Genomic DNA, 55,591 nt, shown 5'->3' with positions numbered 1-55,591 from the left:
GCCGCATCACTGCCACAGTCGCTTTCGCAGCATTCTTCGCCGGTTCGGCCGCTTCTGTAGCTCAGGCCTTGCCGATCGACCCGGTGAACGGTCCCGGCAAGGGATGCCCGATCGTCAACACCGATTCCAACGGCAACGAGACGGTCACCTATGCCAAACCGGGGGACCGAAACGGCATGCTGGTGTGCGGAAGCGACGGCGAATGGTCGTTCAGTAGGAAGGCCGGAACTTACAACGGCCAGATGCAGGTTCCCAACCAAGGTGTCTCGCAGCGGTAAGTGTCACTCACCTGACGTGCCGGCGTGCAGTCGAGCAACGAAGACCGCGCCGACTGATCCGAGGGCCAGGACAACTGCCGCCACGACGAATGCGACGGTGTAGGAATCCCCGAGCGCTGGGGCCACCACGAGTGGCCCCAGGACCTGCCCGAGTCCGTAGACCGCGGTAAGGGTTGCGGCCGTCCGCCCGATCGGCAGACCGGCCGCCATGCTCAGGGTAAGCAGGGTAATTCCCATGAACGTCCCACCGAACATGATCGCGGACGCGATGGCGACCGCCGAGTTTCCGGACAGTGCCGGTAAGAGTGCTGAGACCGTCTGAACTGCGAATGCTGCGGCGAGGGCCCGACGGACCTGGATGCGGCGGGCGACGGCTTGCCACACGAATGTCGCCGGGAGTGCAGAGAGTCCGACGACGATCCACACTGTTGGGCCGATCGACGAATTGCCATGTCCGCCAGCAGCGGCAACGAGAAATGTGCCGACGATGATGTAGCCGAGGCCTTCCAGGAAATAGACGCCCATCAGTACTCGCCACGTCAGGAGTTCGCGGTTCGAGGGCCCGGCCTCGTTGTCGGAGAGTCGACTTTCGGCGTGAACTTTCAGCGTGAGTGCCGGGGTGATCAGCGCAGCCGTCAGTATCGCGGAGGCTATCCACAGCATTTCCCATGAAAGATGAGGTGCAGCAACGAGTGTGAGCACGCCCGATGCGGCGATGCCTGCACCCACACCGCCGAATGTGATGCCGGGGGAGGAACCGATTTGCTTGGCTACAGTACTCGCGCACGCGAGAAACACCGCTGCACTCGCAAGACCGGCGATCAGCCTCAGTATCGAGAACGCGAACGTGTTGTCGACGAACGCCATCGCGACTTCGGTGGCGACGAGTACAGCGGCCCACGCCCGCAATGTCGTGGTGCTGTTGAGCCCCGGGCGGAGCGACAACATTACTGCGCCCAGAAGGTATCCGGCATAATTCGCGGTCGCGATGATGGCGCCGCTGCTCGGTGAGATGCCTGCCGAGTCCACCATGATCGGCAGGATCGGGGTGAATACGAATCGCCCGACACCCATGGCCGCGGCAAGGCCAGCAGCTGCCGCAATCGACACGCGTCGACCGTGCGACGACACACCCCCGAGTTCATTCACTCGGCTAACGATACCCACCCCATGTGCGTGCGAATACACACCCTGCTGTGTATTCGCACGCGCATGGGCACGAAGTGCCCTACGCGCTGATATTCACCAGCCAGTTGATACCGAACTTGTCGGTGAGCATGCCGAACGTGTCACCCCACGGAGCCTTGTTCAGGCCCATGGCGTTCTGGGCGCCGACAGCAAGCTTGTCCCAATAACCCGACAATTCCGCTTCGTCCTCGCCGCTGAGCGAGACGGAGATGTTGTCGCCCACCTCGAGGCTCATGCTTGCTGGGGTGTCTGCGGCCATCAGCGTCAAACCGCTGGGGGACACCAGTTGACCGTGCATGATCTGGTCCTTCTCGGCGGGATCCTCGCTCGCACCGAAGTCGGCGAAGGTATTCAACGTAAGTTCCCCGCCGAACACGGTCTCGTAGAACTCCATTGCTTGACGGGCATTCCCACGAAAATTGAGGTACGGGTTGAGTCGCGTGGCCATGATGTCTCCCTCGTCGGCGGTGAGGCGCTCATAGTAGAACGACACCGAGCCGACGCGCGCGAAATCCGGCCTACTCGCTGATGGACACGAGCTGAAATGTTCGGACGCCGCCCGGCCTGGTCGCAGCGCACGTGGTGGTGATCGGCTCTGATAGTCCTTGCTCCAACATGACAACAAGATGCTGCCCGTCATGGTCGAGAGTGACGGTGAGGGTCGAGCCGTCCTGTTCGACAGACACCGGGTGAAATGTATCGATCCTGTTATCGAACAGGGCTTCGCGTGCATGGTGTTGCGCTACCTGGACCGGCGCCGGTAGTGAACTCCGGCCTCGAAGGAATCGCGGTTCGACGAGCCCCTGCCGGTGTGCGTCCACGATCGCTACCACATCGGAGTCGTCGACGTTGCCGTAATAGAGACCTTCGGGGAACACGATCATGGTTCCCGCGAACCGATCGCCGCCCAAATGGGAACATTCCCACGTGTTCTCCGGATCGTGGTCCATCAGCGGCGGAAGCACTCTGCGGCCGCGGACCGCGCAACACCGATCGTGGCGGCCATGCGCGCAGACCGCCACGATCGGTTGATTCGACGGCGCTCCGGTGGATCCGTCCAGCGGTAGCGTGAGAACTTCCTCGGGTGCGCTGACCTCGCCCCACTTGATGCTCTCGGACCCGACGCGCGAGTCGACGATCGCCCACCGCCAGCGGCCTTCACCACGCCGCCGTCCTGGACGCCGGATGGCGAGCGTTCGCATGCCTGCCGACTCGGCGCGACGTGCGATGCGCAGGCCGAGATCGGGGTCGAGCGCCCTCTCTGCGTTCAAGAAAGCCGAATGGCCCCACGGGCTGTCGATCTCGAGGAGGAACCAGCGAAGCCCCTGCGATCCAGTTCCGGTGAGGGCATCGCCGCGCTCTCGTGCAGCATCGCTGCACGGTAGTGCAGGGCTCGTCACGGCAGTAGGTTCGTCACGGCAGTAGGGCTGGTCACGGCTGTAGGGCTGGTCAGGGTGGTCGGCTCGTCAGGCGCTGGAACCAACACGGCCTCGCGGAGAAGCCGCCGGGCGACGACGATTGCGCTGTTGGAATCGAGCCCGACCAGATCGCCGACCCTACAAGGCTTTCCGGTCTGTAGTTGGGCTATCGAAGCAGACGCCTCAATGGGAAACGACACGGTCTTGCCTCTCAGTCCGAGGTGAACCTTGTTGTCGTCGCTGGTGATCCGGGCCGTCAGCCCTTGCCGCCAGAGAACAGTGCTGTCGGCGTGGATCGAGCTCATGAAAGACACTGTGCGAAGCGGGTTCACGGGCTCGGGACGAGTGATGTCGACGAAACGTCGACCCAGTCGTTCAGCGATGCGGAGTCGAGCTGCGGGGTCGTCGCGCAAGTGGTCGAGGACCGATGCGATGTCGTCGATGACCCGGTCGACGAACGGCAGCATTGCGTCCGGATCGGTCGGATCGATGCCGGCGGGAAGAGGCTCCCTCATGGTGGCGTCGTCCTGCAACGACTCGAAGACGCGGTGTGCGACGTCGAACCGATTCAACGAGGCCACACCAATAGTCACGTGAATCGTTGTGTCGCCGAGAGCTTCTGCCGCGTGAATCCACCCACGGGGGAGGTAGAGCGCATCGCCGGGCTGCAGAACTGTATCGACCGTAGGAGCTTCCCTGGCGCGTTCCTCGACTGCACTTCGGCGTTCCGACCACGGTTGGCTCGACAGTGGGTGAGTGTGAACGGGCGGGTGCAGGATCCAGCGTTTCTCGCCACTGATCTGCAGTACGAAGACGTCGTGCACGTCGTAGTGCGGTGAGAAACCGGTAGACGAGGCCGGAGTGATGTAGGCGTTGACCTGCGCGGGGTGGCCCACATCGTCGACGAGATCACGGGCGAAATCGATCAGCGGTGGCCACAATCGGTGCAGACCCTGAAGGACGAGAGTGTGGCCATCCGCGAACGCGGACAGCACGCCCGCGGAATCCAGCTGGTCGGTCATCTCTGCTCCGAAGCCGCCGGAGGAGGTGAACTCCGACTTGTCGAGCAGCGCCCCGTCCTTGGCCATTCGCGCGAAGGGCGTCCGCACGCCGCGGTGTGAGACGAGTTCGTCCACGGACGCGGCCGAGAGGAGGTCCTCGAACGATCCGGGCAGCTGATCCGCTCGGGACAGAAGCGGCTTTCGACCCCAATAGTCGTCGGCGAACGCAAGTTCGTCGACGGATATCAGACGACCGAGCGCGGACCGGAGTTTCGGTCCGCGCTGGTCAGGGGGCTGGTGGCTCAAGCCGTGCCGTCTGCGCCGCCGTCGTGCCCGTTGGGGTTGGAGCCGCCGTCGGCGGGACCTTCGCCCGGACCTGCAGTGCCGTCTGCGCCGCCGTCGTGCCCGTTGGGGTTGGAGCCGCCGTCGGCGGGACCTTCGCCCGGACCTGCGGTGCCGTCTGCGCCGCCGTCGTGCCCGTTGGGGTTCGAGCCGCCGTCGGCGGGACCTTCGCCGCCGGATCCGCTCGTGGTGATGTCGTCGTCGTTGATGCTCATCGAATGCCTTTCGGTCGACGTACTTCGGGTGAGCGAGGGGGCTGCCCCGCTCGGAGACCTGGATTGACGAATCGGGTCGCTTTCAAACCCGCCGAGCAGTATGTCCGTTCCAGGGCATGGAAATGGTCGATGACCGGGCGATGGCATCGGCAAGGTAGACATCGACGTCCAGATCGAAGGGCGATGATTCGAGGCCGCGTCTGATCGTCTCGAGGTACATCTCGGCGGGCCCGCCGCGCTCGCGCATCGTCGAACTGGTGAAGGTCACCGCCGGTACATCGTCGATGTCCGGCAGTCGCAACATCGCGTCGTACTTCCCGCGGAATGCTTCTCCACCACGGTCGATGTCGAGTACCGCGTAGCTGCCGATGGAGACGGACTCGGGCGAGACCTGCTCGACGGCCTCGACCGCATTTTCGACAGCGACGAGGTGAGTGAATTGGCTCCGGTCGATCAGGTAGGCATGCGCGACGGATTCTCCGCTCCCACGCTCGTGGGAAACGAACGCGGCCGATCCTGTCCATCGTTGGGAGACGCCGGCGAAATAAAGCGCGTGGTCTAGCCACAGCCACCGTTCTTCGGTAGGGAGAACCGCCGATGGCGCCGGTGGATGAGCGCCGAACGGACTCGTTGCGTCTGAACCAGTCAGGTAGGTGTGAAAGCGTTCTGCCAGCAGATTCGACCCGTAGGAGACATACCAAACCATGCCGGAAAGTGTAGGGGGGCTCCGCGCCAGTAGCCCAACAAGTGCACCCCTTGCACTTGTTGGGCCACTGTAGGCGTTGATCAGGCCAGAGTGATGCCGGCAAACACCGAGAGGCCGACCAGAACGGCACCCGTCAGAGCCTGCACACGACGATCCACAACGCACATGAGTGAAAGAAAACCTGGCATCGACCCACCCCGGTGAGTGTGGACGATTGCCAATGCGCTCGGCATGCAGCGCCCGAGCGAGACGGCGACGAACAGTGCGGCTCCGAGGACGGGCGACCCGGCTGCTGCCACACCGAGCGCCATCAAGTAATAGGCGCTGGAGCGAATGTAGATCAGGAATCCGGGTCCGATGATAGCTCCGAAGAGGAGCGACACCTTCCACGGCTCCATGCTGCGGCGCAGATGACGGGGAAGCTGTTGCCGACGCATAGGGGTCGGCATGCTCACGAGCCCCAGTTCGTGCAGGCCGTAGGCCAGTGCGAGTGCAGCCCAGACGCCGAGCATCGGTGCAATGGGCACAGTACCGAGAACGGCGCCGCCCACAGCGCCGATCAGTGCACCCGTCACCGATCCGGTCATGATGGAGCCGGTTGCGTGCCAGGCCAATCGTCGAACTGGAGTCGACGACCCTTTTCGGCCCGGCTGTTTGGGCGCTACGACCACGCCGGCGACCGACATGCCGCATGTCGACCAGTTGGCAGCAAGCGCCGTGACCGCGCCGGCAGCGACGACTGCGCCGGTGAGGCCGGACGCCGCGGTCGGGGAGGCGGTGAGCGCCGCGCCCGCACCGACGGCGACTGCCGACGAGACCAGAACGGCGCGCGTTCCCAGTCCTACCGAGCTGCTCATGGCAGGGCGGATCTGAGGCATATCCTGTTGGAGTGCAGTGTGGTCGATCATCGTTGTCATTTCAAACCTCCTTCGATGGTGGTTCGCATCAGCCGACGTGAACCGTTCCGGACATGTACGGGTGAATCGAACAGTGATATTCCACGTCACCCGGCGTGTCGAATGTGAACCGAAAAGTGCTGTCTCCGTTGACACCACTGTCGAACACGCCGTCGGCGTGCACTTCGTGAAGCAAGCCGCCATCACCGAAGCGCCACTCGACCGTGCCGCCGACGGGAACCTCGACCTCCTGGGGCTCGAACCGAACATTGCTGATCAGAACCGTCGCATCGACCTGTGGTTCCGACGCGCACCCGCCTGTGAGCATCAGAAGTGCGAGTCCGACAAAGGTTCTCACTCCTCGACGATGACCGTGCCGAGCATCATCGGGTGCGGGGTGCAGTGATAGTCGAATGTGCCTGCCTCCTCGAAGGTGTAGCTGTATGAACCCTCGGTCAGCAATTCGCTCTTGAATGTTTCGTCGCTCGATTCGACGACGTCATGAGGGAGGCCGTTGTCGTCGAAGATCCACTCGACGGTGTCACCCTTCTTGACGGTGACAGACGCCGGGCTGTAGCTCATGTTCTCTACCCGCACTGTGGCAGTCGGTGCGTCGCTACTCCCGGAGTCGCTGCTGCACGCGGTGAAGCCGAGCAGTGCAGCCACAGTCGCTGTCAGGACAAGAAATTTCTTCATCGTTTACCTCTCATCGGACGTACATCAGATTCGCCGTCATGCCGGCTTCGAAGTGGTAGGCGTTGTGACAGTGGAACATCCACTCTCCGGGATTGTCGGCGTCGAACTCGATCGCAAGCGATGTCCCGGGCAGGACATTGACTGTGTCGCGACGGAGTCCCCCGTACTGCGGTATCGCGAACGTGTGGCCATGGGTATGCATCGGATGCCACATGGTCGAGGTGTTGTTCATGGTGATCCGAACGCGGTCTCCCTGGTTCATGACGAGCTTGCCTGCGTCGGCTCCGGCCATCGCCCAGACGTACCTGTCACCGGCCTGGAGTAAATCGATGCTGTACTCGCGATCGGGGGATTTCGACGCGAGCTTTGTGCTCTCTGCCGGTCGAAGCGCACTCTCCAGCACGAGTTGTCGTCCAAGTTCCGGAATCGACCCACCGACATCGGGGTTGGACATTGGGGGCGCGTCAAGGCTTCTCAGTACGCTCGATGCGTAGCCGGGGCGTCCTTCCACCGCGGCCACCATCGGCCACGCTCCGGAAGCGACGGTGACCAGAACGTCGTAACGTTGTGCCATCCCGACGATGATTGCGTCGGCCTCTACTGGTTCGACGTCGTACCCGTCGACGGCGAGGATGGTCATGCGGTGCCCCGCGACAGCGAATCGATACGGAGTTTCCGCTCCAGCGTTGATGATGCGCACACGCAGCCGTGATCCGGCAGCGACCTCGATCACCTGTGGGTCGTTCGGCGGTCGTCCGTTGATCAGATGCAACGGGTAGGCGATGTGCTGAGTCATTCCACCGAGGGCCTCGGAATCACCGTGGCCCGCGGACGTCAGCGACGTAGCAACAACGGCTTCGTCCGCCCCGACCGGCAGCGGCGGCGCTGCACCACCGTGCCCCGCGTGACCGCCGCCGTGCAAGTCAGGGTTCAATGCAGCCATCACAGCGTCGGGCGTCGTTCCGAGGCCGTCGACCCAGTCGTCGAGGACCAGCACTGCGTCGGCATCTGCACCCGTCGCGTCCTGGGGATCCTCGACGATCAGAGCGCCGAACAGACCGCGGTCGGCTTGCAGACCCGAATGCGAGTGGTACCAGTATGTTCCGGGATCGGGTGCGATAAACGAATAGTCGAACGTGCTTCCCGGGGCGATCGCAGCCTGGGTCACCGGCGGTACACCGTCCATGTCGTTCCGGATTCGGATGCCGTGCCAATGGATGCTCGTGTCGGTCTCCAAAGAATTGGTCACCGATGCGTGCATCGTATCGCCGGCAGACAACCTCAGCTCCGGTGCAACAGCGCCGGTTCCGTAAGTCCAGGTGTTCACGAGTCGCCCGCCTAGATCGACGGGTGCAAATCCAGCGGCAAGGGCATACGCCGCAGTCCTACCGGTGGATGTTCTAGCGGCTTCGGCCGCAGCCACTTCCGGGTCGGTGGCCTTGATGTAGTCGAGCTTGTCGGTGGTCCCGGACGCAGCCCCTGACGAGGAGCTGCATGCGGTCACTCCGAGTGCGCCGATTCCCGCCAGGCCGACGCCTGCTGTCGCGAGGGACAAGAAGCGGCGTCGGCCGAGCATCAACCGGGGTTCCGGTCGATTCACTCCATCACCTCGGGGGTAATCAGGTTGGTGATCGGATTGACAGCGCCATCGATGTACACCGAGCTGACTTGCTGGCCCGTTGCGGCATCGAACCCGACGAGTTTCTGGGGTGCTTCACCGTCCACTTCCGCGCCGTCACCGAGGACGTAGAACGTCTTTCCGTCGACGCTGTAGGCCATCGACGAGAAACTCTCGATTCCTATGTCCGCCAATGTCAGTGTGCGAACAGGCGACAGATTCGCGGCGTCGAACACGACAACCTTCGCTACCGAACCACCGCGTGCCGAGTCGGGATGGACGATGGAATCGGTATAGGTGATCGCCAACCTCGTTGCGTCGGCGTTGATCACATTCTCCGAGAAGCGTCCCGATGGGTCGCCCGCGTTTCCGATCGGTTGGACAACAGTTGTGGGCAGCCCGTTCGAGACGTCGAAGACGAACACGTCACCGTTCTCGCTGACCAACAGAGCCTTCTTGGCTTCCTCGGCGAAGGTGGTCTTGCGTGCACTGACGAAATCGTCCGGAAGAACCTTTTCTCGTCCGACCTCGGTCGGCACGCCGTCGTCACCGATGTTGACGTGCAACAGTTCTCGGGTGTCCTCGCACACGCTGTACAGATCATGGCCGACCATCCAGGTGAACGGTCCGCATCCGACGAGTCGAATCGCGCCGGATTCCTCGCCCGCCTCGAGATCCACGACCCGGATTCCATACAGTCCGTCGTCCCAGCTGACGAAGTATTTTCCGTCGGAGGTGACCGCATTCGATCCCTCGCGTGAGTGCACACGGGCTACGTCGGGAAGCTCGGCCTCCTTCGGCTCGAGCAAGTTGCCCGAATACGTGCTGACGGTGAAGTCCGCGGCGCCACGAGAGCCTCGTGGTCGCCATACCTCGGCGGCGACGATTGCCGGATCGCTGCTGCTCTCGCCGACGAATCCGTGTACGACCGGATCCCAGATGCCTGCTCCGACGGTGACACGCGTCGTCACCTTGCCCGTTGCTGGATCCAGTGCGTTGACGGTCATTTCGAGCTTGCCGAATCCTCCCTCGATGCCGAGGATCTGGTCGGCGCCGATCGGAGTTATCTCACCGACATGCAGGGGCTCGGGGATCTGACCCGTAATCTCTTGATCTTCCTCACCGAGGCCGATTCCGTCTCCGGGAGCAGTAAATTCGGCACTGGGGTAGGTCACCTCGGTAGAAGACGCGGATTCCTCGGTGTTCTCGCTCGAGCTGCAGGAGGTGACGGCGAGGAGGGCCGCGAGTGGGGCGGCAGCGAGTGCTGCTTTGCGGCGATGTCGTGTCACGAGCCGGCTCCGACCTTCGGGCGGGCAGCGGGACGGGCTTGGCAGTCGGCGCCCACAATGGGCGCCATGGTGCACGTGTAGGCCTGCGACTCGTCCGAGACGCACCAGATGATTTCCTGGTCGTAGCTGCCACTGACGGGGTTGTACATCGAAGCCTGCATGTCCGGTTCGCCGCAGAAAGAATTGGAGCAACTCGGCGCCCCGCAGCAGTCGTAGTAGGCAATGAGATACGTCTTGCCGTCGGCGGGATTGGTGCAACATCCGACCCAGAACTCCGCACCGGGCTTCGAACCGGGAGCGCAGGTGGTGAGGCCACCGCCTTCGCATGCGGCACAGGAAGTTCCGTCCATGCTGCACCAGCGCCAATAGTCACATTCGGCTGGGTTACTGCCGTCGTATTCCGGGACTTGCGGCTCCGGAGCGGGAGTTGCAGGCGTCTGTTGTGCGTAAGCACGAGAGACCGGAAGTGAGCTGACGATCGCTACTCCCGATGCACCGAGAGTCCAACGGCCGATTCTCGAGATCATCGATCGGCGTGAGACTCGTTCGGAAAGTTTACGTCCTGAGCGACTCGCGAAACTGCCGCCGCGGCCGGCCATCCATTCGACCTGTTCGGCGACGGTGTCCTCATCGACCGGGTAACGCTGTTCGGTGGGACCCGAGTGTTCGTGATTGTCCACGTGCTCTCCGTTCGTCAGGGGGGTGTGAAAAACTCAGGGGGGGGGTGAAAAAATTTAGGCGACGCCGCGCTTGTGGGCGGCCTGGGTGTGCAGGTGCTGGAGTGAGGGAGTGCCGGATTCCAGTGCATTGAGCAAGCTTTCGACCTGCGCCATGTGATTGCACAGTCCCTTGGCCTTGATCTTGCCGTGTTCGTCGAGCATCACTCCGAACGGAGTGGTGCCCACCTGGTAGGCGATGCCGACGTCGCGACCGTCGATGTAGCTCAGCTCGTCGCCGATTCCGGCGCCGGCGAGGAATTCGGCGTGCTCGGCCGGGGTCCCGTCGGAGATCATGACGATGTCCACGTCGCCCTCACCCCTGGCCATGGCCTTCATGCCGGGAAGCAACGACTTGCAGGTCGAGCAGCCGGGGGCGGTGAACAGAAGTAGCTGAGGGCGATCACGATGGCCCGCCACGCTCACGGTCCGACCGACGTGATCGGTGAGTCCGTGGAAGGTCGGTCCGACTTGCTCGATCTTCGGGCCGGTATCCATCATGCGCGCCCCGAGGGGCCCGAGACGTACCTGAACTCGGCCGATTTCTCGTGCGAGGCCGAGGATCATCAGAAGCAGTCCGACGACCGAGGCTGTGAGAAGGACTGTCATCGTCAGGAGAAAGACATTCATGGAGTGGACCTTTCGAGGAAAGTAATTCAGTAGCGGCTGATGTACGAGACGGCACGCATCTCGGTGGCGGCGTTGCTCAGGTACTGGTCGATAGGACGTCGTCCGAAGGACATGACCGAGCGCGCATAGACACCGACACACACGACGGTGACTGCGAGGAGTCCGATTGCAGCGCCGCCGATTCGCTCGAACGTCCCCATCGCCGGGGTGAACGTCACAGCGATACCGGCCGCGGCGAGCGCAGCGGCCCTGGCAGAGTGCCACCAACCGATATGTCCGACCTCGTCCGACCCGCCGCCGAATGCGAAGCAGCCGCAATCGAGGTCGTTCCGCCCTCGGATCAGATTGATCGACAGGCCGGCAAAGAACGCGACGAACAGGCAGGCGGCGAGGGTGCCTGACGCAACGGGAGCGATTCCGAGAACGAGGGCGGTGCCGATCACGATCTCGATCCAGGGCAGGAGGGCGCCGGCGACCGGCGCCACACCGTCGGGAAGCAGTTTGTAGCCACGGACGACACGCGCCATCCGATCGCGGTCACGTACCTTGGGTATTCCGGCTACCAACAGCACCGCGCCGACTGCACTCGAAAGAGCTGCGAAGAGCATCGTTTGCCCTCACCTTCGTATCTGCCTGAGAACCTCCCGAGGTATTCGAGTGGTCTGCGGCAAATCATGCGAGGCGGATGCGTCGAGCGGGCTTCTCCGACGTTACGTACTCGGCGATCTCGTGTGGTCACATCGATGGAGTATCCGCGCTGGCCAGCGGCATGAGCACGGCGGCGAAGTGGTCCCCGTCACAGTGTGGACAACGTCGAAACGCGATTTTGACGGCAGGATTCTCACTTGAAGTGCGCACGGGCGTCATCGACGAAACATCGGCGCAACCGGGCAGTCGTACATTTCCCTGACCGGATCACTCGTCACCAGGATGCCCATGAATACAAGCGCACTCGCGGCCGCTCTACAGAAGGCAGCACTTACCGAACGTCCGACCGACGTTGTCCGATCACCACTGAGTGCGCTCGGCCGCAAGCAGTTGACGCCGTTCGACCTCGTCGGTCAGTCGATGTCGACCATGGCACCCGCGACATGCATGGTTTTCATCGCGCTGTGGATGTCCTCGAAGAGTGGAGGCGCCGGGGGAATGCTGGCGATCATCGGTGCCACCGTCGTCATGGCTTTCGTGGCGCTGTGCATCCGCCAGTTCACGTGCAGACTGGCGGCGTCCGGATCGCTCTACAGCTTCGTTGCCCACGGGTTGGGCAAGCGTGCCACGCTGACCGCCGGGGCGGCGTTGCTGGTCGGCTACTTCGGGGTGTCGATTTCCGTCCTGTCGAACTCGGGTGCCAACTTGGTGAAGGTCGGCAACCAAGCCGGACTACCCCTCGGGGCAGGCGCCTCGGTTGTCGGGTGTGTCAGCGTTGCGCTCGGGGTTGCCTTGATCGCGGTGAGGGGAGTACGTGTCGCCGCGCGCACCATAGTGGTCATCGAAGTGTGCACGATCGTCTTGATCTCGGTGCTGATGCTTCGCGCGCCCGTCGAAGTGAGTGTCGATTCTTCGCCTGCGTCTGCTCCGATCGGGTTCGTACTCTTTCTCGCGATGCAAACTGTGTTGAGCTTGGCGGGTTTCGAAAGCGCGGCATTCTTCGGCCCCGAGGCGCGAAAACCACTGCGGTCCGTAACATCCACCATCCTGGTGACGCCGATGCTCGTCGGCACTCTGTACGTCTTCGCAGGCTGGGCGGGCATGAGTGGACACGCAGGCGTCTTGATCAACGCATACTTCGGCGGCACGGAGACGGGTTCGAGCATGTTGCTCGTGCTGGCAGTGAATATCGGAGTCTGTTCGTCCTGGATCGCATCGACGCTCGGTTTCGCGCAAGCGGGCTCGCGCCTACTGTTTTCGATGAGCCTGGAACGCGTGATTCCTGGATTCTTCGAGCGCGTGCACCCGCGCTTTCGTTCGCCGTACGCGGCTGTTGGTCTGTTCGTGGGGGCGTCGCTGTTGGGATCTTTGTGGCACGATCCCGACCACGCTCTCGTAAATTACGACGTCGTAGTCGAAATAGCGTTGATTCTCGGCTACACCATGGTGGCGGTGGCGGCGCTGCGCTTCCTCGACCGCATCGGTGAACACACCGTGTTCACCCGCGCGAGTGGACTTCTCGCGGCCGCTGCCGGGACCGGACTGCTGACTTTTGCGGTGATCGACACCGCGCGATCGGGTGCGTGGCTCTATCTCGTATGGTGCGTGGCTCTCGCGGCGTCCGGATCAGTGTGGTTCCTGGTGCTCAATCGATATCGTCCCCGCAGCATCGACGCGATCGGGTTGTTCGACAGCGTCGAAACCGAGGACCTGCTGCCCGGGGCATCTTCGTTGAGAATCGACGACGACGGCAAACCGGTACTCACTGCGATCTCCCGCCGGCGGTAACCGTGGTGACCGAACGACACGACGCGCGCCGGGGAGGGGCGGGGCGGGCTGGATCGGGGACAGGGTTCGGGGGACAACAGCCGAAGGCTGTCCAAAAGGCGTTGGCGATGTTGGAAGCGGTGGCCTACCTGGGTGCCGGAGTGACAGCCAAACAGATTGCCGCGCATACGCAGGTCCCGCCGGCCACTGCATATCGCATGCTCAATTACTTGGTCGCCGACGGATTTCTGGCGCGCACTCCCGATCTTTCCGGGTTCGCTCTGGGTCGTCGGACATCCGAACTTGCCTATGCGGCGTCGGGATCCGAGCCGATCAGGGCCGTCTCCCAGGTCCTCGACTCCATGCGAGCAGAGACTCGACACGGTCTGTACGTGACGTCATTTCGCGACGGGACCGTTCGAATCGTCGACACCGATCCGGATCATGAGGTGGTGTCCGCGTCGACGATTTCACGCAATCCCCACGCGCACGCTGTCGGTAAATTGATGCTTGCCTACCATTCACGACGCCTCGATGAACTGGATCTTCGGTCCGTGACAGCCCACACCTTGGTCGACGGGTTGGCTCTGCACGCAGAAATTGCGCGAATTCTTGCGTCCGAGCTCTCGTTCGAGAACGAGGAGTCACGCATCGGCCGCGCCGCACTGGCGGTACCCATTCGGGAGGCTGGTTCGGACGTAGTCGGCGGGCTCTGCCTACAGGGTGTTGCCGGCCGTGTGTCACCCGGCAACGTCGACCTTGTCGAATTCCTTCGCAGTGGCGCAGAGGAACTGCGTGGTTTGATCTGAGGTCAGCGGCTCAGGGGACCCAGCTTTGGTTCGCCGATGGAAGCACAGTGTCGATGGAACCGATCGGCCACTCGGTGCGTCCAATCGATTATGAAGCCACATATGCGCGCAGCAGTAAGACTGTCCGATGGTGTTGTGGGGTGACGATCTACGTGGACGCCGCAGCGCTCGAACAAGTTTCGGGATCACTGACTCGATCTGCATCGGAGTTGGAGGGGATGGGCGAGACAATTCCTGCCGCACCCGACGCCGGAATCGGCATCGGTCCGATCATGGCGATACTTGCCCGCCTGCTCGCGAACGTCGGTGAGCTTGCCGACGGACTCCGCGACGCCGGGACAGCCGTCGAGCAGGCAAATTCTTCGTACCGGGACCAGGATTCCGAGACCGCCGATCAGCTCACCCTGCAACAGTGGGGGCAATGACGATGGGAATCGACACCAGAATCGACGGCACTCCGGAAGACGTAGGATTCGTCGCCGACTGGGTGGCCACTTCGGTCTCTCCGCGGATACAGGACTGTGCCGAGAAGCTCTACGGGAGCAGGAATACTGCCGATGCAGGCTGGGATGGTCCTGCGAGCGATGTATTCGTGGACAGGGCAACGACAACGGCGTCGGAGGTGGATTCGTTCGCGCGGGTTGTCGAGGGGTGCGCATCCGCTTTGCGAGAGGCCGCCGATGCCCTCGCTGAAGCTCGTAGTGCAATGGAGTCCGCGAGGCAGGACGCCGCCGATGCCGGTCTGCTCGTCATGAAAGATGCTATTGCCGAACCGATTCTGGATGAGCATCGACCGGCGTATCGGGCAGCCGAGACGGCGGTGGCGGGTGCGCGCGAGCTCGAGCGGATCTACGCCGAGCGGTTGAGAAACATCGCCGACGGCTTGATGTCGCATTGGTTCTTCGTGGCGACAAACATGATCGCTGGCGGTGGGGCGGCCGCTGCGAGGGCCTATGCCAGCTCTCTGCTGGCAAAGGCCGATGATCTCAGCAGTCGCGGTACCGCGTTGATGGAAGCGGCTCTCCACGCCGGGCCGCAAACCCCCGCCAGATTGGTGTACCGGGATTGGGATCTGGGGAATGTGATGGTCCGCAGCGGAGAGGAGTTGGTCGACGCGGCCGAGGATCTGACGAAGAGGACCCATCTAGTGCCCGCTCGGTTGGGTGGCGCATTGGCGGCAGCTGAAATTGGATACGACATCTACTCGGGTACGCCCGTTGGGCAGGCTGTCGCGTCGGGTGCCGCAGGTCTCGGAGCATCCGTCGCTACCGGTGCTCTCATCGGCACGTTCGCCGGCGGCCCGGTAGGGACGGTCGTGGGCGCTGGAGCGGGCGCCGTCGCCGGGATCTATGCCTCGGGGGTGGTGGACGGGTACTTCGAAGACGGTTTCGACGGGTGGACGGACACGGCAACCGACGGCGTCGACGCCATCGTGGACACCGGAGTAGCCGTCGCGGACTTGGCCGTTGGTGCGTGGCGTGAGGTTTTCTGACCTGTCGCCCAGTCGGCGTAGCGCCGTGAGTGGGAATCCGTAACGAGCCGGAAATCCCACTCACGGGCATCGGATTCGCCTAGTCCGTCGCTTCGCCCACAACCGCGGGACGCATGATTGCCCAGCCGCCGAAGATGAGGGCGATGGCCAGCATGGCCAGACCGACCCAGAGGTTGGCGCTGGTCCCGACGCTCATGTCGACGACGTTGTTCGCCGGCGACGAGTGAGTCTTGTTTCCGAAGACCGATGGAAAAAGACCCGCCAAGGTAAGGAGGATTCCGTAGATACCGAGTAGTGCGCCGATGACCGATCGGATGTCGAAGAGTCGGGCGACCAACCCGGGGTTCTGCTTTTCGGGAGTTGTCATGACAGTGATCCTTCTCAGTGAAAGACGATATTGAGGACGACGACGAGGCCCAACGCGAAGCTCGCCAACGGAACTGGACGTCGATACCACGGGTTGGTCGCGTCCTCTGGATCGGTGAACATCTCGCGCGGGGTCTCCGAGTAGACGAAGCCGACGAGTTCGCTCGCGGGCTTCGGTTGCGTGACCATGCTGACTCCGATGCTCACCGCGATGTCGACGACGAACGCGGCCGAAGCTGCCACGAACGGCATACCCTGACCTGGCAGATCGATCACGCCCACTTTCGAGAGAACGAACACGAATACTGCTGCGCCGGTGCCGGACACAAGCCCGATCCATCCTGCAGCCGGGGTCATCTTCTTCCAGAACATACCGAGGATGAAGGTCGCGAACAGGGGAGCGTTGAAGAACCCGAACAGGGTCTGCAGGTAGTCCATCAGGTTCGAGTAGCCCGACGCGATGAGAGCAGTGAAGATCGCGAGGATGGTAGCCGCCACGGTCGCGACACGTCCCACGGTGATGTAGTACGTGTCTTCACGGTCTTTGACGATGTACTGCTGCCACAAGTCGTAGCTGAAGACGGTGTTGAACGCGGAGATGTTCGCTGCCATGCCCGCCATGAACGCGGCCATCAGCCCGGCGATCGCGACGCCGAGCAGCCCGTTGGGAAGGATGTCGCGCATCATCAGCAGCATGGCGTCGTTGTACGTGATGTCGCCGGTGCCGGTCTCTTTGAGGTTGATCATATCGCCGATGGCTGATGCGGCGATCATGCCGGGAACGACGACTACGAAGGGCACCAACATCTTCGGGATTGCGCCGATGATCGGAGCGCGCCGCGCAGCGGACATCGAGCTCGACGCCATTGCGCGCTGAACCTCGACGAAGTTCGTCGTCCAGTAGCCGAAGGACAGCACGAAGCCGAGGCCGAACACGATGCCGATGACGGACAGCACTGGCGAATCGAACCCACTGAGCGCCTGCCCGGGCCAGGACGAGAGCTGTTCGCCTGCCGATGCCGTGACGTTGCCGTCGGTGACCGTCGGGACCACTTTTTCCTTGAGCCCAGACCAACCGCCGACCTTGACCAGGCCGATGATCGTCAACGGAACCAGCGCAGCGAGGATGACGAAGAACTGCAGAACCTCGTTGTAGATGGCTGCCGACAGACCGCCGAGGACGGTGTAGGTCAAAACGATGGCCGCCGCGACGATGAGCGAGAGCCAGAGCGACCATCCGAGTAGTACCTTCACGACTGTCGCGAGCAGGAAGAGGTTCACTCCTGCAATCAATATCTGTGCGACGGCGAAGCTGATGGCATTGACGAGGTGCGCTTTGGTGTCGAACCGTTTGCGCATGAACTCGGGAACGCTTCGTACCTTCGAGCCGTAGTAGAACGGCATCATCACGATGCCGAGGAACAGCATCGCGGGAATTGCGCCGATCCAGTAGTAATGCATCGTTGCGAGTCCGAGTTGGGCGCCGTTGGCGGACATTCCCATGATCTCGACGGCGCCTAGGTTTGCGGATACGAACGCGATTCCGGTGACCCACGCCGGTAGGCGACGGCCGGAGAGGAAGAAGTCGAGGCTGGTCGACAATTGCCGACGAGCCACGTATCCGATCCCGAGAACGAACACGAAATATACGGCAATGAGTACGTAGTCCAGCGCGTTCGTATTGAACGAAAGCACGCCTTCCGCCGCAAGAGTCGACGTCACGCGTCAACCTCCCCTGGTTGAGTGAGCTGGCTCACTGGTGTGAGCAATGTGAACACAAAGTAACAGGTTCAAACAAAGAGGTACATCCGATCCCGCATTTCTGCCCGATTCTGTTTGGTAATGTTCGTTTGGTCCCGGCCTGCGAGCCCCGAATCAGAGGTAGGTGCCGATGCTGGCAGCCGAGCGGCATGCAAAGATCACCGCTGCGCTTCGCAGCGACGGTGCCGTCAAAGTGGTCGAACTGGCCGAATTTCTCGAGGTCTCCGAGATGACGATCCGTCGAGATCTCGACGTGCTCGACGAAAGTGAAGTCCTCCGGAAAGTCCACGGCGGCGCCATTGCGCGTGGCAACCGCGGCGTCGAACCGCCGTCGACGGCCAAAGCGGCTCGCCAGCATGCCGAGAAGGTCGCCATCGGTCGCGCAGCGCTCGGTGCAGTCGAGGACGGTATGACGATCGCGGTCAGTGCAGGCACCACGACGCTGGAGCTGGCGCGGCTGCTGCGCGGGCGCTCGTCGATCACCGTCGTCACCAACTCGATCTCCATTTTTCAGGAACTGACGGGTGATCCGGACGAACCCAACCCGATCGTCTACCTGACCGGCGGATCACGGACACCGTCGGACGCCCTCGTCGGACCGATCGCGAATTCGGCCCTCGATTCGTTTCGGGTGGACGCAGTCTTTCTCGGAGTGCACGGGTTCGACATCGAATCAGGTTTGACCACACCGAATATCGCCGAGGCCGAGACGAACCGTCGACTGATCGCGACGGGACGACGCCTGTTCGTGTTGGCCGACAACACCAAGTATCGCGAGGTCGGGACGAATGTTTTCGGCCGGATGTCGGACATCGACACCCTTGTCGTCGACGACGGACTCCACGCATCCGATCGCGCCGCCCTCGCTCCGCACCTCGAGAACATCGTCATAGCCGATACGGAGAAGGAATGACAACGCAGCACCCAGTGCGCAGCGAACTAGCAGACGGACGCGAGATCCTGTTTTTCTCGTTGCCCGGCAACACCGCGCAACCTGTCCCCGATGTGCGTCCGTTGGCGCCGCGGCCTGCGAGCACCCAGTCGGAAGTGCGCCGCGATCGGCAGACCGGTGACTGGGTGGCCATCGCTGCGCTTCGCCAGGACCGCACGTACAAACCGCCGGCCGACCAATGCCCACTGTGTCCGTCTTCGGCAGGGGATCGAAGTGAAGTACCAGCGCAGGATTACGACGTCGTCGTCTTCGAGAACCGGTTTCCCAGTCTGTCTCACGCAGGCGAAAGCGCCGAGGATCTCGATCCGGCGGCGCTCTCGGCTCCGGGAGTCGGCCGGTGCGAGGTCATCTGTTTTTCGAGCAACCACACGGCGTCGTTCGCGGAGCTCGAGCCCGCCCACGCGAGACTCGTCGTCGACGTATGGCGAGCGCGCACCGGAGCACTCCTGGCATTGCCGGGGGTGGAGCAGGTCTTCTGTTTCGAGAACCGCGGTGAAGAGATCGGCGTGACGCTCTCTCATCCCCACGGCCAGATCTACGGATATCCGTACCTGACGCCGCGAACCACGTCGATGCTGCGGCAAGCGCAAGAATTCTACGATAACGAAGGGCGAAACTTGTTCGCGGACATTCTATCCCACGAGATCGTCGACGGTAGAAGGATCCTGGTTTCGAATGAGCACTTCACAGCGTTCGTTCCGTTCGCCGCGCGGTGGCCCGTGGAAGTGCACATCTACCCGAATCGGCACGTTCACAATCTGACGGAATTGACCGAGGATGAACTCGACGGGTTGTCATCGATCTATCTCGACGTGCTCGGTAGGTTCGACCGCCTGTATCCGACTCCGTTGCCGTATATCTCGGCGCTGCACCAGTACCGACCTGACGGCGCACAGGCACAGGGCTACTTCCACATCGAGCTGATGTCGGTGCGCAGATCGGAGACGAAGTTGAAGTATCTCGCGGGCTCGGAGTCTGCGATGGATGCGTTCGTCACCGATGTGACTCCGGAGCAGATCGCTGATCGGTTGAAAGCGCTGTGAACACATTTGTGGCGCAGGCCCCCGGTCGGATCAACCTTATCGGCGAACACACCGATTACAATCTCGGCTTCTCGATGCCCATCGCGCTGGAGGAGAGAACAACCGTCCGGTTCTCGCCGGACGGTTCGGATCGAATCACGCTGCGTAGCAACGAGAAAGGCGGCGGAATCTCGTTTGCTCTCACTGCTCGACCCGGTGACGTCGACGGCTGGTCGGCGTACCCGGCCGGTGTGGTCTGGGCTCTGGCCGGTTCGGGTCACCCGGTAGTCGGCGGCACGATGGAGGTGAGCAGTGGGGTTCCGATCGGTGCGGGGTTGTCGTCCTCGGCTGCCCTCGAATGTGCGGTACTGCTGGCGATGAACGCCGCTACCGATACCAACCTCGATCGTATCGATGTTGCCCGTATCGCTCAGCGTGGCGAGAACGACTTCGTCGGCGCGCCCACTGGACTGATGGACCAGCTGGCGTCGTTGCACGGCGAGGTCGATAGGGCATTGCTCATCGATTTCGACGACTCATCGGTTCGTCCGGTGGTATTCGATCCGGCCGCGAACGGGCTCGCGCTGCTGGTGGTCAATTCCAATGCTGCGCATCAGCACTCGACGGGAGAGTATGCATCTCGTCGGGAGTCCTGCACCAGGGCCGCCCACGCCCTTGGGCTTGGTTCACTGCGCCGGGCCCAGGGTGTAGAGGGGGTTCTGGATCGCATCGAGGACGAGGTGGACCGTCGGCGAGCCCGTCATATTCTGACCGAGAATCAGCGCGTCCTCGACTGTGCCGCCGCGATGTCGGCCGGTGATTTCCGACGAGTCGGCGACCTGATGATTCGGTCTCATGCCTCGATGCGGGACGACTTCGAGATCACCACGCCCCACATCGATCTCATCGCTGAATCACTCGTCGAGCACGGTGCGCTCGGTGCGAGGATGACGGGCGGAGGTTTCGGTGGTTGCGTGATCTCCGTGGTGCCGGTCGCCGACGTCTCCGCAGTCAGCGATGCCGTCACTCGTGATATCGCTGACGGCGGTTTCCCGGCGCCAACGGTGTTCACTGCTCGGGCAGGTGCCGGTGCGTCCGTGAAGTGAACAGCCCGCTGAGGAGTCGATAGCATTGCGCGCATGATCAGCGCTGCCGCGAAAGCCGTCCGAGAACGACTCGGGTCGTCGAGCGCCGCGGAGTTGGCAGTCATTCTTCGCCGCCGCGAGGTTACGGAGGTGCCGTGGCCGTCGGACCTCGATGAGCTGGCCGAGCGCCTCACCGACGTCTCCTCGGTGTCCGAGGCATACCGACGGCTGCCGCTGCCCTCGATCGAGGTGTTGAGTGCGGTGGAGCTGTGTGGACGGTTGGGTGAACCAGCCACCCTCGACGCGGTATGCCGTGTGCTCGACGGCGCCGAACGCTCGGAAGTGATAGCCATCGTCCGGGATCTCGCGGAACTGCAATTGGCGTGGCTGTCGGAAGACGTGATCGTGCCGGTCGAGAAGTTTCCGATCTACGGTCGTTCGTATGGGGTGAGTATCGAGCAGTTTTTCGATGCCGCGGCCCTGGCGGTTCTGCGGCCCATGAGCACCAAACTGGGATTGCGAGCCGACGGGCCGAAGGCCGAGGTGGTCGGACGACTACGCAGCGTCATCGCACACCCGGCGGAGATCCGAGCGCTCGTGGCATCAGCACCGGAGGACGAACAAAGACTGCTCTTACGCGCTGCCCAAACGGATTCGAATCTTTATCCGCACCCGGTGTACCTCACCGCCACGTCGCTGGGGGCGTGGTCCGTGCAGCGAGGATTGGCCATGCAGCTCGCCAACGGGCCGGTCTCGATATCGTTCGAGGTGACGCTGGCTCTGCTCGGTCCCGACTGGACTCTGCCGTTCCATCGATCAGCGCCGGAGTATGGCACCGGTCCGGTGTCCACCGGACACGTCGAGTCGGAAGCCGCGACCCGCCTGGTGCGCATTGTCGAGCTCGTGTCGAACATCATCGACGCCGCACGGGCTACGCCGGTCGTACTTCTGAAATCCGGGACCGTCGGCGTGCGTACGATCAAGGGTTTCGCCAAGGACTTTCATGCGGAATCCGAGGATATTCAGATGGCGCTCGAGCTGGCGAATATGGCGGATCTCCTCCACGTTCAATCTCCACCTCCGCCGAAGGGCCGCCGGAAAACACCCACTGGCCCGTCAACGCTCGTTCCCGCCGACACCGCGGCGACCTGGCAGGCGTCGGACGGGGGAGCGCGAGGTGCGTCGCTTCTGCAGACATGGTGGGACAGTCACTACGGGTTTCTCGCGACGTACAACGAGATCACCGACGAATCGCGCGGGATCTCACCCCGCGCGTTCCGCAGCGCAGTCATACGTGCGCACCAAAAGCTGGCCGAAGGAACGGGTTTCGTCGACGAAGCCGGAGTGGAGTGCATGCTCGAGTGGGCTTGCCCATGCTTGCAGGTCGGGGCCAGGCGTGACCTGCTCGCGTTGGCGCTTCGTGAAGCAACCCTCATGGGGGTGCTGGCTCTGGGGGCAACGACACCTCTGGCGCACGCGCTGATCGAAGGAGATGTGTACCCTGCCGCAACACAGTTGATGTCGAGCGCGCATACCCGCGCGACCATCGGCGCGGACTCGACCGCGATCGTGTCGGTCCGCCGGAGGCTGCGCTGGCACGATTCTTCGACAGCGTTGCCGACCGTGAATCGGCCGGTGCCGCAACGACGTGGAGGTTCGACCGGGCGAGTGTGCGGCGTGGATTCGACAATGGACTGTCCGCCGCCGAAGTGCTCTCCGATCTATCGAAATTCTCGACATCCGATGTGCCCCAAGCATTGACATACCTCGTGAACGACGTGGCGCGGACCCACGGATCGATCAGCGTCGTCGCAGTCTCGTGCGTAGTGTTGGTAGACGACGAAGCGCTCGTGGCCGAGATTCACGCGAACCGCCGAGCAAGCAAGCTGGGCGCGATGATTCTCGCCACCACGGTTCTCGGGTTCACTGCCTCGCCGAGCGAAACCATGGCGACTCTTCGCGATGCGGGTTACAGTCCGGTGCAACGTGATTCAGATGGCCAGTTTTCAGTGGCACGCATATCCGTTGCGGACGACGTCGATGTCTCGCCGCCGTACCACGTGGAGCACGAAGCGCCCTTCGCGCTGCGCGCCGAACATCTGCTGAGCGCTACGCCGCCGACGTCTACACGGGGCGCACTTGTCGATCTGGTTGGCGGCGATTCCCATCCGTCTCATCGGTACACGTTCGCGAGGGGTCTGCGATGTGTTGTGGCATACCGCGGTCGGGTGTTCGTCGCGCACAGTGCGAGCAAGCGTGGCGAGATGATCCAGGTGTGGAACGCCACCGATGGCCGGTACGAAATGCTGGTCCCGTCAGATATTCGGGTCGTCTAGCCTTTCTGTTCGCTGTCGTCCAGCTCGGAGTCTCGGAGCTGCCGGTACGCCTCGGCTACCAGGTCACTTGCGAGGTCTTCGCTGTGATCGGCCACATCAGGTCGTTCTGCCATCAACGTCGAGTTGAGTGAGTACGCAAGGTCGTCGAACAGATCGTCGCCGATTCCGAAGTCGACCTCGGAGTCGTCGGTGAGCAGTGCCCCCAGATCGATCCTCCACGACCACACATCGTGTGAAGCGTAGATCCCCTTTGCTGCAGTGACGACATCTGTCGCTATGTCCAACTGCGAACCCGAATAATCCTCGGACAGTGCGGTGTTGACGGTCATCTCCAGCTCGATCGAGTCGTCCTCGTCGTTGGTGAACTCGGTGACGAAGAGGGTCTCCAGAGCTCCGCACGTGAGGGTGAGCAGTCGACGCTCGTTCGGCGGAGCGTCCGTCGAGGGTAGAGCTTCCACTGCCCAATGATGACGCTGTGTGTTGGCTGGATCGGAGATCGTTGTGTTGATGTAGTCCGCAACGATGCTACGAATGTCGGTGTACGCGATGTGCTCGGACAGTGTCCAGAAGTTCGCTCGGTCTTTCGGTGCCGAGCCGGTGAGAAGTGTCGTGCGCTGTGCTCGGTCGCTTGGAAACGCGGGATTGCTCGTGGACGCCATGACTGTCGATCTAACTACAGGTCGCCCGCGGTAGCCCCATTCGGCCCGACCACCAGGCGTGTTTCGACGGGCGCGTCCGATATCCGTTCGTCTGCCGCTGTGCAAGAGTGAGACGGATCACGCAAAACGGACAGCGCTAGGAGAAATCGATGACCGAACACCGCGGCGACTCGGTAGCAGAGTCGACGGCGCCACCGAAGTGGAAGGTCGTCGGGCCTGGATTGGTGGTCGCGGCAACCGGAATCGGTGCGGCAGACTTGGTCGCGACACTGGTGGCAGGCTCGAAGTACGGCTACGCCCTGCTGTGGGTGGTGATCATCGGCGTAATCATGAAAGTCGTGCTCGTCGAAGGCGCCGGTCGCTACACACTTGCTTCCGGCAACACGATCTTCCAAGGTTGGCGCACGCTCGGGAAATGGACGAGCGTCTACTTCGCCCCGTACATCGTGATCTGGGGTTTCGTTTACGGGGCCGCCGCGATGTCGTCGAGTGCGCTGCCCATCGTCGCGCTGTTTCCGTCCCTGGACCTCAAAGTCGTAGCGATCGCGTCGGGAATCCTCGGGTTCGCGTTGATCTGGTTCGGCAGCTACGGCTTCTTCGAGAAGATCATCACCGTGTTCGTGGGCATCATGTTCGTGACGGTGATCGGTGCGGCGGCGGTGGCGGTTCCGAACGTTCCCGCCCTCGTCAAAGGGATCGTGCCCACCATTCCCGACGGTTCGATCGTCTACGTTCTCGGCTTGGCCGGCGGTGTCGGCGGCACCATCACGCTTGCTGCCTACGGCTATTGGCTACGCGAGAAAGGTTGGATCACACCGAAATTCATGAAGGTCATGCGCATCGACAACGCGATGGCATACGTCATCTCCGGTGTGTTCGTGCTGGCAATGCTGATCGTCGGAGCGGAATTGCTGTACTCGGCACAGATTGCCATCAGTACCGGCGACAAGGGCCTGATCCAGTTGGCAGATGTGCTCACCGACCGGTACGGCGTGCTCTTCGGTCATGTCTTTCTGATCGGATTCTGGGCCGCATCGTTCTCGTCGTTGATCGGAGTCTGGAACGGTGTCAGTCTGATGTTCGCCGATTTCGTCGGCAACATCAAAGGGTTGGAGCAGGGACACGACGACACGAGAGTGGGGGGCAAGTACTTCAAATGGTACGTCGCGTGGCTGACGTTCCCGCCGATGTGCCTGCTCTGGCTCGACCAACCCATCGGGCTCGTCCTCGCCTACGGCGTGCTGGGTGCGATCTTCATGCCGTTCCTCGCCGTGACCCTGCTGCGGCTTCTCAATTCGGATCGTGTTCCCCGTCGGTGGCGTAACGGCTGGTTCACCAACCTCACGCTCGGGGCGTGTGCATTCCTGTTCGCGTGGCTCGCCGTCGATCAGGTGTATGACGTGCTGGACAAATACGTGTTCTGAGTGTCAGTGCGCACGGTGTTCCAGTTCGAGTGCGACATTTCCTCGGTATCGACCAGCGACCAGATTCCGTAACGCCTGCGGGGCGTCCGTGATCGGTCCGCGCAGGAGCGTCTGCGGAAAAACGAGTGTCCCTTCCGCCAACCACCGATCGAAGTGGACTGACCACGATTCGATTTGCTCCGCTGTGTGATAGGTCGCGAACGGAAAGATGCTGAGATTTTTCGTGATCGCCGTCATGAGGTTCAGACGTGGCCACGCATCGCGATCTTTTGAAATCTGGCTGGACATGGCGCCGCACAACGCAAATCGTGCACCGGGATTGGCCACCTGCACTGCAGCTTCGAACTGATCTCCGCCGACGTTGTCGAAAAAGACATCGATTCCGTCGGGAGCCGCGGTCGAGAGTTGGTCCACTACATCACCATTGCGATAATTGAAAGCCTCATCGAAGTGAAGCTCCTCGATGAGGTAGCGAACTTTTTCGTCGGTACCTGCACTTCCGATCACAGCGGTAGCCCCACGGATTTTCGCGATCTGGCCGGCAAGGGACCCGACGCCTCCCGCGGCACCGGACACGTAGACGACATCACCCTTTCCGGCCTTCACGACGTCGACCATGCCGTGATACGCAGTTATCCCGTGGTTGAGGTAGAACGCCGGGCTCGGCACGATATCGCGGTCGAGCTTGGTAAGTCGTTGTGCCGCAACGACCTGGTGGTCGCTCCATCCGGCTATGGTGAGGACGAGGTCACCGCGGACGTACGACGGCGATCGGGATGCGATGACCGTACCAACTGCTGCGCCGCCTACGGTGTCGCCGACCGCGTAGGGCGGCACCGGAATCTCGGCGTCGGCGCGCATGAGATCGGTGAATGCTGCGGTGATCTGAACGAAGTCGATGCGAACCAGTACCTCGTCCAGCTCGATCGGTGAGATCGAACCGGTTTGCTGTGTGAACTGGGTGTCCTGAACCGAGTCGACGAGGTGTTCGGCCAGGGCAATCCGTGTGTAGTGGGACGGTGCAGTGCTCATGGGAGATCCCTTCGCAGAAGATGTCGATGTCGTGCACACCGATGGTCTCTGCGAATGCGGTCAGCCAGTGTCCTCGATGCCGGCCGAGCGAGAAGAAACGGCCGGGTCGAAGATCGACCCGGCCGCCAATGTTGTTGTGCGCTTACTTTTTGGAGACTCGCACGAGCTTCTTGTTGACGAACTCGTCCATGCCCCACGGTCCGAGCTCGCGGCCGACACCGGAACGTTTGACGCCACCGAAGGGCAGGCCGGGGAGCGTCGTGCCGTGTTCGTTGACGAATGCCATTCCCACATCGAGCTGTTCGGCCACGGTCTTCGCGTTGTCGAGATCGGTGCTCCACACCGATCCGCTGAGGCCAAAGGCAGAGTTGTTAGCCAGTGCGATGGCCTCCTCGGCGTCCTTGACCTTGTAGACGACACCTGCCGGACCGAACAGTTCTTCGGCGTAGGCGCGCATGTCAGGCGTGACGTCGGCGAGGAGAGTGGGCTCGACGTACGCTCCCGGGCCGTCGACCTTCTTACCTCCGGTGAGGAGCGTTGCGCCCTTGGACACGGCGTCGTCGATCTGTTCGATGAGATTGTCGGCGGCTGTCTGCGAGGACAAAGGGCCGAGACTGGTCTTCTCGTCGAGCGGGTCGCCGGTCTTGGTCGCCGCGAACGACGCGGTCAGCTTGCCGACGAACTCGTCGTAGTACTGCTCGGTGACGAGAATTCGCTTGGCGGCGTTACATGCTTGGCCTGCGTTCGAGAGCCTGGCCCGCGTGGCGGACTCGACCGTCGCATCCATGTCGTCGGTATCGAGAACGATGAACACATCCGAGCCGCCGAGTTCCAACACGACCTTCTTGAGGTTGCGTCCAGCAGTCTCGGCGACGCTGGTGCCCGCTCGCTCGCTGCCGGTGAGCGAGACGCCCTGGACGCGTGGATCGGCAATCATGTCTGCGATCTGCTCGTTCGTGGCGAAGATGTTGATGTAAGCATCGGCCGGGAGGCCGGCCTGCTGGAAGATCTCTTCCATCAGCAACGCAGACTGCGGACAGTTCGGTGCATGCTTCAGCAGAATTGTGTTGCCCAGCATCAGGTTCGGTGCGGCGAATCGCGCGACCTGGTAGTACGGGAAGTTCCACGGCATCACGCCGATGAGCGCACCGATTGGTTTACGTTGCAGAACAGACTCTTCCGCACCGGGCACGTCGAGGCGCTCTTCCTCCAGTAGCGCTGGCCCTTGGTCGGCGTAGTACTGGTAGATCGACGACGAAAGCTGAACTTCGCCGAGGGCCTCCGTCAAGGGCTTGCCCATTTCGATCGAAATGCTCCGAGCAAGTTCGTCGGCGCGCTCGGTGTACAGGTCGGCGACTCGCCGAAGGGTGTCGGCGCGATGCCCGGGTGAGGTGGCGCGCCATGTCTGGTATCCGGCGTGCGCCGAAGCAAGTGCGCGTTCGACGCCCGGTGTATCGAGAGTCTCGAACTCCTTCACGGTTGTGCCGTTGGCAGGATTGACACTCTTGTAGATAGTCATAACTTGTTCAACAGTCGGCGAGGCGCCCGTTGTTCCTAGTGACGGAAAATCGATGCATCGCCGCTAATCTCATTGCTGTAATTCTGACAATGTGCGATTTGTCAAGCATCGACATGCCCTCATTTGTTGCGCAAGGCGAGCATTTACGCAACACTCACCTCATCAGTCTCATGAGTAACACGAGTCACACGGGTCGATGGGGGACGTCTATGCGTGCACGGAGTCGGCAAATAGCGGTAGGGGCCGTTCTTGCTCTGGTGGCGAGTGGGCTCGGCGTTCTGTCGGCACCGACCGTGAGCGCCGAGCCGTGTGGAGGCATTGGCGGGCCCGGGTCCTCGCCGCTGCTCGGATCCTCCGGCAGCGCAGGCGGGGGACCGGAAAAGAATCCACGCGGACCGCAGGGGGCTCTTCCGTCGATCACCGGCAATACCTCGTCGGTTGCGTGGGTCACCGGTCCACTCAGCCAGAACAGCACCTATGACCGTTTCGGAATCTCGGGTACCGACCTCGGAATCAGCTGGGACAACGGCAAGGGTCAGACGCTGATGGCGTTCGGTGACACGTTCGGAAACTGCTCCGCATCCGGCGCCCAATGGCGCAGCAATGTTCTCATGCGGTCCGGCGACAAGAACCTGGCCGACGGCATCACTGTCACCGACGGAGTGCCCGGAGACTCGAATTCGGGTGCCGTGGTTCAGGCCGCAACGCCGAAGTTCGCAAGCGAAGTGGTGCCGAGTCTCGGTCTCGCAGGAGTCGAGGACACCGTCATTCCCACGGCGGCAATCGCAATCGGCGACACGCAGTACATGAACTACATGTCGGTTCGGCAGTGGGGCACCCCCGGTCGCTGGGTCACCAACTTCTCGGCGATCGCGACCTCCGCGGACAACGGCCAGACCTGGACGACCGCACCGCAGACGATCCGGGTGAACACAGGCATCACTATCGAGGGCTTGCCCCAGGTCGAGGAAAGCAACGGCAAGTACCAGATGAACGCGTATGCGAAAGGCCAGGGCGAGGATGACTTCATCTACCAGTTCGGTACGCCCAACGGCCGTTTCGGAGCCGCGTTCGTTGCGAGAGTGAAGCCGGCGGATATCCTCGATCTGGGCGCGTACGAATATTCCACGCAGGATCCAGCCAAGCCGTGGTCGAAGAACGTCGCCGACTCGGTGTCCACGGTCACCGAGCCTGTCAGCGAATTGTCCGTCGCCTGGAACGATCACCTGAAGCGCTATGTCATGTTGTACGGCAACGAGATCGATCGAACAATCTTGGCTCGGACGTCTTTGAAGCCCGAAGGTCCATGGAGCGCGCCGACGACACTGCTGAACGCACGCCAGGCCGCCGGCGGAATCTATGCCCCGTACATCCACCCGGTGACGAGCGGAAACGAACTGTACTTCACCGCATCTCGGTGGTCCGACTACAACGTGCTGTTGCTCAAAACGAACCTGGATGCACTCCCACGCTGACCTGCCCGTGCGTGTTCGGTAACACCCGGACGTACCAATTCGCTCACGGGCGCTGACCTCCCCGTGCGTGTTTGGGTACAGCCGGACGTACCAAAGCGCTCACGGGCGCGCAGCGCACGTCAGCGCTTCCATCGAATCCTGATAGGGCCTTTCGCAGTCGACGGTTCGACCACCGAGCCCTTCTGCGTGATCTCCACTTCGCCCGCGTCGACGAGGCGTCGGGCTGCCCGCCTGACCGGTTCCATCAAATCTCGCCAACCATCGTCGGACATTGCGCGGGCCACGTCGGACGGACAGATGGTCGAGTCGCGGGATCGGGCGTCGAGCAACTCCTTGATCTTGGTCTCGAGTTGGTGATCCGACGCGCTCACCTTTTGCCGCCGACAGGTATCACTGCAGTACTTGACGTCATCCCAGCTCTTCTCCCACTTCTTGCGCCACTCGATGCGCCGGCCACAGGACGCGCAGGTCTTGTCGGTGGGGGTGGAGGTGCTCGACCTGCGTGCGTGGGCCACTCGGTCCACTGTAGCGGTGGTCAGCGATGCGCGGTGGAGACGAACTGCCGGGTGGCGGCGTCGACGATCTGCTTCGGTGTCACGTCGATCTCGTCGTTCAACCAGGCGACGACGAGTTCCGCGAGGCCTCCGATGAACAGAAGGCCATTGATCTCGGACTCCGGCTCCGGCCAGGCGTTGTCTCCATAGAGATCGTGGGCTTCGCCTGCTACCAGGCGCGCGAAGTCGCGCATCGATTCTCGTCGATGGGTGCGTAGCGAGTCGACAGCGTTGGATTCGATCATCGCGACCCGCCCCTTACGCGTGTCCTCGGTCAAGACTGCGACGAACGCGGAGATGGCATTTTCTACCTGTTGTTCGACGGTCGACGCGGGGGAGTGGAGTGCATCGAGAGCATCGGTTCGAATTTCGTTGGACACTGCGTCGACCACTTGCTGCAGCAGTTCATCTCTGCTGCCGAAGCTTTCATAGAAGTAGCGCTCGGTGAGTTTCGCCTGCGCGCAGATTGCCGTCACTGTAGCGCCCGAGGCTCCGCGGGCAGCGAAGACTTCGAGGCCTGCTTCGAGCAGTCGTGCACGACGATCGGATGCGCGGTCATCGGCGCTCATGCCCGCGTAGCGACGCGTCGTAGGTGTCATGGATAGATGTTGACAGATCGACCGGATGTGACGCACACTACTGTCAATCTGACAGGATCGCTTGTCAGATGAATGGAGGTTCGTGATGGCGAGAATTCTTGCTGCTCCACCTGCCGGTTCGCTACTCGAACCGGTGTCGGGAGACGGAGGGCTGCCGCTCGTCGGGCACACGCTCGAGTACATCCGGGATCCGCTCACATTGTTCCGGAGTCGCTGGGACACCTACGGCGACGTGTCGTGGTTGACCATGGCGGGACAGCGTTGGATCACGGTGCTCGGTCCAGACGCATGCCAAGAGGTTCTGCAGAACAAGGACAAGGCATTCGTCAACAGCGACGGGTGGTCGCTACTGATCGGTCCGTTCTTTCATGGCGGTCTCATGCTGCTTGACTCCGATGAGCACCTGCGTCATCGCCGAATCATGCAGCAGGCCTTCACTCGTGACCGGCTGTGCAAGTCGGTGGAGTCGTTGAATCCGGTTGTCTCGGCGGGTCTCGACGCGTGGGTGGCCGGCGAGAAATTCTGTGTGTACCCGGCGTTGAAAGCGCTCACGCTCGATGTTGCGACCAGTATTTTCATGGGCGGCGCCGAGGGGAGTACCGACGCGGAGATCGAAGGAATCAACGCCAGTTTCGTTGCCTGCGTCCAGGCGGCGACGTCGATCGTCCGGTACCGCCTGCCGGGGACGCGCTGGAAACGCGGCCTGGATGCCAGGGGTGTTCTCGAGAAGTTTTTCCGGCGCTACCTCCCGGCGCGGCGCGCCACCGAAACCGACGATCTCTTCTCAGTGCTGTGCCACATCGAATCCGATACCGGGCAACGCTTCACCGACGATGAAGTGATCGACCACATGATCTTTTTGCTCATGGCTGCTCACGACACCTCGACGATCACACTGTCGACGATGATGCAGTATCTCGGCCAACACCCGCAGTGGCGGGAAAGGTGCCGAGCCGAGTCGCGCGCGCTGGGTACGCGATCTCCGACTCTCGACCAGTTGGACGAACTCGGCAACCTCGATCTGGTGATGAAAGAGTGCTTGCGGCTGGTGTCACCGACACCGGTGGTGGCTCGGCGCGCGGTGAAAGATACCGAGGTGCAAGGAAAGTACGTCCCCGCGGGGACGTACGCCTCAGTTGCTCCGCACTTCACACACCACATGTCTCAGTACTGGCCGAATCCGGAAACATTCGATCCTGGACGGTTCGCTGCAGATCGCCGCGAGGACAAGATTCATCGTTATGCGTGGGAGCCGTTCGGGGGCGGTGTCCACAAGTGCATCGGGATGTTCTTCGCGGGCGCCGAGATCAAGACGATCATGCATCACGTGTTGTTGGACTTCGATTGGACGGTCGACCCCGATTACGTTGCACCGCTGAACTTCACGTCGCTTCCCTTCCCTGAGGACGGGCAGCCGGTGAATCTCCGACGACTCTAGCCCCGTCCAGCGTGTTCGGTCAGCCAACCGACGATGTCCGCGGTGACCTCGTCGCGATTGGTCTCGTTGAGGATTTCGTGGCGGGCGCCCGGGTAGATGTGAACGGTGACGTCGCTCAGCCCTGCCTCGCGGTAGCGGGATGCGAGAAGTTCGATGAGTTGACCGCCTCCGGCAAGGGGATCGTCGGAGCCCGACGCCAACAGCAGAGGAAGGTCGGAACGAATCTCACCGAGCTTGTGGGGGTCGGCGAGCTTGTCGGCCTCGGCGAAGAGTGCGGGAACGGTGGCCTGCGGTAGGTCGAAACCACACAGCGGATTGGCGACGTAGGCGTCGACCTCGGTCTCGTCTCGCGAGAGCCATTCGTAGCCGGTGCGGTTCTCGAAAGCACTGTTGAACACGCTGAGATCAGCGGCCGGAGAATCAGCCATCGCTGCTGCGGTCACGTCGATCGCGGTCGACCCCGACAGGACGACGCCTCCGTAAAGATCGGATCGTTCGATCAGGACATGCTGGGCCGCAAACGAACCCATCGAGTGGGCGAACAGGAACAGTGGCAGATCCGGGTAGTCCGAGAGCAGTGCCTCGCCGAGCTGTTCGATGTCGGCCCACAAGGCGGCGAAACCGCTCGGGCCCAAATCTCCCGGGGTCACGGTGATCGACTCACCGTGACCGCGGTGGTCGGAGGCGACGACATGGAATCCGGCATCGTTGAGCGCGCGGGCGAAGCGGGCGTATCGACTGCCGTGCTCGGCGAGGCCGTGTGCGATCTGGACGACGCCACGAGCGGGAGCCACCGGCGTGGGCCAGCTGGTCAGGTTGATCTCGAGGCTGTCCTGCTTCGATACGTACGACGATGCGTTGGGCACGAACTTCTCCTTCTGAGGGGTTGCCTTCGAAGGTAGCTCTCACGACTGAAGTACGGGCGTGAAATGTTCGACAACCGGAAATGGATCGTAAAAGTGGTGCAGCAACGCCTTCCACTGCAGGTACTCGCTGGACTGCCGGAACCCCTGCGTGTGGTCCTCTAGGGTCTCCCACTCGACCAGTAGCAAGTACGAATGTGGATTCTCGATCCCACGCGAGAGCCGCACGCTCAGGAACCCGGGCATCGACGAGATAATCGTCGACGCCTCCGCGAACGCCGTTTCGAACTCCGTAGCGCGGTCCGGGGTGACATCGAGCAGAGCGTGTTCGAGGATCATCGCCACAGTATCCCCCGATGGACCGAGCTTTGACTCAGCCCGGGTCGATCACCGAGTACCCCGAAGCATCGCCTGCGATCGAGCGGCTCGCGGCGCCGTCGACGCTGACGGGAATATCTCCTGCCAGGGTGATGCGCTCCAAGCGCCGATGTTGATCGCCGTAATCCGCGACGGCGTAGTGCTGGGTGGCACGGTTGTCCCAGATGGCAACGTCTCCAAGTTGCCAGGACCACCGAGTAGTGTTTTCCAGCTTGGTGACTCGATCCTGCAGCAAGGTGAAGAGCGTGGTTGATTCCTGCGATGACAAGCCCACGAAGTTCTTGATGAAGTGTCCGAGTACCAGTGTCTTCTCACCTGTGACCGGGTGAATTCGAACGACCGGATGTTCGGTCTCGAAGTAGGTGGACTGAAACTCTTTGCGGTACTCGGCAGTCTTGTCGTCGGCAATGCGTTCGGCGGACGTCGCTGCATAGTCGTAGACGTTCGTGTGTACTGCCCACAGCTTCTCGACGAGCGCCTTCAGCGACTCGGGGAGCGAGTTGTACGCCGCCGTCGACGACGCCCACACGGTGGTCCCGCCGTAGGCAGGCAATGCAACGGCACGCAGGATCGATGCTTTCGGGATGCGGTCGACGAACGTGACATCGGAGTGCCAGCTGTTGGCCTTGCCGTACTCGGAGTCGATGGCGAGCGTCTTCACACCGCGGGAGGTGACCGTGGGGTGGGGCGTCGTCGGAGTGCCGAGTAGCTCGGCGAACGAGTACTGGGCATCGTCGTCGAGGTGGTGCTGGCCCCGGAAGAAGATGACCTTGTGTTCGTGCAGCGCCGCGCGGATCTGTTCCACGACGGCGGAGTCGAGTCGGCCGCCGAGGCTGACACCGTCGATGCGCGCGCCGATGTGCTGGCCGAGCTTGGTCGTCGTGAACTGCTGGGTGGCGAAGGATGTCGACATGGTCAACCTCTCGGAGCAGTGATAGTGGATGGAAGGGACTCGAGGCCGTAGTGGCCGCGCAGCGTGGTTTCGGTGTATTCGGTTCGGAACAGTCCGCGCTGTTGAAGGATGGGCACGACATGGTCGACGAAGATGTCCAGGCCGCCAGGTAGATAGGGCGGCATGATGTTGAATCCGTCGGCTGCGCCGCCGTCGAACCACAGCTCGAGTTCGTCGGCGAGTTGCTCGGGCGTTCCGGCGAACGTGCGGTGCCCGCGTCCGCCGCCGAGCAAACCGATCAGCTGCCGCACGGTCAGGTCCTCGGTCTCGGCGAGGTTTTTCACCAGCTGATACCGGCTTTTGTTACCTCGAATCTGCTCGATGGGAGGTAACGGCGGTAGCGGTGAATCCAACGAGTGAGCGGTCAGGTCGGTGCCGAGCATCCACGACAGCTGTCGCAGTGAATACTCCGGAGAAATAAGATCCGTGAATTCTCTTTCGAGGGCGATCGCTTCGGCCTCGGTCGATGCCAGATACGGCACGATGCCGGGTAATACTTTGAGCTCGTCCGGTGCCCTGCCGAACTCCGCCAGGCGCGACTTCAACGTTTGGTAGAAGTGCTGCCCTTCGGCGAGGGTGCGCTGCGCGGTGAACACAGCTTCGGCGTACCGCGCTGCAAATGCCTGCCCACTCTCCGAGGATCCGGCCTGCACCAGCAGTGGGCGGCCCTGCACCGATCGTGGCGAGTTCAGTGGTCCACGTACCGAGAATCGAGGTCCTCGATGGTCGATTGCATGGACCTTGTCGCTGTCGGCGAAGACGCCCGAACCCTCGTCGAGAACCAGAGCGTCCTCGTCCCAGCTTGTCCACAACGCAGTGGTGATGTCGACGAATTCTGCGGCGCGGTCATAGCGTCCGGCATGATCGGGAACCTCGTCGTAGCCGAAGTTCGCGGCCTCGTCCACGCCCCCGGAGGTGACGATGTTCCACCCAGCGCGCCCGCCGCTGATGTGGTCGAGCGAAGTGAATTTCCTGGCGAGATTGAATGGTTCGTTGTAGCCCGTGGATGCTGTGGCGATCAATCCGACGCGGCTGGTCACGGCGGCCATCGCGGTGAGCAAGGTGATGGGTTCGAAGATCGCGGGCGCATTGTTGCGGATCCGTGGCCCCGTCGCCAGGGTGTCCGCGAAGAAGACCGAATCGAGTTTCCCTCGCTCGGCCAGTTGCGCGAGCCCCTGGAAGTGGGCCACGTCGAGCACGCGGGTTGCGTCCGTGCGTGGATGCCTCCACGCGGCCTCGTGATGTCCTACGCCCATCAAGAATGCGTTGAGGTGCAGTTGCTTTCGGGTCATGTGCTCTCCTAGTTCTGTGGACGCCAACGTGAGAACCGACGTTCGACAGCGACGATGACACCGTTGAAGGTAAGTCCGACGAGTGAAATCGCGATGATGCCCGCGTACATGTTCGGGATCTGAAAGTTCAATTGCGACGCGGTGATGAGGTAGCCGAGTCCTGCTTTGGCTCCGACCATCTCGGCGGCGATCAATACGAGAATCGATGACGCGGCCGCCATCCGGATGCCCGTGAAGATCGTCGGCACCGCAGCAGGCAGAACCACCTTCTGGAACAACTTCAATGCGGGAAGCCCGAGTGAGCGGGCAGATTTGACGAGGAGCGGATCGACTGTGCGCACACCCGAGATTGTATTGAGCAGAATCGGAAATGCGCTGGCGTACAGAACGAGTGCGATCTTGGACGTCTCACCGATGCCCAGGATCAGAATGAAGACCGGCAGGAGGGCGAGAGCTGCGGTGTTGCGGAACAGTTCGAGGATTGGTCCGAGAAACTCGGCGACGGGTTTGTACCAGCCGATTGCGACCCCCAGCGGTATCGCGATCACGATGGCAATGCTGAACCCGGTGAGAGCTCGGGACAAGCTGGCAGCCAGGTGTTCCCATAGCTGACCGTTGACTATCAGTTCTACGAAAGCCTCGCTGACAACCGAAAATGGAGGCAGGAAGACTTCGTCGACGAGTCCCAGTCGCGGTGCGAGTTCCCAGATGCCGAGGAACAGGGCGATCGCGATGAGCGGCTTGATTATTCGCCAGCTCACCGACAGCCCGCGCTTGCTCCGTGACGGCGATGTATCGACTCGGACCTGTGGCCGTACCTGTAGATCAACCATGAGATGCTCCTGCCGCTTCGAGTTCGGTCGACTGCGCTCGTTCCACTTCGCCCTGGAGCAGCGACCACACATGGTGACGCAGTGAGCGGAACTGGACGTCGGATCGCACATCTTGGACAGCGCGGTCGATGTTGACGTCGACGATTGTTTTGATGCGTCCGGGGCGTGAGGTCAAGACCGCGACACGTTGCCCCAGATAGATCGCTTCGTCGATGCCATGGGTGATGAACACAATGGTCTTACCGGTGGCCTTCCAGATGCGCAGCAGTTCGTCCTGGAGTGATTCGCGGGTCTGAGCGTCCAAGGCCGCGAACGGCTCGTCCATCAGGAGTACTTCGGGGTCGAACGCCAGGCTGCGGGCGATGGCAACGCGTTGTTTCATCCCGCCGGAGAGCTCGTGTGGATATCGGTCGGCAAATGCTTCGAGTCCGACGAGTTCGAGATAGCGTTGCGCGATCTCACGCCGCACCTTTTTCGGTAAGCCCTTGGCTTCGAGGCCGAATTCGATATTGCGGCGCGCAGTTCGCCACGGCAGCAGTGCGTACTGCTGAAACACGATCCCTCTGTCCAACCCTGGGCCGTTGATCGGCCGTCCGTCGAGCAGAATCCTGCCGGCCGTTGGCTCGGTCAGGCCCCCGAGTAGGTCGAGCAACGTGGACTTGCCGCAGCCGCTCGGTCCTACGAGTACGAGGAATTCCCCGGCCGCCACTTCGAGGTCGATGCTCTCGACGGCGGTGAACGTCTCCTGCTCTCCGCGTACTGTGAATTCCTTCGTGACACCATCGAGGGTCAGCTTCGGTGTGCTGATGGTCATTTCGCCACCTGCAGCGCAAGTCCGTTGGAGTCGCTGTCTTCCGGGTACGTGCCGTTGGCGTATGGGTTGAACTCGTTGGTGTAGATGTCTCCCGGCGTGATGCCGTCGGCGAGATTCTCGTTTCGCTTCAACCAGTCGATCCAGATCTCGAACTCCCGGTCCGCGATGACTCCGCCGGGAGCTACGGACGAGCTTTTCCAGTAGTCGACGAGGTCAGGGTTTTCGTTGCGACCTCGGGCTGCGATGATGCTCTTGTATTTGGCAATGACCTCCTCGCGGGGGACGGTCTGCGTCCACCGGATGGCACGTGCAACGCCTTGAACGAAGTCCGCGACGGCGTCCTTGTTCTTCTCGATGAAGTCTTTCCGCAGCACGTAGGTACCGTACGAGAATGTGCCGTACAGGGATTCGTCGGTGAAGAGCTCGCGAAGGCCACCGCGTTCGGTGGCAGTCTGCCGGAAGACGGAACCGAGTGTTCCGACATCGATCTGTCCCTGGCGTAGCGCTTGTTCAGTGTTGACCGGGGGTACGACGGTCAATTCGACCTGCGCGATCTCGTCTTTCGACAGTCCCTGCTGCGCCAACCATTCTCTGATGATGAATTCCGCATGCGCGCCGAGCGTGTTCATCGCGACTTTCTTGCCGATGAGATCTCGCGCAGTGCGTATCGGGCTGTCTTCGAGCACGTAGAAGCCGTTGAAGGTCTCCTTGTCGGCGCCGTAGTACGAGACGACCGATTGTATCGGGGACTTCGCGGCGGCCAGCTTGACGATGGCTCCGTTGAATGCGCCGCCGAAGTCGGTGTCGCCTGTTGCTGCGGACTGTATGTCCTGCGGTCCGCTGGTGGTGTCGCCTACCCAGTCGAGTGCCACTTTGTCGAAATAGCCGAGGTCGTCCGCCAGTTCAGGGAAGGTCACCTGACTCGCCGAGCCCTGATAGCGGAACACCGTTGCACCGTCGGCGGTCTTCTCGGCATCCGAGGAACCTGCGCAGGCCGTCAGCACCGCCGTGCATGCAACCAGGGTGGTGATCAGAGCTACAACTCTGGTGTGAATCGGTTTCGGATGCATCGACTTCGGTTCCTCCGGTGCTTCATCGGGACCATGGCGGCATTGCCGTGGGGTTCCGCTGAAACGTACGGATGAAAACGCGTGACGAACACAGTTGCGATCACCGTGATTCGAGAGAGTGCAATGGACGATAGAAATGGCAAGGCCCCGTGCGCGTTTAGTGACCCGCTAGGGTCACTAAACGCGCACGGGGAGCGCTCAGCCGACGCTCAGCGCCAACTCGTCGTCGGCAACATCGACCGACACCGTGCCACCCTCGGTGAGGATGTCGTCGAGCAGCAGGTCGGCGATGCGATCGTCGAGTGCCCGCTGGATCGATCGACGCAGTGGGCGAGCACCGAACTCGGGCTGATGTCCGTTGGACGCGAGCCAGTCGACCGCCGATTCGCTGAACGTGATCTCGATGCCCTTCGCCGCCAGACGTTCTCGACTTTCCTGGAGCATGAGATCGGTGATGGAATGCAGCTGTTCGGTATCGAGCTTGCGGAACACCACGATCTCGTCGATGCGGTTGAGGAACTCCGGCCGCATCGCTTCGCGTAGCCGACCCATCACCCGATCGCGCAAGGGCTTCTCGTCGGCAGTACCCGTCGTGAAGCCCAAGCCACCGGACTTGCTCGAGATGATGTCCGAGCCCAGGTTGCTCGTCATGATCACCACGGTGTTCCGGAAATTGACGGTTCGGCCCTGTCCGTCGGTCAGTCTGCCGTCGTCGAGCACCTGAAGTAGCGTGTCGAAGACATCGGGGTGTGCCTTCTCGATTTCGTCGAGCAGAATCACCGAGTACGGGTTGCGCCTGACCTGCTCGGTGAGCTGACCCGCCTCGCCGTAACCGACGTATCCGGGAGGTGCTCCGACGAGCCTGCTCACGGTGTGGCGTTCACCGAATTCGCTCATGTCGAGGCGAACCATCTTTTTCTCGTCGCCGAAAAGTGATGCAGCCAAGGCTTTTGCAAGCTCGGTCTTGCCGACACCGGTAGGCCCGAGGAACAGGAAACTACCGACGGGACGGTCCGGGTCGTTCATTCCGGTCCGACTACGACGCACAGCTCGGGCGATGGCCTTCACTGCCTCGTCCTGGCCAACGACGCGCTGGTGTAACTCCGACTCCAGAAGCCGCAGACGTTCCTTTTCCTCCTGCGTCATCTGGCTGGCGGGGATGCCCGTCGCGCGAGAGACGACGTCGGCGATGTCCTCGGCGGACACCTCCAGCGTTGCCGAAGAGGTCCCGTTCAGGCGCCCCTGCAGCGTCGTAGCCTCGTCGCGAAGTTGTGATGCGCGCTCGTAATTCTCGTCGTTGATCGCCCGTTCCTTCTCGACATCGAGTGCAGCAAGCTGCTTTTCGATGCCTTCGACGTCCACGCCCGGCTGGCTCAGCTGCGCGCGTGCGCCCGCCTGGTCGATGAGGTCGATCGCTTTGTCCGGCAGAAAACGGTCGCCGATGTAGCGGTCGGACAGCTCGACGGCCGCAGTGATCGCCTCGTCGGTGTACCGAACGCCATGATGTTCCTCGTAGCGGCTTCGCAGGCCGGTGAGGATCGCGATGGCGTCGGGCACGCTCGGTTCGGGCACGGTGACCGGCTGGAACCGACGTTCGAGAGCAGGGTCTTTCTCGATGTTCTTGCGGTATTCGTCGAGTGTGGTTGCGCCGACAATGTGCAGTTCTCCGCGAGCAAGCTTGGGCTTGAGGATGTTTCCGGCATCCATCGCACCCTCTGCTCCGCCGCCCGCACCGGCGATGGTGTGGACCTCGTCGATGAAGACGATGAGTTCGTCCTTGTGTGCGACGATCTCGTCGATCACGTTGGTCAGGCGCTCTTCGAAGTCGCCGCGGTACCGCGTTCCCGCGACCATCGACGACAGGTCCAGTTGAACGATTCGCTTGCCCGTCAGACGATCCGGGACGTCGCCGTCGACGATGCGTTGCGCAAGACCTTCGACGACAGCAGTCTTCCCGACGCCTGCTTCACCGACGAGAACTGGATTGTTCTTGGTGCGGCGGGACAGAATCTCGATGGTCTGCTGGATTTCGTCGCTGCGGCCGATCACTGGGTCGACGCCGCCTTCGCGGGCACGTTGAGTGAGATCGACGCCATATTTGTCGAGCGTCGGTGTCTTCGAGTTCGACTCGGGTTCGACCGATCCGCCCTTGACTGCGGTCTGTAGTCCGTCCGGCGTGATCCCCTCGGACGCCAGCAGGCGTCCGGCGATGTGCTCCTGATCGGCAGCGAACGCGAGGAACAGGTGTTCGGGGTCGATGTAGGTGGAGCCCAAGGTTTGGGCGATGTGATGGGCCTCGAGAATGGCGGTCTTGAGGGTGCTGCTCAGTGCGGAGGCCCCACTCGGGGCGGTGTGGGTCTGGGGGAGGCGCAATTCCACGGCGTCGACGACGGTCTGTGGCTGTGCTCCCGCTCGCTGCATGAGGCTGCGGGTCGGGTCCTGCTCGGCCATCGTGCGCAGCACGTGCAGTGTGTCGAGCTCTGAATCTCCACGTCCGGATGCGAACGTGGCGGCGTCGCCGAGGAGGGACTGCGTGGCCCTGCTCATCAGACGGCTGATATCGATGCGACGTGGACCCTCGGGTCCCAGGAAAGCCGGCATTCGTTTCCTCCTACGGAAGATTGAGCGTGTTCGACTCAACTAACGTGCGTGCGGAGGATTCAATTCCCGGGACCTGAGGGTTTCGTCGTGGGCGAACAGGCAGTGTGCTTCAGCGCTTCTTGGTGCCGGGCAGGATCCCCGCGTCGATGACGGCTTTGACGTAGGGCCGAACGCTCTTGACCAGGTCCTCGGCGTCCGGGACGTCGCGCCAGATGGCCGATGACAGTTCGTCGGTGCGGGATTCGATGTGCGTGTCGAGAGCTACCCCCGCGTCGGTGAGCAGCTCCTTGCCCTCGGCGCGAGCGACCAGGTCTCGCGTGACCAAGCGTTCTGCAGCGGCGTCCCACTCGTCGTCCGACCACTGCCGGGTGAGCTGGGTGATGCGCTTGCCGAGCACGCGTCGCGCCTTCGGGTCGGGGTGGTTGGCCTCGTGGAAGACGACGGCTTCGGTGGGATCGAGCTGCGCGTCGATCAACGCCGCGAGGTGGCCGTCGCCCCGCCATTCCCGGATCACCGCGATGGAGTGCCACAGCGCCAAGTGGGGAACCTCCGGACGCTCCGACGAGTGCCAGGCGGCGGCGAGTGGTCGTCCCGCGAACACTGCGGTATCGCCGATGTCTCGCAGACGATCGGCGACCGTGAGGAGTTCGGGCTGCCGGGCAAGGTCGCCGAGGGCGTCGCCCAACGAGGATTCGAGCATGGCCCAGCGGCGGTCCGTCACCTTGTCCAGACCGGCATCGAGTGCAGCAGGCCAGACACGCTCGACGAGTGCCGGGTTGAAGTTGTAGAACGCGGCTGCAACCACGCTGGCGGCGGTGCGGCCCAATGGCGCGGCGCGTGAGGCGAAATACCACGCGTGGCCGTCGAGTCCGGTGTCCTCGCCTGCGGACTTCAGTCCTGGATTGAAATACGCGGTGATGTGGAACGGCTCGAATGTCGTGTAGGCGGCGCGGGCGATGGATGGTGTTGTGTCGCGGCTCATGATTGCTGAACCTACCTGCTCGATCAGTTCGAGAGCACTGCCTTCAGAAATGCCTGCGTTCTGGGTTGGGTCGGGTTCTTGAAGATGCTCTCCGGTGGGCCTTCCTCGATGATTCGCCCTTGATCGAAGACGAGTACGCGGTCGGCGACGTCACGCGCGAAGCCCATTTCGTGGGTGACGATGAGCATCGTGATGTCCGTCGTTTCGGCGATGGTACGCAGAACGTCCAGCACATCCGCCACGAGTTCGGGATCGAGCGCCGACGTCACCTCGTCGAGCAAGAGGATCTCCGGATCCATCGCAAGGGCTCGGGCAATCGCGACGCGTTGTTGTTGGCCACCGGACAACTTGGTGGGGTGGCTGTTCTCCTTGTCGGCCAGCCCGACGGTCTGGAGTAATTCACGAGCACGTGTTATCGCCTCGGCCTTGCTCTTGCCGAGCACATGGATCGGCGCTTCGGTGATGTTCTCGAGAACGGTCATGTTCGGGAACAGGTTGAACTGCTGAAACACCATCCCGATCTTTTTGCGCACCGACCTCAGGTGCTTCTCCGATGCGGGAACGAGCTTGTCGCTTCGGTACTGATGACTCAGCGGCTCGTCCTCGATCCTGATGACTCCGTCGTTCACCTTCTCGATCGTCATGAGCAGGCGGAGGATGGTTGTTTTTCCCGAACCACTCGGACCGATGAGGGCGACCCGCTCGCCGCGTTCGACGCGAAAGTCCAAATGGTCCAACACAACGTGACTGCCGAACTGTTTGACTACCTTGTCGAACGAGATCATGGGTTTCGTGCCGTCAGTAGGCAAGTTTCTTCTCCAGTTTTCTGATGACGATCGACGTGGGGTAGCTCGCGATCAGGAAGATGACGCCTGCCATCGTGATGGGTTCGAGGTACTGGAACGTCTTGGCACCGTATTGCTGAGCAGCGGTGACCATTTCCACGACGGTGATCGCGAACAGGAATGGAGTGTCCTTGAACATCGAGATCGCGTAGTTACCGAGCGCAGGAATGGTCTTGCGGATGGCTTGGGGGAGTACCACGCCGCGCCAGGTGCGCGTGGCGGGCAGCGAAAGAGCCCGCGCGGCTTCCCACTGGCCGGGCGGAACGGCGTCGATGCCGGCCCGGTATACCTCGGCCATGTACGTCGAGTAGTGAATGCCGAGCACTGCTATACCGATCTGCAGTGCGGAAAATTGGGGCAGCAGGTAGTACACGAACAGCAGTTGCACCACCAGCGGCGTAAGCCTGATGAATTCGGTGACCATTCGCAACGGCACGGTCACCATCTTCGGGGCAGCGTGGCGTACTACGGCGATCACCAGACCGAGGGCGGCAGCGACGAGAAATCCCACCACGGTCGCGAGCAGAGTGATCTTGAAACCTTCGAGGAGGAAGGGGATCGAATCCCAGGCCCGTGCCCAGCTCCAGTCGACGCTCATCGGCCGACACCCACATTCTGGTCGATATTTTCGGGTCGCAATCGCAGTACCTCGCGGAGGGAAGGCCCTGCCCCGAGTTTTCCTTTCGCTCGTACTTCGAGGACGTTCATCAACAGCGTCAGCACGTAGGCGATGACGAAGTACAGAACGAGTCCGATTCCGAATGCGAAGATTGTGTCCCCGGTGCCGCGCCTGAGCTGCTCGATCTGGTAGGTCAGATCCTGCAACAGAACGAAGCCCGCGAGCGCGCTGCCCTTGAGCAGTTGGATCAACAGGTTGGTCAGGGGCGGGAGCATCTGCACCCAGGCCTGCGGAAAGACAACACGCCGCAGACGTTGCCAGGATGAGAAGTTCAGTGCGAGTGCGGCTTCGATCTGTGGTGCCGGTACAGCTGTGATCGCGCCGCGCACAACTTCGGCACCGTAGGCGCCGTAATTGAGCCCGAGGGCAAGAATTGCGCAGAAGGTCGCATCGAGTTGATACCCGAAGAGCGGCAGTACGTAGAACAACCAGAACAGCTGGACCAGAAGGGAGGTCCCGCGGAAGAATTCTACGACCACTCGCGCGGGCGCCCGGACATACATGTGGCGGTTACCGGCGGCCAGACCCAGCAGAAGGGCGAGCGCGAAAGCAAGTGCAGCGCCGCCGACGGTCAGAGTGATCGTTGTGGTGATTCCTTCCTGAATTCGCGGCCACGAATCCAGGAAGGTACCGATGTTGTCGTTCACGAACGTCTTTCGTCGCGCGCGATCAGGCGTCACCCTTGCAGAGTTGCGCTGTGGTCAAGGCCGGATCTGGCAATTCTTCTGCTGTGAAGCCGAATTCACCCACGATGGACAGATACTTGGCGGGATCGGAAGTGATCTTCGCAAGCTCCTCGTTGTAGGCCGCGAGCAGTTCGGTGTCGTCGGTGCGGAACACCGTTGCGCCTGCGCCGACCTGCGGCTTGCCGTCGATTTCCGCAACGAAAGACTCGGTCACGTCGACCGGGGCAGCAGGATTGTTGGCCTTCATCCAGTTCAGTGAGATTGCCGTGAGCGCGAAGACATCAGCGCGCCCCGACGTCACCGCATCCATCCCGTCCTGAGGTGTCGCCACCTGTGTGGATGCGATACCCAACGAGTCGGCGTAGTCCGATTCGATGGCTCCGGTCATGGTGGCCAGTCGGAGGCCGCTGTCAACAACCGATTGCATGTCGCTGAGCCGTGCAGGATTGCCGGTCGGGACCATCAATGCCGTCGTGTAGTTGAATTCAGGATCCCCGAATGCTGCTTGCTCGCAACGCTGCGGCAGAATCGACATTCCGGCACTGACAACATCGAATCTATTGGCTTGCAGCCCCGGTATCAGTGCGCCGAAGTCTGCGTTGACGCCCTCGACGGTTTCGATCCCCAACTTGCCGAAGATTTCGCGATGCAGTGCCACCGTAGCGCCGGTCAACTGACCGTTCTCTTCGAACGAATACGGTGCCTCGCCGGCGAATCCGACGGCGATTGTTCCCTTGTCCCGCAGGGACTGGAGGTGGTCTTCGCTGCTGCCGGTATCGGTCGATGTGCACCCCACGAGAGTGGCAGCGGCAAGGGTGGCGCCGGCGAACGTTGCGACGATCTTCGTGGTCGACAGATTGTGCAGCACAGAGCGTGCCATGAGGCGAGGCCTTCCGGTCGCAGTTCGGCAAATGTCTGCATGCAACTCGACAAAGCAAGCTGCTCTGCGACTTTTTCACAGATGGTTGCCGACGCTTGGAACGTTATTGGGTTTTGCGGAAATCTAACACGCCCGTGCGCAGTCGGTCGGAGTATCGAAGCCAATCTATTGGCGAACCGTAATTTCGTTGCCGCCATCAAAGCCTGATCAAAGGCGGTTTTACCCTTGTGGACACAAATCGGTAACGATCGCTATGTTTAGCGGACTGATCGGGGTTTCGTACTCCTCGCCAGGTACACCCCGGTGTGAGTGTCCTTGCGGACCAACTCGTCCACGGTCCCGGTGAACACGACCTCCCCCCCGTTGTGGCCGCCGTCGGGTCCGAGGTCGATCACCCAGTCGGCGGCTGCGACCACGTCGAGGTTGTGCTCGATGACGATGACACTGCGGCCTTCGTCGACCATGCCCGACAACAGGGAGATCAGATTGGCGACGTCGGACGGGTGAAGTCCCGTTGTCGGCTCGTCGAGGACCAGGATGGGCGACGATCCGACCAGTTCGGTAGCGAGTTTCAATCGCTGGCGCTCACCGCCGGACAGGGACGAAAGATTCTGTCCCAGAGACAGGTACCCGAGCCCGACGTCCGAGCATCGGTGCAGAATATCGCGGATCTTCTTGACCTCGAAGAAGTCCTGAGCATCCTCGACGGACATCTCGAAGATGTCCGCGATGCTGACTCCGTCGACAGCATGCTTGATGGCGCCCGGACGGAATCGCCTGCCCTGGCATGTCTCACACGTACTAGAGACGGGATCGGTGAAGCCCAGATCGGTGAAGATGATCCCGCCGCCTTGGCAGTCGGGGCACGCGCCATCGGAGTTCGGGGAGAACAGTGACGCAGGCTGCCCGGTCTTCTTCGCGAAGTACGCGCGGATCGGGTCCAGCAAGCCCGAATAGGTTGCGGGGGAGGACCGTCGAGACCCGCGAATGGGTGACTGGTCGATGATGACGGCATCGGGTGCGACGGAACGAAGGTGTCCGTGGATGAGGCTGGATTTACCGCTGCCCGCGACGCCGGTGACCGCGGTAAGGACGCCGAGCGGGATATCCGCGCTGACATTGCGGAGGTTGTGGGTGTTCGCTCCCACAATATGAAGGAAATCCGTGGGCGTCCGCGGGGTACGCAGTTCCGACCCGTCGCGTCTGAGCGCCTTACCGGTGCGGGTGTCTGCGCCCTGCAACTCCTCATAGGTTCCTTGGAATACGACAGTTCCACCTGCTTTGCCTGCGCCGGGGCCGATTTCGACGATTCGATCGGCAATTGCCATCACTTCAGGATCGTGTTCGACGACGAGAACTGTATTTCCCTTGTCCCGCAGCGCAAGCAGCATCTCGTTGAGTCGGCTTACGTCGCGAGGGTGTAAGCCGGTGGTGGGTTCGTCGAACACGTAGAGCATGTCGTTCAGCGTCGCACCGAGATGGCGGACCATCTTGATGCGCTGAGATTCGCCGCCGGACAACGACGACGTCGCGCGGTCCAGGCTCAAGTAACCCAGCCCGAGGTCGACGAGTCTCTGCAATTGAGTGACGATTTCGAGCCGGGGCCCGTCGAGTTCCTTCATCTTCCAGCCGTCGATTCGCTCGGCGAGGTCGGAGACCTGCATGGCGAAAGCGTCGGGCAGAGAAAGTCCTTCGAGTGTGGCTCCGCGGACGGTGTCGTTGTAGCGCGTACCGCCGCACGCCTGGCAGGTTCCGCGGGTGACGATCCGGTCGAAGGCAGCCTTGCCCCTGCCTTTCATGGCATCGGCATCCTTGGACAGGTAGCTGCGCCGGAAGCGCGAGATGATGCCCTCGTAGCTCTTCATGACGGCGTCGGTGTTCACGACCTCGACCTCGCCCGGCTTGGCATCGAAGAAGACGTGCCGTTCACGGGCGGAGTACTGCTCGACCGGAACGTCGAGGTCGAACAGTCCGGAATCGGCGAAAACTCGATACGGCCATTTGCCGGGTTCGAAATCGGGATGCTTGAACGGGCCTTCGCGCAGCGACTTGGACTCGTCGACGAGTTCGTCCATGTCGATGACCTTCGCCTCGCCGAGCCCTTCGCATTCGGGGCACATGCCCGCGGGATCGTTGAAGGAGAAGGCGTTCGCGTAGCCGATGGACGGCTTCACCCCGCGCGACCACAGCATGCGCAGCCAATCACCGATGTCGGTGATGGTGCCGACCGTCGATCTCGGACTCCCGAACAATCGCTTCTGATCCACGATGACCACGGCGGAGAGGTTCGCGATCAGGTCGGCATCCGGGCGGCCGTACGACGGCAGAAACGTCTGCGCGAATGCCGTGAACGTCGAGTTGATCTGCCGTTGAGCCTCGGCGGCGATGGTGTCGAAGACGAGCGAGGACTTTCCGGAGCCCGAGACTCCGGCGAACACTATGAGCTGCCGTTTCGGCAGGTCGAGGTCGACGTCGTGCAGATTGTTCTCGCGTGCGCCGCGTACGACAATGGTGTTCAGTGCTTCGGCCGTGGTCATCTCAGGCAGTCTACCGTACGGCGTACGCTGGGGGCGGTCTGTGCTCGAACGCACGCGCTTGTGCGCGGGGCTCATCGGCGTGTGGAGAGCGATGGAACCGAAACGGTCTCGAGCGCGTCCAACCAGGAGACAGAGCAAATCGATGGGCGAATGTCGCAGCCTGGTAGTGGGGGAAAGTGTTGTGATCGTCGAACAAGAATCCGGCCGCCGTGTTCGGCTGTTGGGTACGTCGTGGCAATCGAGGAATGTCGAATACTGGTTGCGCAGGTTCGGCATCTCCTGTGGTTATCTCTTCATGGCTGCATGCATGTCGCTGTTTGTGTATTGGTTGTTGTATATCGTTGTGACCGAGGCGCAATCGTGGACACGAGTCTTACTGCTCAGTGTTGTCGGCGTTGTTGTGTTGTCGAGTTTCGTCCACGCATTTCGCTCGATCGCACGGACTCCCGAGGAGCGAGCCGACGGGCAACCGGCGGCGTTCCGTAGCGATAACCGACTGTTCGGGCCGCCATCGGCGTCTTCGGGGGCGACGGCTGGTCTCCTCGGATATGCAGGATCGGTGATCGCCGCGTTCCTGATCACCTTCGTGTCGATGTTCGTCGTCGGGCATGTCGTGGTCATGTTTCTGATCTCGTTCCAGCGCTATGCGACGGTGGAGGAGTATCTGGCCGTGCGCGAGTGGGAGGGCAGCCGCTGAATCAGGACTGTGCGGGCAGTAGGGGGTTAACGACACAGGGGAAGCGTGATTGGCCGAGCTACGCCGTGGGTAGGCAGAGTGGCATGACTCTCCCCGGTGTGTTGGACAGCCTCGAATCCGCTTCATTTCTGGACAAGGTCTCAGGCCCTGTCAACAAGACGCTCAAATCTGTGCTCGACGGCAACCCGGTGGGAGGGCTCCTGCGCGGATCGTTCGTCGGCCATCCGATTCATCCGGCTCTCGTCAACGTCACCGTCGGCGCCTGGGCAAGTGCCGTAATTCTCGATCTTGCCGGTCGCGAATCGAAAGCCGCGCAGAGGTTGATCGGGGTCGGACTCGTGTCCGCGCCCGCGACCATTGCAACCGGTTGGGCCGATTGGTCTACAAGGGGAGAGCGAGCACGACGCGTCGGGCTCATTCACGCCGGATCGAATGCGGCTGGAGTTACTCTGTTTCTCGCTTCGTTCTTGCGACGCCGGTCGCGCACCGACGGCCTCGCGAAGGGTCTTGCCGTCGCGGGCTTGTCTGCTGCCGGTCTCGGCGGTGTCATCGGCGGCCATCTCGCCTACAGCGTCACCGAAGCTCAGCCTGCGATCGACGATCGCCTGCTCGGCTAGATGCCGCGCCGGACTACTTTCGTCCTGCAGCCCACTTCATTCCCCAGTTGTATTTCTTGTCGAGGTCAGCCTGGCTCCCTTGGATGTACTCCACCTGACGAGTGACGGTAATACCCTGTTTTGTGTTCTCCAGCAACGCGATCGAACAGATGCGCGCAGAATCGCTTGTCGAATCGAGCTTGACCTCGACCTGCGGTCCTGACGTGGGAAAGAGCGTCACGACGCCGTCGACGGCAGCCCAGTTGGGTGCGCCGTCGTAGATCATTGCGAAGATCAGGATTCGCTTGAACAGTTCGGGGCGCGCGAGGTTGATGTGCATGTTCTCCCCGCCCGTCACAGTGCCGGAACGGTCGTCACCGTCGAGCGCGATGTGCGGTGCGCGATCGATCGCCCCGAAGCTGTTGCCCAGTGCCTGAATGACGCCCTTGGACCCGTCGGCGAGTTCATACAGGCAAGCGAGATCGAGGTCGACGCCGCCGGAGCCGTACGACGCGGCCGCGAGCTTCGCCAGAAAGCCCTTCTTCTTCGGCGCGGGTGCTGCCGCGCCCGTCGACCAGTTCAGGTTGACGCGCATCGAACCTTGCTTCTCACCGGACTTCGTGAGACTGATCGAGGGTGTCGCCGTGGACAGCGTGACCTTGCTCAGGCTGACCGCAGGCGCAGCCGGGGTCGACGGTTTGCGGTTGTAGTCGATCGCCATGAAGTTGAGCCTTCTGTTCGAGTGTCCGGTTTGCGTACTTCAGCCTACCGTCAGAACGCCCGCGCCACCTGCATCGAAAGGATGGCGTCACGGCGTATCTGCTGGCGCGCGCCTGAACTAGGCCTGCACAACCCCGATCGCAGGAGCGAACTGGCAGGGCGGCAATCCATTGCTCGTGTTGTCCAGGATGCTGCCGAACACCACGAAAACCACTGTGCCGCGGCCTGTTGCGAGCGTGTTGGACAGGGTGACAACGTAATCGGCCTGACGCTCCTGGAACATCGGTGCCCGGCCGGACTGTCCGGTAGCGACGTTCAACCACGCGACCTCGAGGTTGTCGGCTTGCAGCGGCGACGACATCGCGGTGTTCATCGCGCTGAAGAACACGTTGACGGTGCCGGGCGGAATGACGGGAACGGGGAGGCTCGTGTCCACTGCGGGGCCGGTGATTGCTCCGGCGACGCCGATCGAGTAGTCGTCGGGTTCGAAACCGCTGGGCAAGCAGTCGGCTGCAGCGCTGTCGTATAAAAACGGCTGCGCACTTCCCTCGGTCAACTCGAAGGATCGAGGGAAGTAGTTGTGCCGAGGCGTTCCGTCGGTAGCTTTGCGCAGCGCGATCAGGGCCGACTCCACTGTCTTGGGTCCGATCGGCATGGCGGCCGGACGAAGTGCCTGTTCGACAGCTACCAGCACGTCGACCGGGGCTGGAGCGGCCTGCGCCGGCATGGTGGTTGCGGCCAGAATGCCGACGGATGCTGTTGCTACGAGCAGGGCGCGTGCCGATGTCTTCTGCATACCCACAGGTTCGTTTCGGCGCCGGTGCGCGTTACGAGAACCGTTTCTTGTGGGTTGGCACCGATCTGGGCTCGCCTCCTGCTGCCGGCTTCTCGGAAGGGGACAGACGCCGGGCGCGCGGCGAGTGAGCAACAGTGTGGCAGCGGTGCGGGGCGGGGGTCGTCGAGCTCATCTCCCGGAGTGGAGCCGGCAGAACTACCCGATGAGCCGAGCGTTTGCATTGTTGTCGCGGTGGTGAGTTGGGTGCCTAGTGGAACACCCAACTCCGCGATCAGAGTGGGTTGTAGATGTAGACCTGTCGCGCCCCGGCGGTTGATCCGGTCTGGGGCGTGAGGAGGGTAAGCCCGTGCTTGGCGCCTGATGGGTCGTATTGGTTGCACCAGCTCTGGCCGTGGAACGAGTTGCACTCGATGGTCTGGCTCGTTCCGAACGGGCTGATGATGATGGACCGATCACCTTGGCTGCCGTAGGCAGCGGGATCGAAGGCGCTGACAAACTTGTCGGTGTAATCCCATGGACCAAAAGGGTTGTCGTTGGTCGGTTGCGCGCCTGCCGATGGGGCGAACATGAGCAGACCTGCAGCGGATACACCGAGTACGGTCAAAGCCTTCTTCAACATGGAAACTCCGTAGGTCGACAAGAACGAGTGTTTCCCCATCATCGACGACGGTGGTCCTCGCGTTACCGAATTCAGCATGAATGGACCATGGTAACCGTCCAACCGTTGCGATGGTCCATTCATGCTGCTGCAGAGAAACTTTCAGAACAGTATCGGACCCTCCGGCGCACGCACGTCGGGGAACCCGTAGTCGCAACCCAATTCGTCGGTGGACCGTGCTCCCCAGTTATCGCGGAACCACGTGACGCAGGCGTCCGCGATGAGGCGCGCGTCGTCGGAGGGCCGGCTCTCCATTTGTGCGATTCCCTGGGCGCGCAGTTTTGTCGTGAACTCACTGGTTTCATAGCCGACGGCGAATGTCGGTGCAGCGAATTCCATCTCGGCCAAGTTGGTGGGGCGTAGGCGTCGGTGATTTTTGTCGAGGCGTGGAGTGTTCACTTTCCATTGTTCGGGGGTGAGGTTTTCAAGCCTTTGCGAGGCATCGTCAGTACGACGAACCGGAGTGCCGAGCGAAGCAGTTGCGCGGTGTTGTTCCACACCGGGTCGTCGAGGTGAGCTTCGGTGCTGCAGATGTCGAGGTACTGCAGAATGGAATCGCGGTCGTTGTTGCAGATCAACGCGACGTCCTCCGGCGTGAGCGGTTGCGTGGTGTCGGCCTGGAGATGGACGATGGTCAAGAACTCGGGTGGAAGCGCGAAGCCGTCCGCAGCCTCGTACAAACTCGCCGCCATCGCGTCTCCGTGCTCCTCGATGAACCGGAGAAACATACCCAATCCGCGACCGAGATGCTCTTCGACCAACGGCGAACAGTCCACTCGCACGGATGCGATGACGTGTTCTTCGCCGATTTGAAAGCGGACGTCGGGCCAGTGCCCGTCGTATTCGTGCACGACCTTATCGGCGGATCGAGCGCGTGGATGGACCGAGAAGACGGAGAACACCTCGACGACGGGCTCCCTCTCGAGAACCTTCAGATATGCGGTGCGCCCGTCGGCGGTGAACGGAATGCCTCCGTCTTCGTCCTTGACCGGCGCCGCGCCTGTGATCGACTCGAGTGCGGCGTCGACCTCATCGCTCAGACGTGTGCGGGCGTTGACCGTTCCCCAGCCGTCCAGCACCGAGTGCGCGTCGAACACGGAGGTGGGGGAGATTCCTGTGGCGCTTGCCGCGAGGAACGAGGGGTGCGTGATTCCCCGAAACTCTCGAAGAAGGACCGTGATTGCCTGAGCGACCTCATCAGGTTCGCCCTCGATCTGGATGTCCTTCCCGATGCTCGTGGCCGGATCGTCGGAAGTGCCCGTCCATCCCGCGTGCAAGAGAAAGATCCACTCGTCATCGGACATTGCCCGCAGGAGTGAACCCTGGATGACTGCCTCCGCCTTGCTTACGCCGCCGATCTTGGTGGCGTTCAGAGTCAGGTCGTCTCGGCGGCCAGGCTTTTCGCGCCCGGTGCAGATTGCCAATACATCGTCGTCGCTCATGTCGCCGAGGTAGGACGCGAGATTGCGCTCGAACCGGCTCCATGCGGTTTGCACTTCGGTGTCGAAATCAGGTTCCTCTGCCATGAGGGACCTCCTTGCGTGAAACACGAACCGTGAACCGGTTCGAAGAAGGATGGGGCGACCGAGCAGTTCTGCCCTGAGGACTTGACTGCAGGGAAGAGGTACGACAAGTTTTCGAATGTAGGATCGACTACTGCGTAATCAACTGGGACGCATTCATTGTCGCATTCGAATCAGAATCATTCGAGTGATTGAATCAGGGTGGGTCATTGGACTTCGGAGACCGAGATGGAGCGGAACGAGTTTGCTGACGAACCAGTCGGGATTGCGATGCCGACGAGGCTGTGGTTGTTGCCCCACGTCAGCGTCGCACCGGCGGCAACAGCTAACTTGATGAACATTCAGTGCTCCGATTTCGAGGGGATGGACACTCTGTCGATCGGAGGGGTGCGGGCGCGCGTTACGCGGTGCTTCGATCGGCGAACTGCTTCCGATATGCACTGGGTGCCACCGCGAATGCCGTAACGAAGTTCTGACGCAGCGTCACGACGCTCCCGAACCCGCAGGCAGCGGAGATGTCCTCCATGCTCCACGTGGTGGTTTCGAGGAGACCCCGAGCTTCGTCGAGCCGTTGATCGAGCACCCAGCGCGCAGGAGTCGCGCCGGTCGCCAGTTGGAATTGGCGGATGAAGTTGCGCCGACTCATGTGCGCGTGTTCGGCCAATCGGTCGACGGTCAGTGGCTCGTGAAGTCTCCCGAGTGCCCAATCGAGCACGTCGGCGATCGCCCTGTCCTCGGGGGCGCGGGGGAGAGGACGGTCGATGTACTGCGCCTGACCGCCGTCTCGGTGCGGTGCGACGACGAGGCTTCGTGCGACGCGGGTGGCCGCGGCGGATCCGAGGTGTTTACGGACGATGTGCAGGCACGCATCGATCGACGACGCAGTGCCTGCCGAGGTCATCACGTCGCCGTGATCGATGTAGAGCACGGATTCGTCGATGGACATCTGGGCGGTCCGCTCCCGCAGCTCGGTCATCCTGTCCCAGTGTGTGACGGCGGAGCGGCCAGCGAGCAGCCCGGTGTCGGCGATGGCGAACGATCCGAGGCACAGGCCGGCGATCTGGGCACCGCGCTGGTGGGCGTCGCATAGTTGAGTTCGGAGATCGTCTCCGATCGGTGGCAGCGACAACGGCCACGACGGCACGATGACGATGTCGGCCCAGTCGACCGTGCTGGGGTCGGCGAGCTCTCCGAGCGTGTAGTTCTCGGCAGTGCTCACCGATGCTGCGTTGTCGGACCACAGTCGGGTTTCCCAGTCCGATGCCAGACCCAGACGTGCGACTTCGCCGAACACCATCAACGGCGCAGCCAGATGGAACATCGTGATTCCGTCGAACGCGTACAGGGCGATTTTCATTTGGGCTCTTTCGCTGGCTTGGCGCAAATCCATCGAAAGTATGCATCTGTGCCACTCGCGTGCGCAACCCTGACGGCGAAAACTCAGAACTCCGACATCGACCACAGGAGTTATCGATATGGCTACACCGCGCCGCGCCCTCATCGTCATCGACGTCCAGCAGGAGTACTTCGAGGGAAGCCTGCAGATCCAGTACCCGCCGCGGCAGCAGTCACTGGCGAACATCACTGCAGCCCTCGACGTCGCTACCGCCCAGAACCTCCCCGTCGCCATCGTTCAGCACGAGATGCCCGAGGGTGCTCCGGCCTTCGTGAAGGGGACGCCCACCTGGGAGCTGCATCCCGACATCGCCTCGCGAATCCTGCCGTCGTGGAAGCGGGTCGAGAAGAAGTACAGCAGTGTGTTTGCCGGCACGGATGTCGCCGAGTGGTTGAAGTCCGAGGGAGTCGACACCGTCACCATCGTCGGATACATGACGAACAACTGTGATCTCGCGAGCTCCGCCGACGCCGAAGCCCTCGACATCTCTGCAGAAATCCTCTCCGATGCCACAGGTGCCATCAACCTCGCGAACGAGGCCGGACACGTGTCGGCCGAGGTGCTGCACAACGCGCTGATGGTGCTGTTCCACTCGAACTTTGCTGCTGTCGCCTCGACGGCCGATTGGACCGAGGCTGTGAAAGCCGGAGAAGCCCTTCCGTCGAGCAATCTGATAATTTCTGCCGCCGAGGGTCTCGCTACCAATTCGTCGTAAAGTTGCGCCCTGACGCTTTGCGGATGCAGTCGACCCGCGAGACTGCTCCGAGTTTGGCGTACACGTTCGTCAAGTGCCGTTTGACGGTCGATTCGGTGATCCCGAGTTCCCGGCCGATCTGCCTGTTCGAGCGCGCCTCGGCGACCAGGCGGAGTACCTCGATCTCTCTGGGCGACAACGGGTTCTCGGCAGGGAGTGGATTCTCGTTGTGCGATTTCCGGGAAGTCGACACCGTCACGTTCTCCGGATTTTGTATCACTGCGTGCAGGCCGGCGATCAACTGACTGCGGTCGACGGTCTTTGCGAGAAATGCGGACGCGCCCGCATCCAAAAGATTCTGGAGTATGACGGGGTTCTCGTGCATTGACAGCACAACGATTGCCACCGACGGAACTCGGGCAAGGATGGCGCTGATGACGGCATGTGCTCCCGGGCCGGGCATTTCGATGTCGAGGACGGCGATGTCGGGGACCACCGCGGCGACTGTGTCGATCGCGGTGGTCCCGTCCGGGCAGTGGGCGACGACGGTGAACGCCGGATCCGTCTCGATCAGGGCCGCAAGCCCATCTCGGAACAGGGTGTGATCGTCGGCGAGAACGACTCGGATGGGAGTGTCCTTCACCAATTGGTTCCTCCGCGGAAATTACCCGAGCGGTCGGGCAAAGGAAGCCGGACGTCGACGGTCGTGCCGAGTCCGGGGTCGGCCACGATCGTCGCAAAGCCGCCTAACAGTTCCGCTCGTTCGCGGATCGACGCAAGTCCGCCGACGGACTTGGTGGACGTGACCGCATCCACGTCGAAACCGCACCCATCGTCGGTGATCACTGCGCGGAACAGGTCGTTCTCGGTGGTCAGATGTAGTGCAATGCTGTTCGGGCTCGCGTGAAGCACTGCGTTGCGGACGGCTTCGCGGAGTAGGAGATAGAGCTCCTGAGTCACCTCGTCGGGCAGACCGGGGTCGCCGCCGCGGGCCACGACACTCGTCTGGATCAACTCGGTCGCCGTGGATTGGAGGTAGGAGGTGAGGGCGTCGCTCAGCGTCTGTCCGTCCATGCGAACCCACAGATCTGCCGAAAGCTGACGAGTGCTGCCGAAGCCGGTGGTGATCGCGTTGTGGGCCGTAGCGAGGTGGGTCTCGGCCCGTTCC

59 protein-coding genes and 1 pseudogene (2 of these 60 cut by a window edge) are annotated in these 55,591 nt (G+C 62.0%); 15 read left to right on the top strand and 45 right to left on the bottom strand.

All coding sequences use genetic code 11. The features are described from left to right. On the top strand, window positions 1–278 hold the 3' portion of the coding sequence (locus QMK17_RS17470; protein ID WP_283510545.1) for a hypothetical protein. Its footprint begins 10 nt before the window's first position; 278 of the gene's 288 nt are visible here — the last part of the coding sequence; the start codon falls outside the window, past its left edge; the stop codon is at window positions 276–278. A gap of 3 nt (window positions 279–281) precedes the next feature. On the opposite strand, the gene QMK17_RS17465 is transcribed toward QMK17_RS17470, so the two are convergent. From QMK17_RS17465 to QMK17_RS17400, 14 genes are all read right to left on the bottom strand, one after another. Then, window positions 282–1,427, bottom strand: a complete 1,146-nt coding sequence (locus QMK17_RS17465; protein WP_283510544.1) for a YbfB/YjiJ family MFS transporter — start codon at window positions 1,425–1,427, stop codon at window positions 282–284. Window positions 1,428–1,506: 79 nt separating this feature from the next. Further along, window positions 1,507–1,914: a VOC family protein gene (locus tag QMK17_RS17460; RefSeq protein ID WP_283510568.1), complete on the bottom strand. Its 408-nt coding sequence runs from the start codon at window positions 1,912–1,914 to the stop codon at window positions 1,507–1,509. 70 nt (window positions 1,915–1,984) lie between these two features. Beyond that, window positions 1,985–2,866, bottom strand: a complete 882-nt coding sequence (locus tag QMK17_RS17455) for a sucrase ferredoxin (protein ID WP_283510543.1) — start codon at window positions 2,864–2,866, stop codon at window positions 1,985–1,987. After that, a complete protein-coding gene (locus tag QMK17_RS17450; protein WP_442972787.1) occupies window positions 2,863–4,191 on the bottom strand; it encodes a cupin domain-containing protein in 1,329 nt (442 codons plus the stop codon). Before QMK17_RS17450 ends, QMK17_RS17455 begins: the two co-directional genes overlap by 4 nt. Next, window positions 4,188–4,442, bottom strand: coding sequence for a BatC protein (locus QMK17_RS17445; RefSeq protein WP_283510542.1), 255 nt, complete (start codon window positions 4,440–4,442; stop codon window positions 4,188–4,190). Before QMK17_RS17445 ends, QMK17_RS17450 begins: the two co-directional genes overlap by 4 nt. Before the next feature lie 82 nt (window positions 4,443–4,524). Next, a complete protein-coding gene (locus QMK17_RS17440) occupies window positions 4,525–5,148 on the bottom strand; it encodes a hypothetical protein (protein ID WP_283510541.1) in 624 nt (207 codons plus the stop codon). 80 nt (window positions 5,149–5,228) lie between these two features. Then, window positions 5,229–6,065, bottom strand: coding sequence for a methylamine utilization protein (locus QMK17_RS17435; RefSeq protein ID WP_283510540.1), 837 nt, complete (start codon window positions 6,063–6,065; stop codon window positions 5,229–5,231). A gap of 28 nt (window positions 6,066–6,093) precedes the next feature. Then, a complete protein-coding gene (locus tag QMK17_RS17430; protein ID WP_442972788.1) occupies window positions 6,094–6,372 on the bottom strand; it encodes a biphenyl 2,3-dioxygenase in 279 nt (92 codons plus the stop codon). A 26-nt stretch (window positions 6,373–6,398) separates the two neighbouring features. Continuing rightward, window positions 6,399–6,740 carry a cupredoxin domain-containing protein gene (locus QMK17_RS17425; protein WP_283510538.1) on the bottom strand — a complete coding sequence of 114 codons (342 nt, stop codon included), beginning with the start codon at window positions 6,738–6,740 and terminating at the stop codon, window positions 6,399–6,401. A 10-nt stretch (window positions 6,741–6,750) separates the two neighbouring features. After that, window positions 6,751–8,316 (bottom strand): multicopper oxidase family protein, encoded by a 1,566-nt coding sequence (locus tag QMK17_RS17420; RefSeq protein ID WP_283510566.1) that lies wholly within the window; start codon window positions 8,314–8,316, stop codon window positions 6,751–6,753. 20 nt (window positions 8,317–8,336) lie between these two features. Further along, window positions 8,337–9,647: a hypothetical protein gene (locus QMK17_RS17415; protein ID WP_283510537.1), complete on the bottom strand. Its 1,311-nt coding sequence runs from the start codon at window positions 9,645–9,647 to the stop codon at window positions 8,337–8,339. Next, the gene (locus QMK17_RS17410; RefSeq protein WP_283510565.1) at window positions 9,644–10,246 is read right to left on the bottom strand and encodes a methylamine dehydrogenase light chain; all 603 of its coding nucleotides are present in this window, start codon (window positions 10,244–10,246) and stop codon (window positions 9,644–9,646) included. Before QMK17_RS17410 ends, QMK17_RS17415 begins: the two co-directional genes overlap by 4 nt. A gap of 135 nt (window positions 10,247–10,381) precedes the next feature. Next, window positions 10,382–10,993, bottom strand: coding sequence for a redoxin domain-containing protein (locus QMK17_RS17405; protein ID WP_283510536.1), 612 nt, complete (start codon window positions 10,991–10,993; stop codon window positions 10,382–10,384). Between the two features lie 26 nt (window positions 10,994–11,019). Then, window positions 11,020–11,601 (bottom strand): MauE/DoxX family redox-associated membrane protein, encoded by a 582-nt coding sequence (locus QMK17_RS17400; protein WP_283510535.1) that lies wholly within the window; start codon window positions 11,599–11,601, stop codon window positions 11,020–11,022. Window positions 11,602–11,929: 328 nt separating this feature from the next. Between QMK17_RS17400 and QMK17_RS17395 the strand changes: the two genes are divergently transcribed. From QMK17_RS17395 to QMK17_RS17380, 4 genes are all read left to right on the top strand, one after another. Further along, window positions 11,930–13,429: an APC family permease gene (locus QMK17_RS17395; RefSeq protein WP_283510534.1), complete on the top strand. Its 1,500-nt coding sequence runs from the start codon at window positions 11,930–11,932 to the stop codon at window positions 13,427–13,429. A gap of 5 nt (window positions 13,430–13,434) precedes the next feature. Beyond that, entirely contained in the window at window positions 13,435–14,217 is a 783-nt protein-coding gene (locus QMK17_RS17390) for an IclR family transcriptional regulator (RefSeq protein WP_283510533.1), read from the top strand. 140 nt (window positions 14,218–14,357) lie between these two features. Further along, window positions 14,358–14,642 carry a hypothetical protein gene (locus QMK17_RS17385; protein WP_283510532.1) on the top strand — a complete coding sequence of 95 codons (285 nt, stop codon included), beginning with the start codon at window positions 14,358–14,360 and terminating at the stop codon, window positions 14,640–14,642. Continuing rightward, window positions 14,639–15,709: a hypothetical protein gene (locus tag QMK17_RS17380; protein ID WP_283510531.1), complete on the top strand. Its 1,071-nt coding sequence runs from the start codon at window positions 14,639–14,641 to the stop codon at window positions 15,707–15,709. The genes QMK17_RS17385 and QMK17_RS17380 overlap by 4 nt, the downstream gene beginning before the upstream one ends. A gap of 79 nt (window positions 15,710–15,788) precedes the next feature. Here the strand turns inward: QMK17_RS17380 and QMK17_RS17375 are convergent, their stop codons facing one another. Then, entirely contained in the window at window positions 15,789–16,076 is a 288-nt protein-coding gene (locus QMK17_RS17375; RefSeq protein WP_283510530.1) for a hypothetical protein, read from the bottom strand. A 14-nt stretch (window positions 16,077–16,090) separates the two neighbouring features. Beyond that, window positions 16,091–17,797 (bottom strand): sodium:solute symporter family protein, encoded by a 1,707-nt coding sequence (locus tag QMK17_RS17370; RefSeq protein ID WP_442972786.1) that lies wholly within the window; start codon window positions 17,795–17,797, stop codon window positions 16,091–16,093. 169 nt (window positions 17,798–17,966) lie between these two features. Here QMK17_RS17370 and QMK17_RS17365 point away from each other — a divergent pair, with 169 nt between their 5' ends. The 4 genes from QMK17_RS17365 to QMK17_RS17350 all read left to right on the top strand — a co-directional run bounded on the left by QMK17_RS17365 (window position 17,967) and on the right by QMK17_RS17350 (window position 23,231). Beyond that, window positions 17,967–18,749 carry a DeoR/GlpR family DNA-binding transcription regulator gene (locus tag QMK17_RS17365; RefSeq protein WP_283510529.1) on the top strand — a complete coding sequence of 261 codons (783 nt, stop codon included), beginning with the start codon at window positions 17,967–17,969 and terminating at the stop codon, window positions 18,747–18,749. Continuing rightward, on the top strand, window positions 18,746–19,831 hold the full coding sequence (gene galT / locus QMK17_RS17360; RefSeq protein ID WP_283510528.1) for a galactose-1-phosphate uridylyltransferase: 1,086 nt from the start codon (window positions 18,746–18,748) through the stop codon (window positions 19,829–19,831). The genes QMK17_RS17365 and galT overlap by 4 nt, the downstream gene beginning before the upstream one ends. Continuing rightward, window positions 19,828–20,916: a galactokinase gene (gene galK / locus QMK17_RS17355; RefSeq protein WP_283510527.1), complete on the top strand. Its 1,089-nt coding sequence runs from the start codon at window positions 19,828–19,830 to the stop codon at window positions 20,914–20,916. Before galT ends, galK begins: the two co-directional genes overlap by 4 nt. A 1,571-nt stretch (window positions 20,917–22,487) precedes the next feature. Further along, window positions 22,488–23,231: a helicase-associated domain-containing protein gene (locus QMK17_RS17350; protein ID WP_283510563.1), complete on the top strand. Its 744-nt coding sequence runs from the start codon at window positions 22,488–22,490 to the stop codon at window positions 23,229–23,231. Here the strand turns inward: QMK17_RS17350 and QMK17_RS17345 are convergent. Next, window positions 23,228–23,890 carry a hypothetical protein gene (locus QMK17_RS17345; RefSeq protein WP_283510526.1) on the bottom strand — a complete coding sequence of 221 codons (663 nt, stop codon included), beginning with the start codon at window positions 23,888–23,890 and terminating at the stop codon, window positions 23,228–23,230. The genes QMK17_RS17350 and QMK17_RS17345 overlap by 4 nt on opposite strands. 149 nt (window positions 23,891–24,039) lie before the next feature. On the opposite strand from QMK17_RS17345, the gene QMK17_RS17340 reads away from it, so the two are divergent. After that, window positions 24,040–25,314, top strand: coding sequence for an Nramp family divalent metal transporter (locus QMK17_RS17340; protein ID WP_283510525.1), 1,275 nt, complete (start codon window positions 24,040–24,042; stop codon window positions 25,312–25,314). Between the two features lie 3 nt (window positions 25,315–25,317). Here QMK17_RS17340 and QMK17_RS17335 read toward each other — a convergent pair whose 3' ends face one another. Both QMK17_RS17335 and QMK17_RS17330 read right to left on the bottom strand, forming a co-directional pair. Then, window positions 25,318–26,346, bottom strand: coding sequence for an MDR family NADP-dependent oxidoreductase (locus QMK17_RS17335; RefSeq protein ID WP_283510524.1), 1,029 nt, complete (start codon window positions 26,344–26,346; stop codon window positions 25,318–25,320). A 142-nt stretch (window positions 26,347–26,488) separates the two neighbouring features. Continuing rightward, a complete protein-coding gene (locus QMK17_RS17330; protein ID WP_283510523.1) occupies window positions 26,489–27,865 on the bottom strand; it encodes an NAD-dependent succinate-semialdehyde dehydrogenase in 1,377 nt (458 codons plus the stop codon). 209 nt (window positions 27,866–28,074) lie between these two features. Here QMK17_RS17330 and QMK17_RS17325 point away from each other — a divergent pair, with 209 nt between their 5' ends. Continuing rightward, the gene (locus QMK17_RS17325) at window positions 28,075–29,340 is read left to right on the top strand and encodes a DUF4185 domain-containing protein (protein ID WP_283510522.1); all 1,266 of its coding nucleotides are present in this window, start codon (window positions 28,075–28,077) and stop codon (window positions 29,338–29,340) included. A gap of 119 nt (window positions 29,341–29,459) precedes the next feature. Here QMK17_RS17325 and QMK17_RS17320 read toward each other — a convergent pair whose 3' ends face one another. From QMK17_RS17320 to QMK17_RS17310, 3 genes and pseudogenes are all read right to left on the bottom strand, one after another. Beyond that, window positions 29,460–29,711, bottom strand: coding sequence for a DUF3253 domain-containing protein (locus QMK17_RS17320; protein ID WP_283510562.1), 252 nt, complete (start codon window positions 29,709–29,711; stop codon window positions 29,460–29,462). 15 nt (window positions 29,712–29,726) lie between these two features. Then, window positions 29,727–29,855: pseudogene (locus tag QMK17_RS17315) on the bottom strand (DUF2256 domain-containing protein); the annotation flags it as partial. Between the two features lie 20 nt (window positions 29,856–29,875). Continuing rightward, complete coding sequence (locus QMK17_RS17310; RefSeq protein ID WP_283510521.1) at window positions 29,876–30,493, bottom strand: TetR/AcrR family transcriptional regulator; 618 nt, start codon at window positions 30,491–30,493, stop codon at window positions 29,876–29,878. 85 nt (window positions 30,494–30,578) lie between these two features. Between QMK17_RS17310 and QMK17_RS17305 the strand changes: the two genes are divergently transcribed. Beyond that, on the top strand, window positions 30,579–31,931 hold the full coding sequence (locus QMK17_RS17305; protein WP_283510520.1) for a cytochrome P450: 1,353 nt from the start codon (window positions 30,579–30,581) through the stop codon (window positions 31,929–31,931). Here QMK17_RS17305 and QMK17_RS17300 read toward each other — a convergent pair. The 14 genes from QMK17_RS17300 to QMK17_RS17235 form a co-directional block, all read right to left on the bottom strand. Further along, a complete protein-coding gene (locus tag QMK17_RS17300) occupies window positions 31,928–32,797 on the bottom strand; it encodes an alpha/beta hydrolase (RefSeq protein WP_283510519.1) in 870 nt (289 codons plus the stop codon). The two genes, QMK17_RS17305 and QMK17_RS17300, sit on opposite strands and share 4 nt — an antisense overlap. Before the next feature lie 39 nt (window positions 32,798–32,836). Continuing rightward, window positions 32,837–33,133 carry an antibiotic biosynthesis monooxygenase family protein gene (locus QMK17_RS17295; RefSeq protein WP_283510518.1) on the bottom strand — a complete coding sequence of 99 codons (297 nt, stop codon included), beginning with the start codon at window positions 33,131–33,133 and terminating at the stop codon, window positions 32,837–32,839. A 34-nt stretch (window positions 33,134–33,167) separates the two neighbouring features. Continuing rightward, entirely contained in the window at window positions 33,168–34,085 is a 918-nt protein-coding gene (locus QMK17_RS17290; protein ID WP_283510517.1) for a TauD/TfdA dioxygenase family protein, read from the bottom strand. Window positions 34,086–34,087: 2 nt separating this feature from the next. Then, window positions 34,088–35,416, bottom strand: coding sequence for an LLM class flavin-dependent oxidoreductase (locus QMK17_RS17285; RefSeq protein ID WP_283510516.1), 1,329 nt, complete (start codon window positions 35,414–35,416; stop codon window positions 34,088–34,090). A gap of 8 nt (window positions 35,417–35,424) precedes the next feature. Next, window positions 35,425–36,249: an ABC transporter permease gene (locus QMK17_RS17280; protein ID WP_283510515.1), complete on the bottom strand. Its 825-nt coding sequence runs from the start codon at window positions 36,247–36,249 to the stop codon at window positions 35,425–35,427. Continuing rightward, on the bottom strand, window positions 36,242–37,063 hold the full coding sequence (locus QMK17_RS17275) for an ABC transporter ATP-binding protein (RefSeq protein ID WP_283510514.1): 822 nt from the start codon (window positions 37,061–37,063) through the stop codon (window positions 36,242–36,244). Before QMK17_RS17275 ends, QMK17_RS17280 begins: the two co-directional genes overlap by 8 nt. Further along, the gene (locus tag QMK17_RS17270; protein WP_283510513.1) at window positions 37,060–38,133 is read right to left on the bottom strand and encodes an ABC transporter substrate-binding protein; all 1,074 of its coding nucleotides are present in this window, start codon (window positions 38,131–38,133) and stop codon (window positions 37,060–37,062) included. The genes QMK17_RS17275 and QMK17_RS17270 overlap by 4 nt, the downstream gene beginning before the upstream one ends. A 198-nt stretch (window positions 38,134–38,331) precedes the next feature. Continuing rightward, the gene (locus QMK17_RS17265) at window positions 38,332–40,734 is read right to left on the bottom strand and encodes an ATP-dependent Clp protease ATP-binding subunit (RefSeq protein ID WP_283510512.1); all 2,403 of its coding nucleotides are present in this window, start codon (window positions 40,732–40,734) and stop codon (window positions 38,332–38,334) included. A gap of 109 nt (window positions 40,735–40,843) precedes the next feature. Next, window positions 40,844–41,716, bottom strand: a complete 873-nt coding sequence (locus tag QMK17_RS17260) for an SCO6745 family protein (protein WP_283510511.1) — start codon at window positions 41,714–41,716, stop codon at window positions 40,844–40,846. 23 nt (window positions 41,717–41,739) lie between these two features. Next, a complete protein-coding gene (gene ehuA, locus QMK17_RS17255; RefSeq protein ID WP_283510510.1) occupies window positions 41,740–42,501 on the bottom strand; it encodes an ectoine/hydroxyectoine ABC transporter ATP-binding protein EhuA in 762 nt (253 codons plus the stop codon). Between the two features lie 13 nt (window positions 42,502–42,514). Continuing rightward, on the bottom strand, window positions 42,515–43,159 hold the full coding sequence (ehuD, locus tag QMK17_RS17250) for an ectoine/hydroxyectoine ABC transporter permease subunit EhuD (RefSeq protein WP_283510509.1): 645 nt from the start codon (window positions 43,157–43,159) through the stop codon (window positions 42,515–42,517). Then, window positions 43,156–43,887, bottom strand: a complete 732-nt coding sequence (gene ehuC, locus QMK17_RS17245) for an ectoine/hydroxyectoine ABC transporter permease subunit EhuC (protein WP_283510561.1) — start codon at window positions 43,885–43,887, stop codon at window positions 43,156–43,158. The genes ehuD and ehuC overlap by 4 nt, the downstream gene beginning before the upstream one ends. A gap of 22 nt (window positions 43,888–43,909) precedes the next feature. Beyond that, window positions 43,910–44,806 carry a transporter substrate-binding domain-containing protein gene (locus QMK17_RS17240; protein WP_283510508.1) on the bottom strand — a complete coding sequence of 299 codons (897 nt, stop codon included), beginning with the start codon at window positions 44,804–44,806 and terminating at the stop codon, window positions 43,910–43,912. A gap of 257 nt (window positions 44,807–45,063) precedes the next feature. Then, window positions 45,064–47,343 carry an excinuclease ABC subunit UvrA gene (locus QMK17_RS17235; protein ID WP_283510507.1) on the bottom strand — a complete coding sequence of 760 codons (2,280 nt, stop codon included), beginning with the start codon at window positions 47,341–47,343 and terminating at the stop codon, window positions 45,064–45,066. A gap of 307 nt (window positions 47,344–47,650) precedes the next feature. Between QMK17_RS17235 and QMK17_RS17230 the strand changes: the two genes are divergently transcribed. Beyond that, window positions 47,651–48,040 (top strand): hypothetical protein, encoded by a 390-nt coding sequence (locus QMK17_RS17230; protein ID WP_283510506.1) that lies wholly within the window; start codon window positions 47,651–47,653, stop codon window positions 48,038–48,040. A gap of 83 nt (window positions 48,041–48,123) precedes the next feature. After that, window positions 48,124–48,657, top strand: coding sequence for a DUF2231 domain-containing protein (locus QMK17_RS17225; RefSeq protein WP_283510505.1), 534 nt, complete (start codon window positions 48,124–48,126; stop codon window positions 48,655–48,657). 13 nt (window positions 48,658–48,670) lie between these two features. Here the strand turns inward: QMK17_RS17225 and QMK17_RS17220 are convergent, their stop codons facing one another. The 7 genes from QMK17_RS17220 to QMK17_RS17190 form a co-directional block, all read right to left on the bottom strand. Then, window positions 48,671–49,357, bottom strand: coding sequence for a TerD family protein (locus tag QMK17_RS17220; protein WP_283510504.1), 687 nt, complete (start codon window positions 49,355–49,357; stop codon window positions 48,671–48,673). A 117-nt stretch (window positions 49,358–49,474) separates the two neighbouring features. Then, complete coding sequence (locus QMK17_RS17215) at window positions 49,475–50,152, bottom strand: Rv1157c family protein (RefSeq protein WP_442972785.1); 678 nt, start codon at window positions 50,150–50,152, stop codon at window positions 49,475–49,477. Window positions 50,153–50,423: 271 nt separating this feature from the next. Then, window positions 50,424–50,849, bottom strand: coding sequence for a hypothetical protein (locus QMK17_RS17210; RefSeq protein WP_283510503.1), 426 nt, complete (start codon window positions 50,847–50,849; stop codon window positions 50,424–50,426). Between the two features lie 63 nt (window positions 50,850–50,912). Next, a complete protein-coding gene (locus QMK17_RS17205; RefSeq protein ID WP_283510569.1) occupies window positions 50,913–51,209 on the bottom strand; it encodes a hypothetical protein in 297 nt (98 codons plus the stop codon). Next, window positions 51,206–52,336, bottom strand: coding sequence for a T3SS (YopN, CesT) and YbjN peptide-binding chaperone 1 (locus QMK17_RS17200; RefSeq protein ID WP_283510502.1), 1,131 nt, complete (start codon window positions 52,334–52,336; stop codon window positions 51,206–51,208). Before QMK17_RS17200 ends, QMK17_RS17205 begins: the two co-directional genes overlap by 4 nt. Window positions 52,337–52,539: 203 nt before the next feature. Beyond that, a complete protein-coding gene (locus QMK17_RS17195) occupies window positions 52,540–52,674 on the bottom strand; it encodes a hypothetical protein (RefSeq protein WP_283510501.1) in 135 nt (44 codons plus the stop codon). A 59-nt stretch (window positions 52,675–52,733) separates the two neighbouring features. After that, a complete protein-coding gene (locus QMK17_RS17190; protein ID WP_283510500.1) occupies window positions 52,734–53,690 on the bottom strand; it encodes a GlxA family transcriptional regulator in 957 nt (318 codons plus the stop codon). A 118-nt stretch (window positions 53,691–53,808) separates the two neighbouring features. Here QMK17_RS17190 and QMK17_RS17185 point away from each other — a divergent pair, with 118 nt between their 5' ends. After that, a complete protein-coding gene (locus QMK17_RS17185; protein ID WP_283510499.1) occupies window positions 53,809–54,444 on the top strand; it encodes an isochorismatase family protein in 636 nt (211 codons plus the stop codon). Here QMK17_RS17185 and QMK17_RS17180 read toward each other — a convergent pair. Then, the gene (locus QMK17_RS17180) at window positions 54,428–55,066 is read right to left on the bottom strand and encodes a response regulator transcription factor (protein WP_283510498.1); all 639 of its coding nucleotides are present in this window, start codon (window positions 55,064–55,066) and stop codon (window positions 54,428–54,430) included. The genes QMK17_RS17185 and QMK17_RS17180 overlap by 17 nt on opposite strands. Then, window positions 55,063–55,591, bottom strand: the 3' portion of a protein-coding gene (locus tag QMK17_RS17175; RefSeq protein ID WP_283510497.1) for a sensor histidine kinase. 527 nt of this gene lie beyond the right edge of the window; 529 of the gene's 1,056 nt are visible here — the last part of the coding sequence; the start codon falls outside the window, past its right edge — the gene reads right to left on this strand; its stop codon occupies window positions 55,063–55,065. The genes QMK17_RS17180 and QMK17_RS17175 overlap by 4 nt, the downstream gene beginning before the upstream one ends.

Source organism: Rhodococcus sp. G-MC3 (assembly GCF_030063335.1).
GTDB lineage: Bacteria > Actinomycetota > Actinomycetes > Mycobacteriales > Mycobacteriaceae > Rhodococcoides.
The sequence above is the reverse complement of the archived record's forward strand: the minus strand, read 5'-3'. Positions and strand labels throughout refer to the sequence as shown.

Coding starts and splice junctions, on each gene's coding strand:
- QMK17_RS17210 (WP_283510503.1), bottom strand. CDS start 50,849: ATGCTGAATTCGGTAACGCGAGGACCACCGTCGTCGATGATGGGGAAA.
- QMK17_RS17265 (WP_283510512.1), bottom strand. CDS start 40,734: ATGCCGGCTTTCCTGGGACCCGAGGGTCCACGTCGCATCGATATCAGC.
- QMK17_RS17380 (WP_283510531.1), top strand. CDS start 14,639: ATGACGATGGGAATCGACACCAGAATCGACGGCACTCCGGAAGACGTA.
- QMK17_RS17445 (WP_283510542.1), bottom strand. CDS start 4,442: ATGAGCATCAACGACGACGACATCACCACGAGCGGATCCGGCGGCGAA.
- QMK17_RS17310 (WP_283510521.1), bottom strand. CDS start 30,493: ATGACACCTACGACGCGTCGCTACGCGGGCATGAGCGCCGATGACCGC.
- QMK17_RS17285 (WP_283510516.1), bottom strand. CDS start 35,416: ATGACCCGAAAGCAACTGCACCTCAACGCATTCTTGATGGGCGTAGGA.
- QMK17_RS17200 (WP_283510502.1), bottom strand. CDS start 52,336: ATGGCAGAGGAACCTGATTTCGACACCGAAGTGCAAACCGCATGGAGC.
- QMK17_RS17325 (WP_283510522.1), top strand. CDS start 28,075: ATGCGTGCACGGAGTCGGCAAATAGCGGTAGGGGCCGTTCTTGCTCTG.
- QMK17_RS17280 (WP_283510515.1), bottom strand. CDS start 36,249: ATGGTTGATCTACAGGTACGGCCACAGGTCCGAGTCGATACATCGCCG.
- ehuA (WP_283510510.1), bottom strand. CDS start 42,501: ATGATCTCGTTCGACAAGGTAGTCAAACAGTTCGGCAGTCACGTTGTG.
- QMK17_RS17185 (WP_283510499.1), top strand. CDS start 53,809: ATGGCTACACCGCGCCGCGCCCTCATCGTCATCGACGTCCAGCAGGAG.
- QMK17_RS17335 (WP_283510524.1), bottom strand. CDS start 26,346: ATGAGCACTGCACCGTCCCACTACACACGGATTGCCCTGGCCGAACAC.
- QMK17_RS17225 (WP_283510505.1), top strand. CDS start 48,124: ATGACTCTCCCCGGTGTGTTGGACAGCCTCGAATCCGCTTCATTTCTG.
- QMK17_RS17295 (WP_283510518.1), bottom strand. CDS start 33,133: ATGATCCTCGAACACGCTCTGCTCGATGTCACCCCGGACCGCGCTACG.
- QMK17_RS17340 (WP_283510525.1), top strand. CDS start 24,040: ATGACCGAACACCGCGGCGACTCGGTAGCAGAGTCGACGGCGCCACCG.
- QMK17_RS17270 (WP_283510513.1), bottom strand. CDS start 38,133: ATGCATCCGAAACCGATTCACACCAGAGTTGTAGCTCTGATCACCACC.
- QMK17_RS17395 (WP_283510534.1), top strand. CDS start 11,930: ATGAATACAAGCGCACTCGCGGCCGCTCTACAGAAGGCAGCACTTACC.
- QMK17_RS17460 (WP_283510568.1), bottom strand. CDS start 1,914: ATGGCCACGCGACTCAACCCGTACCTCAATTTTCGTGGGAATGCCCGT.
- QMK17_RS17330 (WP_283510523.1), bottom strand. CDS start 27,865: ATGACTATCTACAAGAGTGTCAATCCTGCCAACGGCACAACCGTGAAG.
- QMK17_RS17195 (WP_283510501.1), bottom strand. CDS start 52,674: ATGTTCATCAAGTTAGCTGTTGCCGCCGGTGCGACGCTGACGTGGGGC.
- QMK17_RS17410 (WP_283510565.1), bottom strand. CDS start 10,246: ATGGCCGGCCGCGGCGGCAGTTTCGCGAGTCGCTCAGGACGTAAACTT.
- QMK17_RS17365 (WP_283510529.1), top strand. CDS start 17,967: ATGCTGGCAGCCGAGCGGCATGCAAAGATCACCGCTGCGCTTCGCAGC.
- QMK17_RS17230 (WP_283510506.1), top strand. CDS start 47,651: ATGTCGCTGTTTGTGTATTGGTTGTTGTATATCGTTGTGACCGAGGCG.
- QMK17_RS17430 (WP_442972788.1), bottom strand. CDS start 6,372: ATGCTCACAGGCGGGTGCGCGTCGGAACCACAGGTCGATGCGACGGTT.
- QMK17_RS17275 (WP_283510514.1), bottom strand. CDS start 37,063: ATGACCATCAGCACACCGAAGCTGACCCTCGATGGTGTCACGAAGGAA.
- QMK17_RS17220 (WP_283510504.1), bottom strand. CDS start 49,357: ATGGCGATCGACTACAACCGCAAACCGTCGACCCCGGCTGCGCCTGCG.
- ehuD (WP_283510509.1), bottom strand. CDS start 43,159: ATGAGCGTCGACTGGAGCTGGGCACGGGCCTGGGATTCGATCCCCTTC.
- QMK17_RS17440 (WP_283510541.1), bottom strand. CDS start 5,148: ATGGTTTGGTATGTCTCCTACGGGTCGAATCTGCTGGCAGAACGCTTT.
- QMK17_RS17235 (WP_283510507.1), bottom strand. CDS start 47,343: ATGACCACGGCCGAAGCACTGAACACCATTGTCGTACGCGGCGCACGC.
- QMK17_RS17290 (WP_283510517.1), bottom strand. CDS start 34,085: ATGTCGACATCCTTCGCCACCCAGCAGTTCACGACGACCAAGCTCGGC.
- QMK17_RS17240 (WP_283510508.1), bottom strand. CDS start 44,806: ATGGCACGCTCTGTGCTGCACAATCTGTCGACCACGAAGATCGTCGCA.
- QMK17_RS17400 (WP_283510535.1), bottom strand. CDS start 11,601: ATGCTCTTCGCAGCTCTTTCGAGTGCAGTCGGCGCGGTGCTGTTGGTA.
- QMK17_RS17345 (WP_283510526.1), bottom strand. CDS start 23,890: ATGGCGTCCACGAGCAATCCCGCGTTTCCAAGCGACCGAGCACAGCGC.
- QMK17_RS17425 (WP_283510538.1), bottom strand. CDS start 6,740: ATGAAGAAATTTCTTGTCCTGACAGCGACTGTGGCTGCACTGCTCGGC.
- QMK17_RS17305 (WP_283510520.1), top strand. CDS start 30,579: ATGGCGAGAATTCTTGCTGCTCCACCTGCCGGTTCGCTACTCGAACCG.
- QMK17_RS17260 (WP_283510511.1), bottom strand. CDS start 41,716: ATGAGCCGCGACACAACACCATCCATCGCCCGCGCCGCCTACACGACA.
- QMK17_RS17435 (WP_283510540.1), bottom strand. CDS start 6,065: ATGACAACGATGATCGACCACACTGCACTCCAACAGGATATGCCTCAG.
- QMK17_RS17405 (WP_283510536.1), bottom strand. CDS start 10,993: ATGAATGTCTTTCTCCTGACGATGACAGTCCTTCTCACAGCCTCGGTC.
- QMK17_RS17190 (WP_283510500.1), bottom strand. CDS start 53,690: ATGAAAATCGCCCTGTACGCGTTCGACGGAATCACGATGTTCCATCTG.
- QMK17_RS17215 (WP_442972785.1), bottom strand. CDS start 50,152: ATGCAGAAGACATCGGCACGCGCCCTGCTCGTAGCAACAGCATCCGTC.
- QMK17_RS17375 (WP_283510530.1), bottom strand. CDS start 16,076: ATGACAACTCCCGAAAAGCAGAACCCCGGGTTGGTCGCCCGACTCTTC.
- QMK17_RS17420 (WP_283510566.1), bottom strand. CDS start 8,316: ATGCTCGGCCGACGCCGCTTCTTGTCCCTCGCGACAGCAGGCGTCGGC.
- galT (WP_283510528.1), top strand. CDS start 18,746: ATGACAACGCAGCACCCAGTGCGCAGCGAACTAGCAGACGGACGCGAG.